Raw genomic sequence first — 55,696 nt, 5'->3', positions numbered from 1 at the left:
GAGGTGGTGGGGGCAGGGCAGGATATCCGCCTGGCCTATGACCGCAAGACCGGTGAGAGCGCCAGCGTAGAAGCTGCCCGCAACTTTGCCAACAAGATCTGGAACGCCTCCCGCTTTGTGCTGATGAACTTGCAGGGACAAACCCCTGCCCAACTGGGATCCCCTGTTCCTGAAGCGCTGGAGCTGGCCGATCGCTGGATCCTGTCGCGGCTGCACTCCACAGCCACCCAAGTCATCGCCGAGCTGGAAGCCTATGGCCTGGGCGAGGGGGCGCGCCTGCTCTACTCTCTCATTTGGGATGACTTTTGCGACTGGTACATCGAGCTGGTCAAGCCCCGGCTGCGGGGAGAAGACCTGGCTTCCAAACGCGCAGCGCAGCAGGTGCTGGCCACCGTTTTGGAAACCATTCTCAAACTGCTGCACCCCTGGATGCCCCACATCACCGAGGAGATCTGGCAGCTTCTCACCCAGGTCAATCAAACCACTTCCATCTCTGTGCAGCCCTATCCCACCCCGGATCCCAGTTGGATTGACCCTCAACTGGAGCGGGAGTTTGGCTTGGTGATCCAAACCATTACCAGCCTGCGCAACCTGCGGGCAGAAACCGGCCTCAAGCCCCATCAGACCATCAGGGCCCTTTTGCTCACTACCGATCCCGCCGAGCAGCGGATCCTGACGGCTGCCCAAGCTTATATCTGGGATCTGGTTAAGGCCGAGGCTTTGGAGATTACGGGATCCCTGGCCACGGAGCCCAAACAGGTGGCGGCTGCAGTGGTGGGCACGGTGCAGGTGCTGATGCCCTTGGCAGGACTGGTGGATGTGGAAGCGCTGCGGGCCAAGCTGCAAAAAGACCTGGCCAAGCTGGAAAAAGAGGCCCAAGGGATCCGCGCTCGCCTAGAGAACCCCAATTTTCTCAACCGGGCCAACCCTGAAGTGGTGCAAGCCAGTCAGGAGCAACTGGCGGAGCTGGAAGCCCAGATGAGGTTACTGGGATCCAGGCTGGAGAAGCTGGGCTGAGATGGCATCAGCGCAGGCAGAGCGGCGGGGTGATGAAGGCAATCTTCCCAGGATTTGGAAAAATCGGGGTGGCGAGCCCCTACTTCTGTGTTAGGATAGGGGACGAGATCGTTGTCGGTTGTAGTGCTCGTTTCTTCTAGTCTTGACGGATTTTCACGTTTTGTATTGGCAGACGGCTCTCCGAACATCTCACCCTTTGTTACTCTCTCTTTCGGAGATCGTCTATGTCGATTTATGTTGGCAACCTTTCCTTTAAGGTGACAGAAGCGGATTTGACCGCTGTTTTTGCTGAGTACGGTTCTGTGAAGCGGGTGCAGATCCCCACTGACCGTGAGACAGGCCGCATTCGGGGCTTCGGGTTTGTGGAAATGAGCTCTGAAGCAGAGGAGCAGGCTGCCATTGCTGCGCTGGATGGGGCGGAATGGATGGGGCGCGACCTCAAGGTGAACAAAGCTCGCCCGCGAGAAGAACGCCCCACCTCAGGTTTCCGCTCTGGTAACGCGAACAGTGGCGGCGAGCGGCGGCGGAGTTTTCAATCTCGCTATTGAAACGCCTGCTGAGGCTTCCCGGTGCTGGGCAAGGGATTCTCAGTTGAGCTTGTTTTGAAGCGCAGCACCAGGATCCAGCCGTCTCTCTAGGTTGCTTCAATTTTTGTTCAAGTGGTAGCTCAGGAGGAGTTGAGAGGGGATCCCAATCAACTCCTTTTGAATCTCTCACCGCCGACCTCTCTCTCAGAGGGAGAGGGGAGCTAGGGCAAACCGTATTTGAAACTGGAATAGCTACTGGGCTGGCGGTTTGTCTGGCCAGGGATCCGTTAGATCGGCGGTCAAGGGATCCCAGTCCCATCCCCAATCGCGGGCAATGGCCTGAGTAATCCCCAGTTGCCCGTGGCCAGGGTAGCGGGCCAGGGCTACCACCAGATCAACAAGCTGCTCACCGGCAGGGATTCGACCAAAGATGTGCAGCCCATCGCGAATCTGGGATTCTTTTAGCTCGCAAAGATAGCCATCCAGGCGATTCCAATCTTCTTCTTTTTCCAAGTTGAACTGCTGGTCTAGATGCTCGGCTCGAACCAGCTCCTGAATCTGGGCGCGAATCAGCGGGCAGCGGCCTGGATCCATCTGTTGGGCCTGCACGTACTCATCCATCAACCGTTCCAAGTCCGCCAGGGGGCCGTACAGCTCGGCGCGGGTAAGGGGCGGGGTGAGGTGGTCGATAATCACTGCCTGGGCTCGCCGCTTGGCCTGGGATCCCTCTCCTGGGTCGTTGACGATGAAGGGGTAGAAGTGGGGCATTGGCCCCAGAGCAACCTCCGGGTAGCAGGTGGCGGAAAGGGCGGATCCCTTGCCAGGCAGCCATTCCAAGTTGCCGTGCTTGCCCACATGCACCACCGCTTGAACGGCGAAGACCTGCCGCAGCCACAGGTAAAAAGCCAGGTACTCATGGGGGGGCACCAGATCCGGGGCATGGTAGTTCAAGGACGGATCCCGGTCATAGCCTCGCGGGGGCTGAATGCCTACAAACACCTGCCCTAACTGCAGTCCCACCACGGGAATATCTCGAGAGGGCGGATCCCCCCACTGCCGGACGAGGTCGGTCTGGATGGGCTCAGGCAAGCGGGCAAACCACTCTCGATAAAGGGCAGCAGAAAGGCATTGCCGAGCCGGGCGCAGGGATCCCAAGGGGTCGTAGGTCTGGCCTTCGGTTAGCCAATGGATGAGTTCATCTCCAGTCTGGGGCAGGGGATCTACTGAGTAGCCAGCTCCCGCCAAAGCTTTGAGAATTTCCACACAACTGGCAGGGGTATCCAGACCCACCCCATTGGCCAGTCGCCCGTCCCGACTGGGGTAGTTGGCCAGGATCAAAGCCAGTCGCCGCTGGGAAGGGGGGGTACGCCGCAATTTCACCCAGTTGGCCGCCAAATCGGCTACAAACTCCACCCGATCCGGCACAGCCACGTAGGCCACCACCTCCGTTTGCAAGTGGGGATCCCGCTGTTGAACCGCTTTGAAGGAAATGGCGCGGCTGATGATGCGCCCATCCACCTCCGGCAAAGCCACATTCATGGCCAGATCCCGCGCCCCCAATCCCCGCGTGGAGTTCTCCCAGCTCTGGCGGGATCCGCTGCTAAGGATTACCTGCAAAACGGGCACATCCAATTCCTGCCACAGGCTTACATCGGGCTGGTGGCTGTCCAACCGCGCCAGCGAAAAACTGGTGGTGTTGAGCAACAGGTCAATCTGGCCGCCAAAGTGATCCCGAATGGCCTGGGGCAAGTCGGGATCTTGAAGGCTGTAGGTGTAAAGGCACAGAGGCTGCAGCCCCCGCTCCACCAAGGCTTTTGCCAATTGATCCACCGGCTCTGTATTCCCCGCCAGAACATGGGCCCGGTAGAGTAAAATCCCCACCTTGGGAGCTTGGGGATCCGCCAGCGGAGCTATGGGGGGTTGATAGATCCCTAGACGAGGCAGCACTTGAGGATCCGGCGCCGAATATTGGCCCCCTAGGAACTCCCCAGCCAGCAACAGCAGACAGGCAGCCACATTCTCCGCTCCCCCCTCCAGCCAGTACCGCCACACCCGATCCGCCACCGCCAGGGGCACAGTGGAATGGCTCACCAAATCCCAGTCGGGGCGATCGTCCCCAGGAATGACGATCAGGGTGGATCCCTCCTCGGCGGCCACCTGCTTGGCTACCTCCAGGCCATAGCTCCAGTAGGCCCTTCCCCCCAACAGGCGAAGGAGCACCACCTGCGCCCGCCGCAGCACCCTCTCGGCATAGTCATCCAGGCTTAGGGGCTGTTGCAACTGCAACAAATTGGCCGCCCGCACCGCCGGAAAATCGCCGGGCAACAGGCGCAGGGCTGCGCTCAAGGCCGTGAGATCCGTATCGGCTGCCGAAAGGATAACGATGGGAGCGGGATCCTGCTCCAAGAAAATGACGCCGGATTGGGAAGGATCCCATCCCCCTGGCAAAGCAGCTATTCGGTGCATGGCCGCTCTCCCAAGGGAAGGAAGCTCAGGCTTAGCGACTGTACTTGAAGCACAGAAGCACCCCAGCTCCCAGCGCTCAACTGGTCAGGAAGGGCTCCCGTAGTGGTTCCCGCTACCCAAGCATTGCCCTGTCCAAAGTGCTCCGCACCGCTGGCGCGAAAGTGCTCCGCACCGCTGGCGCGAAAGTGCTCCGCACCGCTGGCGCGAAAGTGCTCCGCACCGCTGGCGCGATCGACAGCAATAGAGTCAGCCACCTCATTCGCAGGAGTTCCGAACTGGCGAGCCCACTCGATTGAATGCGAACCGTAGGCTCTCAGAAGAATTGAACTGGCAAAAAAAGTTAAAGCACTTGCGAAAACTACCCTGCCCACCCTTTTTTTCATATCCTTCAAGTCCCCCCTTGCCGACTAGGGCAGCACCGCCTAGAGCCTAGCATGGGGCAGCTTTCTGCTGGCTACTGGGGTGTTGAGCTGCCGCAGAGGGATCCCGCCCTGGCAAAGCCTCAGCCTAACGAGCGTATTTGAGTACAAAGACATCTTTCATGCCCGCAAGGACTCCGTCCCGCTGACGCGATCGGGGTTGGTCAGGAAAGGCTCCCCAAGTTACCCCCGCCACCCAAAGATTTCCCCTTCTATCCGAAGCAAGAGAACCGATCCATTGACATTCTCTCCCGCCTAAAGGCGAGGGATTCTTTCCCGGTTTGTGAAACGACTTTCACTTGCCGGGCTACATTGGGCGTGAGGCCAATACCTCAACCCAATGGGGGATGCCATCACCCCAACTACTGGGACATCGAACTGCCCCAGATACTTCCGTCTCAAATTCACTGCACCCACACCGTCGCGGTGAAACCTAAAGCCACAGGCTCGGCAATGATACTCCCTACCACTGGGCTTGTGGAGCATGTTGCAGCGCGGGCACTTCTGCGAGGTGTACCGCTCCTCTTGCAACACCACCCGCATCCCCAACTGCTCTGCCTTGTAGGTGAGCATCCGCCGCACCTGTCCCGACAGCATTTGGTGGATTTTCTGGTTGGCTACCTTGTTGTACTGGGCCGACCGCCGGATATCCCGGATGTCCCCAATCACAACCGTCTGCACGCCTCTTGCTTGGAGCGTGGAGACCAACCTGGTCGTCTGCTTGTGGAGAATGTCCGCCATCTGCTTTGCCAGCCTAGCTAACTGACGCTGCTTAGAACGAACTAACCGCTTCCACCGCCGTGAGTCTCTCTTCTTGCGAGCCATTAGCCTGGAGAGCTTGCCCTTCAGCTTGTTCTGGTAACGCCTTTGGGAACGCAGCAACCGCCCGTTGGCTATGAAAGTTTCCTTCCCATCGTGGGCAACGGCCAGATGCACTTCTCCCAAATCCACCCCTGCCACTTCCCCGGCCTTTGGTGTTTCCTCTTCTTTCCTCTCCGCCTGCCGTTTGCTGGGGTCGTAGCAGGCCCGCAGCTCGTACTGCTTGCCGTCCCAGCCGATTTCTACTTAGACTGGAGTCTCCCACGCCCAAGAAATGACCACAGGCGGGTTGGTCTTGCCGTTGGAAAGAACTAACTTCCCACCCCGAACCCTAATGGCAGAGGACTTCCAGATGACCTTGAAGTAGCGCCGCCGTCTTTTGGGGGGCTTGGCGGTGGGGTCGCTGTTGCGGCGGCTGCGCCAGGATTTCAGGGCAGCACAGAAGCTCTGCACTGCGGCGTCAGCACTGTGGGCATGGAGCTCATTTTCTGGGCTGTTGGGGAACCAGCGCATTAAGCTTGCGGGTTTCAACCACAAACCTTTTTTACGGACTACCCGCCAAAAGGAAACGAGGGTTTGGGAATACAGCTGGCCTGCTGCCAAAGCCAACTGGTGCAACTGTGGGGAAGTTCCTAACTTGAGCCTGCGGACGCGATACACTTACTTTCACCGGTGCCCCAACTAAGACAGACTATAGCGCTCTGCGCCGCCGCAGGCGTCCGCGAAAGCGTCACGTAGCGATGAAGTAAAAGCCGCCCTTAAGGGCAGGGCTTGCAACCCAGTTTTCTTGGTCAGGGGTTCTAAACTGGTGGCTCCAGAGTTCATTGCCGATGGCATCGTAAAGGCGCACAAAGGCATCGCTAGGCAACTGACCCGGTCTGCTCGGGAAGAGTTCCACTCGCCGCAGGCACCCAAAAGAGCTGAGCTGGCAAAAGCCAGCCCTAGAGAGACAACCCTCTCCAGCGGTCGCTCCCTGTTCATATGCCCACGGCATCCTGACGGGAAAGGACTCCGTCCCGCTACCGCGTTCGCGTTAGCGTCGCGTAGCGACAACGGCGCTTCTTGACAAGGGGGCACCGCCTAGAAGTTAGCACGGGATAACTGACGGGATAACTGTTGGATGATTCTCCAACGGCAGGACTGTCCTCTGGCCGGGAACCTTCCTCAGGCGACTTGGGGTACGGGCTCAGGGTTGGGCAGCAGGCCAGCTAGGCGCGGGGAAAAACGCAGTGCTGCCTGCACAAAGGCTTGAAACAGACGGAAGTGCTCGGCTTCTTCAAAGGTGAACTCGGGGTGCCACTGCACGGCAACAGCCCAGGGGTGGGTTTCGTGTTCAATGGCCTCGATCAGCTCATCTCGAGAACGGGCAGCCAAACGCCAACCTGAGGGCACATCGCGGATGGCCTGATGGTGCCAAGAGACCACAGAGATTTCTTCTGCGCCGACGATTTGGTGTAGCCGTGTGGAGCGGATCAGGCTGACATTGTGGCGAATGGGCTTGCGATCAGCGGGGTTGAAGTGATCCAGCTCGTCGTACACATCAGGCACATGGGGGATCAGCTTGCCGCCACTGACCACATTTAACAATTGCATCCCCCGGCAAATGCCTAAAACAGGGATCCCCTGGGCCAGCACGGCCTGAGCCAAGGCCACCTCAAATCGATCCCGCTCCGCGTTCACATAGCGCACCTGGGGATGTTGCGGATCCTCTCCATAGGTGCTGGGGCAGAGGTCGCCGCCACCGGTCAACACCAGGCCATCCACCCAAGACAGCAAAACCTGGGGTTCGCTTTCGCCTGGGGGAAAAAGAACAGGGATCCCTCCGGCAGCACGAATGGCATCCACATAACGGCCTGGCGCTACAAAGTCTCCCTCGTCATTGCGGTTGCGGGTGGTAACGCCGATGAGCGGTCGATTTGAAAAAGGGGATGTCCGATTCATCCTTCTACGATAACCTTATTTCCCGATGTTGATGGTGCTATGCCTACGGCAGAGGAACCGCACCACTGTCCTGAGCAGAAAAATCCAAAGTTTTCCCCCGCGATAGGAGTTAAATCTCGTTGTTGCGCAACGCTAACGCAAAGGGATCCCAGAAATCGCCGAAGCCATTAACCTTTCCCAAGGAAATAGCGGCGGCTGATCCCTTGGGCCAGCAAGACGAACAACACCAGGGATCCCTGAATCACACCGGCCAAAGAAGACTCCAATTGCAAAGAGAGAGGCAGTTGCAAGCTGCCGATGTTAAGACTGCTGAAGAAAAAGGCAATCGGCAAAATCAGCAGGGGGTTAAAGCCTGACAGCATCACCACCAACAAGGCCAGAAAGCCCAAATTGCTGGAGATATTGGGGATGAGGCGATGGAACAGAGCCAACACCTGCAAGGCGCCCGCCAGCCCTGCTAAGCCCCCACAGCAGGCAAATGCCATGAGCAACCTGCGGGTAGCCGGGATCCCCAACCGGAAAGCAGCTACAGGGTTTTTCCCCACCGCCCGCAACTGCAGGCCGAAGCGAGTGTTGCCCACCACCAGCACCGTCAGGGCCAAAGCCAACAGGGCCAGCAGCAACGCCACCGGACTGGCCTCTGACCGCCCCCAGGTGGGCAACCACAGACGGGGATCCAACACTTCCGTCCCGCTCATGGAAGCCACCCCCGGCCTTTTCCAAGGGCCGAAGATCAGGTAGAGCACCCAACCTTGGGCAACAAAATTCAGCCCCAGCCCAGCGAAGATCTCGTTGACCCGCCCCCACACATTCAGGATCCCAGCCAACAGGCCCCAGCCCGCCCCCCCCAGGATCCCGGCCAAAAGCGCCAAGGTAATGGCCAGTGGCGGCGGCAACCATCCCGCTTCCAGACGCACCAGAAACGTGGCCGCAATTGCCCCGACCACCATTTGCCCTTCGATGCCCAAGTTGTAGAGACCGGCAACAAACGTAAACACCAGCCCACAGCAGCAGAGGACAAGGGGAGCCAGCGTTGCCAAAACCCGGCCAAACTGAGCTTCAGTGCCGAAGGCCCCCTGCCACATGCTGGCCGCCACCTGGAGAGGTGAAGCCCCCGCCAGCAGGATCACCCCCGCCACAAATAGCAGCGCTGCCAGCCAAGCCAATCCCTGGATTACCCAGGTACGCTCTAGAGACACCCACGACCGGCCCGATTCCGCTATTCCCGCCATGCTTTAACACTTCCTAGGATTCTTAAACTTAAGATTTTTAAACTCAAAGAGGCTCCCCGCTGCCCTGCTCCAAGAGGGGATCCAAACGGCGCACCAGTTGCCAGCCCTCCACCTCCGCCAGAGGTTGTAACCCCAAATCCCGGATCTCCACCTGTTCTGCCTGCACCGGAGAAACCCAAAGGTAGTCTCCATATTCCCCTCGTTGCAGAGCCTGATCATCCACCCATCTCCCCGGATTAGGGGTATAAAAAGCGATGGCCTGGGCCTGACAGACATCCGGCAAGCCGCTGCGGCCAATATCCACCACCGTCTCCCCAGCCTCTGTCGAGGACTCCGTCCGAATAGCGCGAACGGACGGGGGCAGCATTTGGTTCCAATCCATTTGGGCAAAAGCAGGGCTGAAATTGCCAAAATCAGGCCGCAAGACGATGGTGATCATGGCGAGGATCCCGGCCAACAAGAGGGTTCCCACCCACAGACTGCCGGCACAGCGCAACACCCGCCGCCAACTCCAGATCCCTGGCAGCAAGAGGTACAAAACACCCATCACCACCAGCGGCCAAGCATGAGGCTGTAGGAGCTCCAGACCGTCTACGCCCAGCCGGACGGCCACCCCCAAACCCAACAGCAACAGCCCCACCGCTGCCAGTCCCCAAGAGAGCACCTGGGCCAGACGGGGCTTTAAGTGCAAGGACTCCGTCCCGCTAACGCGATCCGCACCGCTGACGCGACCCCGCATAGCCAACGCTTGATCCAAGGCTACCCCGGCCAAGAGAGCCAGCCAAGGGTAAAGCTGCACGGTGTAGTAGGGGGTTTTGGTGGGATAAAGCTGCAACAACAACAGCAGCAGCAGGGGGAAAGACCAGATCAGCAGCGTGGATCCCGGCTGCTGGCGCACCAGGAGAAAGCCACCCACCAAAGCCAAAACCGTCCACGGGAAGCCATGAACGGGAATGTGCCAAAGGTAGTACCAGCCGGTGGCATCCGCATGGAAGGGCTCTTGCCCCAGATCCCACACCTTCCCCACCAGGGTGGTCAGCACCTGTGGGCCATACACCTGCATGGCTGGACCTAGCCAGAGGCCAAAAATCCCCAAGCCCAGCCCAAGCGCCAGCCAAAATGGGGCGGATCCCATCCAGCGGCGCCGTTGCTGCACGAGATAGGGGATCAAAGCCGCCCCCGGCAGCAGGATCATGGCACTTTTCATCAGCAGGCCCAGCCCGAAGGCCACTCCGGTTAGCCAAAACCAAACCCTGTGGCCGCGGATACCGTTGACCAGCCCCAGGATCCCCAGCAGCTCCAGAAAGGTCAAGGGCACATCCTGCCCCACCAGCCGCCCCTGCTGCACCCAGAGGTAGCACAGGGGCAAAACCGCCATCCCCAAAAAGGCCGCCCGCATCGGCAAAAAAAACCACCCAATCCAACCCACCAGGGGAATGGAGAGCAAAGCAGCGAGGATCCCTGGCAGCCGCGCTGCCCACTCGTTTACCCCGTACAGGGCAAAACTGAGGGCCACGCTCCAGGTGAGCAGAGGGGGTTTCTCGAAAAAAGGCTCCCCCAAAAAAGTGGGCCCCAGCCAATGCCCTCCCCGCAGCAGCTCGCGGGCCATTTGGGCATAAAAGCTCTCGTCGCAGCCAGCCAAACTGGGATCCGCCCCCGAAAGCACAAACAGGGGCACCGCCAGGCCCATGACTAGTAGGCTTAGGCCCCAAAAGGGCACTAGGTGTGGGTCGCGGCGAAACTGAACGAAGGAGCTGGATCCCGGCAGGGATCTGCGGCTAGGAGAACTGCCCAGACGGTTGGGGTTGCCGAAAGGACGCATGGGACTCCGTCCCGCTAACGCGATGGGACAAGTCAGCAAGGGGCGGCTCTAACCAGACTAGACAAGGACTCCGTCCCGCTTACGCGATCGGCAGAATTTTTTAGGGAAGCTCCAGAGATCCAGAGGAGCTCTAAGGACTCCGTCCCGCTTACGCGAACAGCCTGGCCCAGTCCTCCCGGCCACGACTGAGGAAAAAGGACTCCGTCCCGCTGACGCGATAGGCTGCCAAGCGGACTTGGGTTTTGCGGATCCCACGCAGGGTGGTTTCCTGTTGCTCGCTTAAGGACTCCGTCCCGCTGACGCGAACGGGGTCTTGATCCAGGCGTAACAAGGCTTGCACAATGGCTTCCGTTGTTTCAGAGCCCAGAGCACAGCTCGACTGGGCCAACATTCCCAGATCAAAGCCAAAGGTTTCAGAAAGGACTCCGTCCCGCTTACGCGATAGGAAAAAGAGGCCAGCTTTGTAGGCAATCAGGCTGTAATAGCGAAAGTAGCCAACAATCTGCAAGACCAGAGCCGACTGGCGGTGTTGTAGGGCTGCCTCGGCCAACAAGCGGTACTGCTTGAGCAGGTTGTAGCCGCTGCGGATGTCTCGCGCGTTGATGACGGCCCGCAGATAGGTATTGAAAAACTTGATCACCCACCCCGCTACCGTGAGTTGTTGGGCTTCCAGGGCGCGGATCCCCAGCTCCCGGCTGTGAATGGCCACCAGGGTGCTCGCCTGGCGCATGCCGTTTAGCCCTAAGGACTCCGTCCCGCTTACGCGATCGGCAAATAAGGCTTGATACTGCCGCAGGATCTAAGGACTCCGTCCCGCTTACGCGATCAGCTCCAGCCAGGATCCTTCTGCCTCGATCCGGCCCAGCAGGCCCCTATCCACCGAAGCAAAGTCCGGATCCCGCCGCAGAGCCGGGGTAAAGAGAAACCAGGCAGGGGGCAGTTGTGCTTTGTGAGCGGCATAGAAGACCCATAGAGACTTCAGGCTATCCAAGGCTTCCAAGAGAATGCTTCCCTCCTGTTGGCGGAGAGCGCTGGTGGCGATGCTTTTGATTTCATCCAGAGCCGAGAGGCAGCGCTGATGAGCTGGCGAGCATTCGCCCATTGGAGAGTGCTGCTCTGTTGCTATGCCTACGGCACCCTGTATTCCTGCGCATCGCTGTTGCTGCACAACGTTGTCGTGACGAGGCCGCAGTTGCAGTGAACAACGGGAGAAATAGCCCCTCTTGGATCCGGAGTCCGATCCTGATCTCCTGGAAGCAAGGGATCCCAGGATGGCCTGCCGCACTTGCTGCTCAATGCGATGGATAATCGAAGCCGGCTGCAAAAAGTGAGACACGAAGCGAAAGTAGGGGATCAGCATCAAAAACGAAGCTGTGCCCAGCAGCAGATTCAGCCCGACGAGCAACCCTGGAGGGTGTTGCTCCGCAACGCCAACACGAACGTAAAGGCTCAGGGCTGCCGAACTCCACAAACTGACCACATTGGCCAGAATCAGGAAAAAGAAGAGGTAGAAATTGACTTTCTCGCGCAAAAACAGCTCCGTGACCTTTGGCGTGAAGCGATCCGCGCTCAACTGCACCACAATGGCCACCACCGAGAGGGTAAAGCCCAGCACCCCCGACAACACCTGAGCCAAGGTGGTTACAAATTCCTGCAAAGCTTCTGTATCCTGCGCGGATCCCGCCCGAACCAGGTTCAACCCGCTCTGGATCCAGCGATGCCCGCTCCAGGCCCAAAGCAAACCTGCCCCCACCACTGCAGCACTCCAGGGCAGAAAGCGGGGGCGACGCCCAACAAAGCCTGGATCTGTGTGTCTGATACATTTACGCTGAACACTGCTGAACATCACTGTTCAACTATGCAGCGATAGCATTCTGTTTGTTTCCAACCAGAATGGCGGTATCCCGCAAAGCTTTGAGTAGAATACCCAAAGCGCAGTTTCCGTGTCGTCTTACTACCAATTTTCTGCTTTGCTTTGGCTACCATGTTGGCAGACTCGAAAGTAAACAGAAAGATCAACTGGTAGTAATCCGTACTGAACATATTATACATTATTTTCAGTATAGTTGAGCTTATTATTGACTAGAGTCATGCTCCTTCACAATGGCCCTTCTCAGAGAGGGGGTGCCTCAATACTCGCTTAGAAGAGCTTCCACAAACTCGTAGCTGGAAAAAGGCCGCAGATCTTCTAGCCCCTCTCCGGCGCCGATAAAGCGGATGGGCAGGTTCATCTGCTGCGTAATGGCCAGGGCAATCCCCCCCTTGGCGGTGCTATCCAGCTTAGTCAGGATCACACCGCTCAACTTGGCAGCCTCGGCAAACACCTCGGCTTGGCGCAACCCGTTTTGCCCTTGGGTGGCATCCAGCACCAGAAGGCTTTCTACTTTGGCTTCGGGAGCTTTTTTGTCAACGATGCGGCGGATCTTGGCTAGCTCGTCCATCAGGTTTTTCTTGTTTTGCAGACGGCCTGCCGTGTCCACCAACAGCAGCTCTGTGCCCCTGGCCTTGGCGGCTGTGATGGCGTCAAAAACCACCGCTGCCGGATCGGCATTGGGAGAGGGATTGGCGATTACCTCTACCCCTGCTCGCTCTGCCCAAACCTTGAGCTGCTCCACAGCAGCAGCCCGGAAAGTATCAGCAGCAGCAATCAGACAGCGGTATCCAGACTCGCGGGCAACATGGGCAATTTTGCCAATGGTGGTGGTCTTGCCCGCCCCATTCACCCCGACAATCAACCAAATGTTGAGCGTGTCCCGTTGCGGCGCAAAGGTGGGATCCCCCACCGTCAACATCTGCCGCATCTGCTGCTTGAGGTATTTGACGGCCTCCTCTGGGGGCACCACCTCCTCTCGCATGCGCTTTTGTAGGGCTTGGATGATCCGCTCGGTGGCGTCGATCCCCACATCGGCCTGCAGCAACAGGGCCTCAATTTCTTCCACAGCCTTCTGATCCAGAGGGCCGCGGCCTACCAGGGCTTTCAACTGGTTGATCAGGTTAAGGCGGGTTTTGCCCAAGCCTCGCCGCAGCTTTTGCAGCCAGGAGATTTCCTCAACGGAAATCTCTTCCGGTTTGCGCCCTTGAGCCGCCAAGATCTCGGCTGACCAGCGGAAGCCCTCATCGAAGACCAGCTCTTCCGGCCCCGTCTCTGGAGAAGGAGCAACTGCTGCAGTCGCCGCCTGGGGTTTGGGCTCGTCCACAGCGCTGGCTTGCAGGGCTTGGAGACGCTCAGCAGCACGGGGAGCCAGATCGAAAAATGAGGGAGCTGCCGCCGGCTGCACAGGGGGCGATTCTGGAGATGCTGGTTCTTGTGTTGGAGTGGAGGACTGAACGGGTTCACGGGGTTCTGCTTGGGCAAGTGGGCCGGAGTCCTCAGTCGAGGCCGGTGGCTGTGGCTGGACGGATTCTGCAGGGATCCCTTCCGCTGGCGCAGGTGGGACAGAGTCCTGGGTTGCCGGTGGGGCTTGGGCAGCAGCACGGGCCTTCAGGTTGGCATAGGCGGCTTTGGCAAAAGCCAAATAGTCTTCCGGGGAGATCTCCGCCGGTTCCGGGGCCGGTGGCGAAGGCTCTGCTTCACCAGAAGAGTCGGTAGAGTCGGTATAGCGGCGGCGAAACCAATCGAAGGCCATAATCCCATCTCCAGCCTGGCTGATCTTTATCCAGTTTGACAGAGCAGCTCTCCTGCTAGAGCGCAGCCCTGGGGAGCTCATCCCTGCTCAATGGGGATCCCCGTTAGCGGGACGAGGTCCTTTCCAACCCTTCCACCCGCACAAACCCAATCACCTGCAACTGGTCAGGCTCTATCTCTAGGCTGAGCACCCGCATCAGGATCCCAATCTCTTCCAGCTCTTGCAGGTCAAGCACCTCATTGAGCCCGCCCAAAAACGCTGCTGAGATCTCATCGGGAACCCGCACAGAACCGATCACAAACTCCGGATTCTCCAGCTTTAGGCTGCGCCCTTCTTCCACGCGGATCCCGGTGTTAAACACCACCTCCACCGCTCGCGTTAGCGGGACGGAGTCCTTTTGCTCAGTACCGCCGTCTTTCTCCACCAAGAGGGCAGAGAGCTGAATGCGGCTGGGATCCGAAAACTCGACTCGAGGCTGACGCAGATCAAAACGGCGAGCTTCCCTTCCAGCTCCCCCAAAGGGCAGATCGGCCCGGATATCCTGAAACTGGCGGAGCACCTCTGGCTTGTTGAGGGCGGCATTCAAGTCCTCTTCCCGCACCAACACCCGTACCGCCGCTTGCAGAGGTCGCGTCAGGCGCAAGGGAGCCCCCTGGAAAAAAGAGGGGTCAATTGCCACCGGATCGGTTTCCAGCTCCAGAAGCTCGATGCGGGGAAAGGGCGCTCGATAGAGCCCGCGACCGGCGATCAGCAGGCGATCCGCTTGGCCATTCAGCAGTCGGTAATTGGGCTGGCTTTGAATACGCACCTCCAAAACCTCTGCCCGATCCAACTGATCCAGCAAAAGCTGCCGCGCCGTCTGATCCGCCAGATAGCCCGCTCCTCCTCCCAAGCTCGCCAACAGCCCCAAGAGAACCGCCAGGATCTCCATGCTCACTGCCCTGCTGTGCCCTAACCTAGGTTAGCAAGGGGATCCCTGGCCCCCCTTGGGGATCTGGGCTAGCGCAGCACCTTGAGAGGGCTGGCCTCAATGGGTCGGTTGCCCATAAAGGTTTTGGCAATTTTCAGGCCATCGGCCATTATCGGCCGATTGAGCGCGGGGTCATGGATGAATTTGGCGCCAGAGGCAACCGTTGGGCGTCCCTCCCCCCAAGTGTCCACGACTTTGAGAGTTGCAGCAGCAACTGGACGTCCGTCGGCATAGTAATCCACCACTTTCAGGGTTGAAGCCCCAACCGGACGGTGGTCAATCTCAATTTCGCTGAACTTGACAGGGCTGGGAAACACGGGCGGGCCGGATTTCTCCCCCAGCAGTACCGGCATCTGAGCAGCCGCAGAGGCCCCATCAGCAGGCAGGGGAGCCAGGTTTAGAGCGTTACCCGTTTGCGTTAGCGGGAGGGCGTCCTTTCCCATAGAAGAAGCCTCTTGCTCTGGAAGCGTGCCGGAATGACCATTTGGAACGGCCATAAGAAACTCCTGAGTTGGTAGAGATAATGAACAAAACAGGACGGGAAAGGGCAGGAAGCTAGATCCCAGTGGAGCGCTGCAGAAGAGGGATATCCTTGGCAAGGCTAAAGGTTGGCCTCCCCAAGTTCAAATGAGTGAGACTGAATCTCGAATCTAAAAATATTCTAAACCAAAGTTTGGCATGGGATCCGCCGGCTGTGACCCAACGGTTCCTGAGACGATGCCGGCCAGTCGCGTTAGCGTTGCGCAGCTATGACGTCCTCTTCGCTTCAGCCACTCCCTGGCAAAATCCAAAGCGGACGGTACACTAGTGAGTTAGCAAAGTCTATGGCAGGGATCCCCTATTCCTATTGGCGCTGGGCAAGGTGGCCGGCACCGGCTCTGTGGGCGTTGCTGCTTTTGTCTGCTCCTGCGGCTTGGGCTTCTGCCCTGGACGCGCCCCCATTTGACCTGAATGTTGTCCGCTCCCGTTCTCTGCTGTGGAGACATCCTCTCCTTGTTCCCGAGCAGAAGGATCCCATCCCATCCGCTCGCGTTAGCGGGACGGAGTCCTGGGTTGAGGTCGAGGTGACAGAGCATCCCTTTCTGGAGTTCACCCTTGAAGAAAGCAACGCAGCTGTTGCCCTATTTGGATGCGATTGCCCGGCCCACCTCAACCAGTTGCGGAGACTACGCGGTCTGCCTTTGCTGTGAAGCACAGCTCCACCAGTAGCCATCCCCGACCAAGAAACACAGGAAGTCATCAAGGCCAAAGATTGGGAGCGAGAGCCATTTCAGCCGGCCTTGGGCAGAAGGGATCCCTCTGTGCCGAGTTAGGGCAGGACAGGGAGTAGCGGCAGGATCTCAATCTCGGTGCGTTGGGTTTGTTCGGGGGATCCGGAGGGCCAAATGGAGCCGCCGGAGCCGTGGAGTGGAACGGTCTGACCGGCTGGGCTGACCATGCCGTGCTGAGTGATGAGCTGGTTGAGGCGGGCAATGCGCTCCGAGACGGGGGGATGGGTGCGCAGGAACTCTGGCACAGATCCGCGGGATTGCAACTTGGCCAAAAATTGCGGCATGCCCTGCGGGTCAAACCCGGCGCGATAGGCTGCCCCCAGACCTTTTTCATCGGCGATAAACTCGTTTTCACGGCTCTGCGGGCGCCGTACTCCCAATTCCAGGGCCAGAGCGGCCAGGGTACTATCGTTGAGCCCCAACAATTGAGCCCCAAACTGGGCAGTGGCAGCCTGCTGCAGTTGTTGCAGGCCGTGGCGTTCGCCGATGTGGGCCACCTCGTGGGCCAGCACGGCGGCAATCTGGTCGTCGTTGTCGGCGGCTGCGAGGGCACCAGTGGTGATGTAGACAAAGCCTCCCAGTGTGGCAAAGGCGTTGATGTCGGGATCTTCCACCACTTGAAAGGTGTAGGGCAGATGGGGCCGTTCGCTGTGGGCGGCCACCCGTTGGCCAATGCGGTTCACCCGCTCGACCCAGTAGGGATCCGAACTGAGGCGAAGTTGTCCCCGCGCTTTCAGTTGTCGATCGATCTGGCGGCCTAAGCTCACCTCTTGGGCATCGTTCAACTGGCTCACCTGCAGCCACTGAAGGCCATGAATCAGCAAACGGCCCAGATCTTGGGCATGGGCAGGGGATCCCATCCCAGATGCCGCAAGAATGCTGAGTAGGGCAATGGCGACCGGTCTCACCGCGCGAGAACTCCACCCCTTGGAGAGGAGAGGATCCTGTCCTGCTGGCGCGAGCAGCCTGAGGGTGTGGCGAGGTTTCAACATCAGGAATTGGCTCCATCAAGTACCCTCAAGTTAGCGATCCCGAAGCAAGATTGTCCTGCCACCCAAGCGAAACCGCTTTGCTATCAAGGGCAACCGCCGAGAGAGTTTCCCCTGGCTTGGGGGAATGGAATAGGATAGGGCTCTATATTCAGGCAGACGTTTAAGGGCGGTCATGACGGGATCCCCTACATGGAACCCTGAAATCTCCCCATCTCCAGACTCCTGGGCCACGGGCAGCGTTTACTTTCGGTCGGATGCACAAGGGATCCATCTGCACTTGCCCAGCACCTTGCCTTGGGAGGAGCTTTGGGAAAACCTGGTTTGGCAGTTGCGCAGCCGCAAACCCTACTGGGCCGGGGTCGCTCCCCTCACCCTCTGGAGCCAGCAGCGAGAGCTGGACATGCCCACCCTACAACTTCTTGCTGCCCTATTGTCTCAGCATGGACTGCAACTGTGGCGCGTTCAAACTCGATCCCGCTCGACAGCCATCGCAGCAGCAACGTTGGGCTATTCTGTGGAGCAATCTTCCCTTTTGGAGGCAGTTCCCCCTGCTCCCCCAGACACCACACCTCTGTACCTACGTTCGACGGTGCGCTCTGGCATGTCCGTGCGTCACAGGGGCTCGGTATTCCTGTTAGGGGATCTCAACCCCGGCGGCGAGATCATTTCTGGAGGAGATATTTGGGTTTGGGGACGCTTGCGCGGCTTGGTTCACGCGGGGGCCGACGGCGACAAGGGAGCTGTAATTTTGGCTTTGCAGTTGGAGCCCACTCAGTTGCGCATTGCCGATCAAGTGGCCCGTCCGCCAGAAGGTGGATCCCTGCCCAACACCCCTGAAGTGGTTTACCTGCAGGAGGATGTCATCTGCGTCGCCAGCCTTCAGGATTTTCTGCGGAGAGGAGTATGAGCCGAGTCATTGTCATAACCTCTGGTAAAGGTGGAGTCGGCAAAACCACCGTGACGGCCAACCTGGGCACTGCCTTGGCGCGCTTGGGTCGCTCGGTGGTGGTGGTGGATGCAGACTTTGGCCTGCGCAACCTGGATTTGCTGCTGGGGCTGGAGAATCGGGTGGTGTACACAGCCCTAGAGGTGATCGCCGGGGAATGTCGCCTCGAGCAAGCTTTGGTGAAAGACAAGCGCACCCCCAATCTCTCGCTGTTGCCGGCAGCCCAAACCCGCAACAAAACGTCGGTGCATCCGGATCAGATGCGCCAGTTAATCGAGAAGCTGGCCAGCAGCCATGACTACGTGCTGATCGATTGTCCTGCTGGGATCGAGCAGGGGTTTCGCAATGCCATCGCCGGAGCCAACGAGGCCATCATCATCACCACCCCAGAAGTGGCAGCGGTGCGGGATGCAGATCGCGTGGTGGGCTTGTTGGAAGCCGCCCAGATTTCATCGACTCAGCTCATTGTCAACCGCCTGCGCCCGGACATGGTGGCAGCCGGCCAGATGATGTTGGTGGAAGATGTGGTGGAGGTGCTGGCCATCCCCTTGGTGGGTATTATTCCAGAAGACCGCGAGGTGATCGTCTCCACCAACAAAGGGGAGCCCCTGGTTCTCTCCGCCAATCCAACTCTGGCTGCTCAGGCCATCCAGCGCATTGCCCGACGGCTAGAAGGGGAAGCGGTGGAGTTTCCCAAGCTGGCCAGCTTGAGCGAGTCCTTTTGGGAGCGGGCCAAACGGTTTTTAAACCAAAAGGTGCTCTGACAACTGTTTTGTCGTTTTTCCCCACTTTATCCAGATTGGAATGGCAATTTTGACCTGTTTACAACTGAGTAACAAGGCCGGCAAAACCTATGCTCCTCGATTTTTTGGATCAGCTTTTTTCTCGGCACTCCGGCAACAGCCGCCAGCAAGCCAAGCAACGGTTAAAGCTGATCTTGGCCCATGACCGGGCTGACCTCACCCCGGCGGCACTGGAATCGATGCGCCTGGAGATTTTGGGGGTGGTGTCGCGCTATGTGGAGCTAGATTCAGAGGGAATGCAGTTTCATTTGGCTACGGAAGGGGGAACGACTGCTCTCATTGCCAATCTGCCCATCCGTCGCGCTAAGCCCTTAGAGACGGGTCTCAGCCACCCGGAAGGCGAGAAAGCCTAGAAGGGGAGATTTCTGGCAGCATGTTAATTGGCCTTCATTCCAACAGGGCTCCCAATGCCAGAGTGGTCGTCAAGCTCGCTCTGTGATAGGTTGAGGTAAGTCGTGTGTACTGTAGAAAGAGTGGAGCTGGGTGTAGCTTTTGCAACTTTATGGAGCCAGCACACAGAGGTTAACTAAATGTTAACTCTGCATGTTCGAGCTCATGAACTGCTGACGTGATGGGCAAAGCCACCTTGACGATTGGAGACTTTCCAGCAGTCTGTATTGGCGTTAGCGTTGCGGAGTAATAACGACGTTAACGATGGAAACAAAACGATGGAAACAATGAGAGGGTTGGCGTTTAGTAGCTGGAAAGGTAAGGGCTCCGTCCCGCTATTGCGTTCGGTTAAGCCTTAATATGCAAGATTCATTTGAGCTGACGATCCTGTTTACGCTAGCCCTGGTGGCTGGGATCGCTGCTCAGGTGCTGGCCAATTTTGTCAAAGTGCCCAGCATTGTATTCCTGCTGCTGTTTGGCCTGTTGCTGGGGCCAGATGGTTTGGGCTGGGTTCATCCCCAAGTCATGGGATCCGGGCTGGAAGCGCTGGTGTCGTTGGCGGTGGCCCTGATCTTGTTTGAGGGGGGACTGAACCTGCGGCTGCAACGTCTCAATCAGGTATCCGATAGCCTGCGCAACTTGGTTTTGTTGGGATCCCTGCTGACCCTGGTGGGGGGAGCGGCAGCAGCTCACTATCTGGGAGAGTTTCCCTGGCGGCTGGCTTTTTTGTTTGGATCCCTGGTGGTGGTAACAGGGCCGACGGTGATCAACCCCATCTTGAAGCGGGTACGGGTCGATCCGGCAGTCAGCACGCTCCTGGAGGGAGAAGGGGTGCTCATCGATCCCATCGGGGCCATTCTGGCAGTGGTGGTGCTGCAGGTGGTGCTCTCTGGCCATCCCAGTTTTCTCATGGCCCTGGAACAGTTGTCCAGCCGTCTGGCCATCGGGTCGGCGGTGGGAGCGCTGGGGGGCTGGCTGATGGGATCCTTCCTGCTTTGGTCGCGGCAGTTTTTAACCGAGGAGCTGCGCAACTCGGTGGTGCTGGCAGGGGCGCTGGGGGTGTTTGCCTTGGCCCAGTCGCTGCGATCGGAGGCGGGGCTGATGGCAGTGGTGATGGCGGGCCTGGTGGTGCGGCAGAAGGCGGCCATTGCCGAGCGGGGTGTGCGGCAGTTTCACGGCCAGTTGGTGGTGTTGGCCATCTCGGTGATCTTTATTTTGCTTACCGCCACGCTCTCCCTCAAGGCGGTGTTTGCCCTGGGCTGGGGATCCCTGGCCACAGTGCTGTGTTTGATGCTGGTCATCCGCCCCTTGAGCGTGTGGCTGTGTACCTGGCGCAGCGACCTGAATTGGCGGCAGAAGCTGTTTGTGGCTTGGCTGGCTCCTCGGGGCATTGTGGCGGCTTCGGTGGCCTCCTTGTTTGCCATTCTGCTGACAGAACGCGGCATTACCGGGGGAGATGCCCTCAAGGCGCTGGTGTTTTTGACCATCTCGGTGACGGTGACGGTACAGGGGTTGACGGCAGCCTGGGTGGCCCGTTGGCTGGGTCTGGATCAGGGCAGTTCCACCATAATCATCGGCGATCATCCCCTCACCAACCAATTGGCCCAGTTGATGCGCTCGCTCAACCAGACGGTCGAGGTGATCCCGTTGGTTTCTGGGTCTTCCAAAAATGGGCACGGCAGCTACAAAGCTCCCCACCCAACAGACGGTAAGGACTCCATCCCGCCATCCCGTAAGTCCTCCACATCCCTGTCAGGAACGCCGAAGCGTCGTCCAGCAGATGGCTTGCCCCCACAACTTCATTCCTCTGACGGCAACGGCACCCACAAGTCTGCCCCAAGCCAGGAAGTCGGCAAGCCAGAAGCCATCCCCGGATCCCTGCAGGAAGCTGTACTGAACGAGTCTGCTTTGTTGAAGGCCGATATCGACCATGCGGAAACTCTGTTGATCCTGACTCTGGATCCGCAGGTGAACTGGGCCATTGCCGAGTTGATGGTGAAACTCTCGGTTTCGGCCACCATCTGGACGGTGTTGCTGCCGGATATGCCCATCTCAGAAGGGATCCGCACCTTGCAGCCTTCCTTCCCCCAACTGCAGCGCTGGGCCGGCTATCTGGAGGCCAACCGGGCTGAGCTGCGCTCGATCACCCTACCCACGTTGGCAGACCTGGGCCTGCCTCTCCCTTTATCGCTACGTGACACTTCTGCGAATGCGGCCTCAACCCTGCCGGAGGCAGTGCGGAGCAATAAAGCTGATGTCTTGACGGCTCAAGAGTCGTTCCCGACAGCGGTGCGGAGCGCTTTTTCAGCACCAGCGCTGCCCAATCCCTTCCTGGCCCAGATGGGACTGGAGGATCCCACCCTTGAACGGCTGCGGGATCAGTTTGCCTATCGAATCAAAGCCGATCTATGCCTGCCCTTGTTGTTGGTGCGCCCGCAGCGGCTGAGGAGCGGCTCATCTCGACCGGGTCGGCTTTTCTACCTACCTGAGCCGGACATTTGGCGACGCGGGGATCGCATCTACTACCTGGAGCGCGTTTCCAGCCCTGTGGATGCCGGTGCTCTCTCCGCCAAAGAGTCTGATTCCCAAGAATGGGATCCGTCGGCAGCCGTTCGCGTTCGCGACAGCGGTGCGGAGCACAACAGTGGGATAGAGTCTTTGGTGCTGCCCCAGTATGTTGAGGGCGTCAAGCTCCACTTTGATCTCTAGCCAGCCAGCGGCCACTGGGGATGAGGGAACACCCCTGCACCTGCTCAGGCCGACCCAGATAAACCCAAGCAAAGGTGCCGCTATCCAGTTGCACCCACTGCCGTTCGTACACCCGCGGGTGGTCTTCCAGCTCGTCCAATCGGGGCAATAGACTCAAGGGGATGCGGTAGCACTCGCCGTAGAGCCGGTTTCGGCCACGAACTGCCATCGGGTAGGGGCCGAGACTGTAAAGATCAATGTGGTTGAGGCTGTCTGTCCCCAAAAATTCTGCCCCCTGCAGCAAGCTGTGGTATTGGCCGCCCCGCAGCAGGGATCCGTAGACAAAAACCACTGTGGTCGGTTGCATAGCGTTGCGGAGTAATACAGCTGCTTCACAGTGCCTTGAAAATTAGGGAGATTGCGTCCATTTTTGGCCAATGCGCGGCTCCGACCCGGCCAGTAGGCGCTCGATGTTGCGCCGATGAGCACCGATCACATACACCCCGCCCGCCAACGCAAACAACAAATAGGGCAAAGGTTGAGCTGTTGCCCACATCACCACCGGAGCCGCCACTGCCGCCAGCAGGGAGCTGAAGGAAACGATGCGGGTGAGGGCGAGCCCCAGCAGCCAGACGCCGAAAGTTGTCAGGGCTACCGGCCAAGCCATAGCCAACAAGATCCCCAGGCTGGTGGCCACCGATTTGCCCCCCCTGAAGCCCAGCCAGCAGGAACGGCTATGGCCGATCACTGCGAACAATGCCGCCAAAACCACCCACCACGCGGATCCCAAGGCCGATCCCAGAGCCACTGCTGCTGCCCCCTTGGCAGCATCCACCAGCAACACCAGCAGGGCGGGCCCCTTGCCCAACGTCCGCAACACATTGGTCGCTCCGGTAGAGCCGGATCCCTGTTGGCGAATATCGATGCCTCCCCACCAACGGCCTACCCAGTAGCCGGTCGGGATGGATCCCAGGAGATAGCCCCCCAGCACCGCAAGAAGAGCCGTAAGCAATGCAGGCATAGCAGGATCTGGAACGCTCTTCCCTCACTTTGCCACAGGGTCTGGGCTGCAACTGGGATCTTGCCCCGTCCAGGAGCTTTTGGCTGTTTGCGGCCTCGTCTGCAACACCGTTACGTTCGCGCCAGCGGTGCGGAGCACTTTCCCCCTGCCGTGGGCCCCGAAGAGGCGGGACAGAGTTCTCTCCACCCAATATCGAGAGTTGCTAAATATCGAGAGTCGCTAAATATCGAGAGCCGCCAGATCCAAATGGGCACTGTGGGCCTCAATAAACTCCCGTCGGGGGCCAACGGCATCTCCCATCAAGATGGTGAAAATGCGATCCGCCTCCACCGCATCTTCGATGGTGATTTGTTTGAGGGTGCGCGTTGCCGGGTTCATGGTGGTCTCCCAGAGTTGTTCGGGCATCATTTCCCCCAGACCCTTGAACCGTTGGATGGTGTACTTGGTGTTGGCAGGCAGCCCCCGCAGGATTTGGTCTTTCTCGGCGTCGCTGTAGCAGTAGCGAACATTGTTGCGACCCCACTCGATTTTGTAGAGCGGCGGACAGGCGATATAGACATAGCCCTGTTCCAGAAGCGCCTTTTGATAGCGGTAGAAAAAGGTCAGCAACAGGGTGCGAATGTGGCTGCCGTCCACGTCAGCATCGGTCATGAGGATGATGCGGTGGTAGCGCAGTTGGCTGGGATCAAATTCATCCCCTTTCACCCCCAAACCCAGCGCTGTGATCATGGCCTGAATTTCGGCGTTTTTGTAGATCTTGGCGGGATCTGCCTTTTCAATGTTGAGAATCTTGCCGCGCAGGGGCAACACCGCCTGAAACTGCCGATCCCGACCTTGTTTGGCGCTGCCGCCTGCAGAGTCGCCTTCCACCAAATACACCTCAGACTCCGCCGGGTCGCGGCAACTGCAATCGGCCAACTTCCCCGGCAGCGTGGAAGATTCCAGGGCAGATTTGCGCCGCACCAATTCTCTGGCCCGCCGGGCTGCCTCGGCAGCATTGAAGGACTGGATGGCCTTATCGACGATCCCCCTGGCCACGTTGGGGTTGAATTCCAAGTACTCCGTGAGCACCTCGGAGACGAGGGTTTGCACAATGCCCCGCACCTCGGTGTTGCCCAACTTGGTTTTGGTTTGCCCCTCAAACTCGGGGTTGGGTACCTTGACCGAGACGATGGCCGTCAACCCCTCGCGCACATTTTCTCCGGCCAGGTTGCTGTCGGAATCTTTCAGCTTGTTGAGTTTGCGGGCTTGGCTGTTGATGGTGAGGGTGAGAGAGGTTTTCAGGCCCTCTAGGTGGGTGCCTCCTTCGTTGGTGCGGATGTTGTTGGCAAAGCCAATCAAAGTGTCGGTGTACACATCCGAGCACCACTGCAGGGCCACTTCCACCTCCACACCATCCCGCTCCCCTCGGATGTAGATGATGTCGGAGTGGATGGGCGTTTTTTCGTGGTTGATGAAGGCCACATATTCCTTGATGCCGCCTGCATATTGATAGGTTTCGCAGTGAGGCGGATCCCGCCGCAGATCGCTGAAGGTGATTTTCAAGCCGGCATTGAGGTAGGCCAACTCGCGAAAGCGGGCCGCCAATACGGCATAGTCAAACTCTCGCTCGGGAAAGATCAGCCCATCCGGCTTGAAGCGCACCTCTGTACCCCGCCGGTTGGATCCCTTGGGTTGGGGTTCAGATTTCAGGGATCCCACCACCGCCCCGCGCTCGAAACGTTGAAAGTAAACCTTGCCCTCTCGCCAAACCGTCACCTCCACCCATTCGGAGAGGGCATTCACCACCGACACGCCCACCCCGTGCAGCCCACCGGAGACTTTGTAGCCGCCACCGCCAAACTTGCCCCCCGCGTGCAGCACCGTCAGCACCGTAACCAGAGCCGACTGCCCGGTTTTGGGGTGGATGTCCACCGGAATGCCGCGGCCATTGTCCAAAACGGATACCGAGCCGTCGGGATGCAGGCTGATCTGAATATCATTGCAATAGCCGGCCAGGGCCTCATCCACAGAGTTGTCCACCACCTCGTACACCAAATGGTGCAACCCCTTCGGCCCGGTGGAGCCAATATACATGCCAGGCCGCTTGCGCACAGCCTCCAAGCCTTCCAAAACTTGGATCTGCTCTGCACCGTAGTTTTCCGTCATTCCCAACTCCAATCCCGAGGAAGGCTCCCGGCCAAGATCAACAGAAACCCAGAAAAATTGACCTTAAAGGCCAGGAATCAGCTTATCATCAAAAAACTGTCCCCATGATAGCACAAAAGGCTAGAACGGCCACACAGACGCTTCTGAGGGCCAAGTTCAGGATGGGATGCAGGTACGGAAGTCAGGCCGTCTTGCCGAACTCTAACCCAGAAAGCTCTCCACCAGCCCCGGCGGCGGCTGCACGTGCAGTGCGCCTTTTTCCAAGTCCACGACAGGCACCAGGGCTTTCACAAAGGGGATCAACACCTGCCGGTGATCAGGGGTTGTTATCTCCAGCACATCCTGGCCGGCTGCCAAAATCCCCGAAACCTGTCCCAGCAGCTCCCCCTGGCGATAGACGGTCAAGCCGATGAGATCGCGGTAGTGGTACTCTTCCGGCTGCAAGGGCAAGCGGTGGGAAGCCGGTACCAGCAGCCTAGCCCCCACCCAGGTCTCAGCCACCGTTCGATTGGGGATCCCTTCCAGTCGCACCAAATAAAGACCCTTAGCCGGGAAAAACTGCCCCTCAATCAGGGAATGCAGCAGGGGCTCGGGATCCGTATCCCGCTGCAGCCAGCGCGGTCCGGGCTCTGTGAGGCGTTCTGGGAAATCCGACCAGCACCTAACCCGCAGCCAGCCCCGCAAGCCGTGGGCCGCCACCACCTGTCCCACCAGCAGCCAATCGGGATCCCGGGCCATCATGGTCGGTCAAACTCAGTCGAGCCGCGGAAAGTCCACTTCGGTTGGGAAAGAAGCCGGGGTACGCAGCTTCTGAGAGGCCGCCGCGCGAGATCCTTCCCCACCCTTGGCCACGTCCACCATGGAGAGCAGCCCTTGCAGGGTGCCAGGGATCGAATTGGGATCCATGAAGATCACCTTGGCGCTGGGACTGCTGCCCACCTTGAGGCCCATGTCGATATAGTTTTGCGCCATCAGGTATTGCAACGCATTGGCTGCCTCTGGATTCTCTTGCAAAGTGGCGGCTATGGTCTTGATGGCTTCAGCCGTGCCCTCAGCCAACAGCAGCCGCTCCCGTTTCTCCGCTTCTGCCCGCAATAGCTGCGCCTTGGCGGCCCCAGCCGCTTGGTTGATGCTGGCCTGCTGCTCCCCTTCTGATTTCAGAATGGCGGCCCGCTTCTCCCGCTCGGCAGCCATTTGTTTTTCCATCGAGTCTTGCACGGTTTTGGAGGGTTGAATGTCCCTGACTTCCACGCGGGTGATCTTGATCCCCCAGGGATCTGTGGCCTCGTCCAGCTCTGTCAAAAGGCGAGCGTTGATCTCGGCGCGGGAGGAAAAGGTTTGATCCAAATCCATACGGCCAATTTCGGCGCGCAAGGCCGTCAGCACCAGGTTAATCAAAGCCCGCTGCACATCCTCGACCGCATAGCGGGCCTTGATCATGTCGGTGATGCGCCAGTAGACCACCGCATCGGCCATCAAAGAGACGTTGTCGCTGGTGATGCACTGCTGAGGAGGCACATCCAACACCTTCTCGCGGATGGTTTCCTGGAACACAATCCTATCGATAGGGGGAAGAATAAAGTGCAATCCTGGGGTCAGCTTGCGATGAAACCTGCCCAAACGCTCCACCAATGCCTCATACCCCTGGCTGATGATTTTGACCGAGTTGAACAGGTAGCCGACAAAGATCAGGGCAATGGCCGCTAAGATACCTGGCATAGGGCTTTTCTCCTAAGGGGGAGTTCAGTCCCCATTCTAGACGGTTGCTAGACGGTTGTTGGGACTGCTCCCTTCACTTGGATCACGCCTCAACAGAAATGTGGTGGACTCAGCAGGATAAGCAGTCCTCGGAACATATAGAGTTTCTTAAGATTTTTCAGGCCGCAGCCAACGACCTGAGATCACCCGGCAAAAAGCTCGTGAGGGGATCCCGTCCATGAAACTGAGCAGCAGGAATCTAGAAGTTGCTTTGAACAAAATCTATGACGTGATCGTGGCCGGAGGGGGAGCAGGGGGGTTGTCGGCGGCAATCTATCTGGCTCGTTATGGATTGAGTTGCCTGGTGGTGGAGAAGGGCAGAGGCCGCTCTTTTTGGATGCAGGATTTGCGCAATTATCTGGGATTGCCTCCGACCACTCCCGGACGAGAGCTGTTGCGACAGGGAACAGAGCACGCCCTCAGTTTAGGGGTAGATTACCTGCGCGGCTTCGTGGAAGATGCCACCGATGAGGGAGACCTTTTTGCAGTCAAGGTCAAGGTGGGAAAAGTTAACAGCCTCTACCCCATTTTTCGGAGCAAATATCTGATTGCAGCAACCGGCATTATGGACGAGCTGCCTCAGTTGTCGGATATGCAGAATGTTTACGACTACGCCGGCTATTCACTGCATGTCTGTATGATCTGCGACGGCTATGAAATGCGGGATCAAAAGTCAGTGTTGATCGTCAATTCGGAAGATCGGATCAATACAGCTTTTGTCCTCAACTGGTTTACACCCTATATCTCGGTGTTGACCCACGGCCTCTGCTCGGTCGGCCCCGACATGCGCAAAAAACTGGCGGATCATGGCTACCCCCTCTACGAATCTCCTATTCGCCGCTTTCTTGGAGAAAACCATCAATTGCAGGGTGTGGAGTTGGAAGATGGCACTTACATCGAAGCAACTACCGGCTTGGTGGCGATGGGCGCCAGATACCACAATGCCTATTTGAAAGGGATCCCCGGCTTGAAATGGCAAGGGGAAAACCTGTTGACCGACGAGTGGTGTCGCACTGCCCATCCGCGGCTGTTTGCGCTGGGCGATTTGAAGCAGGGCCTGAACCAGGTGGCGATTGCGGTTGCCGATGGCACCCTAGCTGCCACAGCCATTTGGCGGGACATCCGACGGGCCTCACCTGCACGTAAATGGGAAGAGCGCCTGCTCTCGCCACCTGGGATCCCAGGGCCTTCCGGATCCTCACTAAATTGATGGGCTCTATCGAGCTTGGGTGGCTTCTGTCCTATGATTGGTTGCGAAGGATTAAGCCATTCCATGCACTCTCTGAAAGTGTTGAAAGCGTTGATATTTTGCCTAGCCTTCCTACTGGTTGGACTGATCTACTACTGCACGGTAGAGGCCCAGCCTCTTTTTGAGCTGAACCTGACGGCCACCTCGGAATACAACCTCATTCTCCCCATCGAAAGCATTCGGGTGGTGCGCGGTGCCAATCCCCAAGATTTGCTCATTTATCTATCAGCTCCTTCGGCAGCCTGGATCCATCAAGAAGAGGTGAACGGGCATTATGTGATCGACATCCCCTACGGAGTCATTACCCATACAACAACCGTCGAGGTCGCTTCGGATCTGCCCTATCGGCTGAGCTGGGGCAACCAAAATGAGCAGACGGGGCGACTGTTGATTACCCCTGCTCCCCCTCGTGTGGAGGTGTTTCTGCAGCATAGCTGGATCCCGGATCCCGACTTTCTCGATCCGGCGGAAAACAGCCAACCTTTGCAACTGCCCTTGGAAGAAATGCTGGGGCCTTTACTGGAAGTGCCGCCTCGTTCTGCCTTTCTGACCATTGATGATGGCCCCTGGCCCCAATCCACCCCCCGACTTTTACAGGTTTTGGATGATCTTCAAATCCCGGCCACTTTCTTTGTTATCGGCACCCACGTTTCCCGATTTCCTGAATTGGCTCAATTGATCCAGGCCCATCACCACACCCTAGCCAATCACACTTTTACCCACGATTATCAACGTCTCTACGGAAGCAACGAGCTGTTTTATGCTGAGGTGGATCAGACAACCCAACTGCTCAAAGCGTTGAACTTGGATCCCCAACTGGTTGTTCGCCCACCGGGAGGTTTTCGCCTAGATTCTGCTTTGCGTCGCTCTCTGGAGCAGGCAGGGTATCGCGTTCTTTACTGGAACATGAGCGCAGAAGATGCCTACGCCGGCCAAAGTGCAGCCCAACTTTTGGAGCGCATTCGAGCCCAGTTGCCGGCGATCCAAGCTTCCGAGCGGCCCCTGGTTTTGCTGCTGCACGATCGCTGGCCCCACACTGCAGAGGCCCTGCCGGATATCGTCGCTGCCATTCAAGAGGCGGGCTATCGCTTTTTGCCCTGGCCGGCCTTCAGGGATCCCGTTTGAAGGGCTGGCAACAGGTTTTCTGGCTTGAGGACTCCGACCCGCCTTTGCCGGCTGGGGATGTTCAAAGAAGGGCTGCATCTCGCTCAGCTCAGCAGCGTTGCCCAGAGATAACGGAGGCCTGTGCCTTGACAAGCTTTTCCCCAAGTAGCACATTGAAAGTTTACAGGACTTGGCTGCGGGCCGAGGAAGATGAGCGAGAGGACATTATTCGATAAGGTGTGGGATGCCCATACGGTGCGGATTTTGCCCTCTGGGCAGACGCAGTTGTTCATCGGCCTGCACTTAATTCACGAGGTGACCAGTCCGCAGGCTTTTGCCATGCTGCGGGAGCGTCATCTGCCGGTTCTGTTTCCCGAGCGGACGGTGGCCACCGTGGATCACATCATTCCCACCGACAACCGGGCACGGCCTTTTGCGGATCCCTTGGCAGAGGAGATGATCCAGGAATTGGAGCGCAATTGCCGGCAATACGGCATCCGCTTCTACAACAGCGGCTCCGGTCGGCAGGGGATCGTGCATGTGATTGCCCCGGAGCAGGGGTTAACTCTGCCGGGGATGACCATTGCCTGTGGGGACAGCCACACCTCTACCCACGGGGCCTTTGGGGCCATTGCTTTTGGGATCGGCACCAGCCAGGTGCGAGACGTATTGGCCACCCAAACTTTGGCTTTGTCCAAGCTCAAGGTGCGCCGCATTGAGATCCACGGCAAGTTGGGGCCGGGAGTTTACGCTAAGGATGTAATTCTGCATATCATCCGCAAGCTGGGGGTCAAAGGCGGGGTGGGCTACGCCTACGAGTATGGGGGCAGCGCCATTGAAGCCATGAGCATGGAAGAGCGCATGACCCTCTGCAACATGTCCATCGAGGGAGGGGCCCGCTGCGGCTACGTCAACCCCGATGGGGTGACCTTTGAGTATTTGCGGGGGCGAGAGTTTGCCCCACAGGGATCGGATTGGGAAGAGGCGGTAGCCTGGTGGAGAAGCCTGGCCAGCGACGGCGATGCCCGCTACGACGATGTGGTGGTCTTCCAGGCCGCAGATATTGCGCCGACGGTTACTTGGGGGATCACCCCCGGCCAAGGTATTGGGGTGGATGAGCGGATCCCTGCCCCCGAGGATCTGCCGGAAAGCGAGCGGGAACTGGCCAAAGAGGCCTATGCCTACATGGACTTGCAGCCAGGGGATCCCATTGTAGGGACACCGGTGGATGTCTGCTTCATCGGCAGTTGCACCAATGGCCGCTTGAGCGACCTGCGGGAGGCAGCCAAGATTGCCAAGGGGCGGCGGGTGGCCCCAGGGGTGAAGGCGTTTGTGGTGCCCGGCTCAGAACGGGTAAAGCAGGAAGCAGAACAGGAGGGCTTGCGGGAGATCTTCGAGGCGGCAGGGTTTGAGTGGCGGGATCCCGGTTGCTCCATGTGTTTGGCGATGAACCCGGATCGGTTGGTGGGGCGCCAGATCAGCGCCTCTTCTTCCAACCGCAACTTCAAGGGCCGCCAGGGATCCCCCAGCGGGCGCACCCTGCTCATGAGCCCGGCCATGGTGGCAGCGGCGGCAGTCAGTGGCAAGGTGGTGGATGTGCGGACACTGCTTTAACCAACCGTCTCTCAGGCATAGCGGGGACTGGATTTGAACCAGTGACCTTCGGGTTATGAGCCCGACGAGCTACCAGGCTGCTCTACCCCGCGGCGCTTTTCTAGCCTAGCTTGTTCTCGGGCCAACCGGCAAGCCTACGCCTAAGTTTCGCCCTTTTGTGTGGGTATTGTCTTCGGGGATCCCCGTCGCACCTGGATGAGCTGGGCGGTGATGCTGATGGCAATCTCGGCGGGGGTTTCGGCGTGGATCTCCAGACCGATGGGGGCAAAGAGCCGAGTAAACTACCCGGCCCTGACTGCTTCGCAGTACAGGGCGGGCTTTCGGTAGCCCTGCAGTTGGCAAGCCAACCACGGGCCTCTAGGCTGGTTTACGACAGCCCCAAGCTTGGCAATCATGTTGGCCCCATTCCAGTCCGCATCCCCTTCCCATCCACAGTGCCCACACTTGAACTGCTTCCCACTGCGATAGGATTGCGCAGGGTCGGGATGGATGTGCAAACACTTGTGACAGGTCTGCGACGTGTAGGCAGGCGGAACAAGAATCAGAGCAACCCCCGCACGCAGAGCCTTGTACTCCAAAAATTGACGGAGTTGATAAAACGCCCAACTGTTGGCCTTGCGCCGTTCGGCTTTGCTGCGTGGCTGTTGATTGACCCTTTCCCGAATCCCTGTCAAGTCTTCCAGAGCAAGAGCGCTGTTTGTGGCTTTTGCCCTAGAGACAATAGCTTTGGAGATGCGATGATTGACCCACGTTTTTGCTACGCAACGCTGACGCGACTGAAAGCGTCTCTCCTTGCCAGACAGCCGTTGCAACAGTTCTCTGCATCTGCGCCGCGAACTGCGTGTGCCCTTACTGGCTTTGCGTTGGAGTGCCGCCCTCAACCGGGAGTAGTGGTCTCGGACTCTGTTCAACTGCTGTCCATTCCAGTTCTTCCCCTCTGAGGTATGAGCGATATCTATCCTTCCCAAATCCACCCCGATCACCTTGTCGGTATCTTGTTGCTTGGGTGGTTTTTTCTCTACGCAAATCTGGATGTAGTAGGAGCCGTCTCTGCGCTTGACCAGAGTGGCTGATTTGGGATTGGAGCCCGCCAACTGTTCTCTCTGGTAACGGCCAATCGCCAGCTCAAAGCGCTCTCGACCCTCCACTGTGGTCAGCGACACCGTCCAGTCTTTCTCGCGGAACGAAAAGATACGAGCGTCATAGGTCGCGAAGCCCCCCTTGTTCGCGTTAGCGTCGCGTAGCGACAACGCTTTGACGGGGCGGTTTTTCTGTCGGGCAACCTTGCGGGCACCGGCCAGCCGTCTGCAGACCTGCTGGTCGCGTAAGCGGGACGTAGTCCTTGCCAAGTTACTGGACAAGCCGAACCGGGCACGGATTTCGCGGTAGCACAGAGATTGAAGTTTAACGGTGTTGGTGACTTTCTCGGGCGTGTTTTGGTTGACCCAGTTCAACGCCTGCACAAAGGCATCCAAGGTCGCGTCCAACTTTGCGGCCTGCGACTGGGACACCTTGAGCTTACAGGAGACGGTCAGGACTTGGGTCATGGTTCTATCGTAACTTCCGCATTCCTCCCGACACTGACCCTACGGGTACAGTGCGGGGCTCCTGCGATTTCTAGCTGAGGTAGGGGAACCCCTGGGGATCGAGGGGGGTGATCAGCCAAGCCCTTGGCCCTTGGGTCAGAGCCTGGAGGATCTGGGCCGCCAATGTTTGGGCAAGGGATCCCTGCCATCGCTGTAGCCAAATGTGCATCCGTCCCCCGCAAACGCCCAGGGGAGGGCTGTTGAGGTCAAGGGAAACTTGCATCCCAGCCGGCGAGGACTCCCCATCGCCAACGGGAACAGCGGTCTGCAAAAGGGTTTGCGCTCGGGCAATGACTTCCGCTTCGGCAGCTCCACCGCCAATGGTGCCCAACAGGGTGCCATCAGATCCCACGGCCAGTTTTGCCCCCGCCTGGCGAGGCACAGATCCCTGGGTGCGGACCACCGTGGCCACCACCAGCGGCCCGCGGGAGAGCATGTCTGCCAACTGTCGGTAAAAGGTCTCGTCCACCTCAGCCTCGGTTATGCCTACGGCACCCTAGCGGGAACGGTCAGGGACTCAATGATCAAGAAAGCCCCTCTAGGATGGCCTGATGGAAGGCAACCCGGAAAGCCTGGAACCCGTTCTCCCGCCGACCGTGGTAGACGGCGTTGGTGAGCAGCGCCACCACCAGCTCCCGCTCTGGATCGATCCACAGAGAGGTTCCGGTGAAGCCGGTGTGGCCGAAGGCGCTGGGGCTGAACGGGTAGCTGCTGGCCAAGGGATCCGGGGAGCGCAAGGCAAACCCCAAACCCCGGCGCTCGTGACAGCGGTGGGCATCCCCTTGCCGAGGCAACTGCTCGCGGGTCATTTCCCTCACCGTCTGCGGCTGCAACAGGGATCCCGTCAAAAAACTCTCCCCGAAAGCAGCTACTTCCTCTGCCGTGGCAAACAGTCCGGCATGGCCGGCGATCCCGCCCAGGCGGGCGGCATTTTCGTCGTGAACCTGCCCCTGCAGGCGGCGCTTTCGCCAAGGACACAGCTCGGTGGGGGCACAAGAGACAGAGACAGGGGGTGGGTCGAAAGGATCCCCCGGATAAAACTGAGTTTGGCTCAGGCCCAGAGGCCGCAAGATCCGGGCGTACAAGATCTGATCCAGAGGGGTTCCGCTCAGACGTTCCAAAGCCAGCCCCAGCAGGATCAATCCAAGATCGCTGTAGACTCTGCGGGATCCTGGTCTGTAGGCCAAAAAGGTGTGCAAAGCCATGTGCCGGGCAGATTCGGCATCGGGCTGTCGAAAAAGGGGTCGCCAGGCGGGCAAACCGGCGGTGTGGGCCAGCAACTGTCGCACCGTCACCTGTTCTGTTGCAACAAGCTGGCCTAAGGATTCCGGTTCCACAGCAATCCATTTCCCCGGCTGCAGAGGATCTTCATAGGGGGCAATGGGGCGGGATCCCTGAAACTCCGGCAACAGGAGACTCACCGGTTGATCCAACAGCAACGCTCCGGCTTCCACCAGGGCCATGCAGGCGGTGGCGGTGTACAGCTTGGTCAGCGAGGCCAGGTCAAAACGGGTGGCCGAGGTTGTTGGTTGGCGCCGGGTCTCAGGGTCGAGATAACCTGCCGCCCTTGAGTAAATACACCTTCCCTTGTGGCGGATGGCCACTTGGGCAGCGGGGAAAAGGTGGGGAATGGCGGAGTTGAGCAGCCCCTCCAGCAAGGTCGGATCCCAGCCCATCTGCCTCCTCTCCTCCCGGCTTGAGGATCCCCAGTCCAACAAACAACTTGTAACGGTGTTTACAAAAGCCTACCGCTTCCCCAGCTAGGATGCCACCACGGCAGGCTACATCATCAAGGGATCCCAGGTGCGGCTGGAGTTGTTGCAAGCTTTTTTGAACGTGGTGGAAACGGGCAGCTTTTTGGCCGCTGCTCGCCTCAGCGGTCTGACCCAATCGGCCATTAGCCGCCAGATCCAGGCCCTGGAGGAAGCGGTGGGGGCTCCGCTGTTGCATCGCAAAAGCCCGGTGGCTCTAACCGTAGCTGGGGAACGGCTTTTGCCCCATGCCCGTCGCATCTGTCAAGAATGGCAGCGGGCTCAGGAAAGCATTCGAGAATGGTTGCAGGGCCAGCAAACCGAGCTCTGCATTGCTGGGATCCATTCGCTGATCGCCCATCAACTGCCGCCGGTGCTGCAACAGTTTTGCCGGGAGTACCCAGAGGTGCAGTTGCGGGTTACCGCTCTGGGCAGCGACCGCGCCTTGAAGGTGCTCAGGGATGGGCTGGTGGACGTGGCCCTGGTAATGGAGAATCCCCTGATGACGCGGGGGGCAGAGCTGGTGGTGGAGCCACTGTACTCGGAGCCAATTCAAGTATTGATGCCCGCCACCCATCCCCTCAGCCGCTACGAGCGGATCCCCTGGAAGGTGCTGGCGGAGTATCCCCAGGCTGTGTTCAAAGATGGCTATGCCATGCGCTCCTTGGTGGGATCCCATCTGGCCCGACAGGGGCTTCCCCTGAGAGCAGCCCTGGAACTGAACACCTTGGATGCCTTTCGGGGGGTGGTGCGACAGGGGCAGTTGATTGCCCTCCTGCCGGAGTCGGCCCTGGTGGACTGCTGCGCCGATCCGGATTTGCAGGTGCGACCCACCGAGCCCCCCCTATTGAGGCGACAGGTGGTTATGGTCACCACCAGCGATCGCTATCGGATCCCTCCCATTCGCCGGTTTTTGCAGTTGGCCGCCCAGCTTATCAGGCAGTCTGAGGTTGAGCCTGCTTCCGGCGCAGATCCCCATTGGCCCTCTGCTGGGCTGTTGTCGGTTTTGTAGAGACCTTTTGTAGAAATTTCTGGTCAAATACCCATATCGGTAGTTTCAAGTGTTCCGCCCTTATCTCCCCCTATCCTGAGTAGCCCAGCGCTCCCGACCGCCGATGCTATGAGCCAAGAGTTTCGCGAGCTGTTGAAAAAAATCGGCAGCGGCACCCACACCCACCAGGATCTCAGCCGGGCAGAGGCCGCCAGCGCTGCTCGAATGCTCCTGCGGGGGGAGGCCACTCCCGCCCAGATCGGGGCTTTTTTAATTGCCCACCGCATCAAGCGCCCCACTGCCGAGGAGCTGGCCGGTATGTTGGATGCCTATGCAGAGTACGGCCCTCTTCTGCCCCGGCAGGATCTGCCTCATCCCTTGATCATCTTTGGCCATCCCTACGATGGCCGCTCGCGGACGGCACCGCTGGGGGTGCTGGTGGCTTTGCTGCTGGCAGCGGCAGGGTCAGCCGTTTTGCTGCATGGCTCTGGCTTCTGTCCCACCAAGTATGGGCTGCCCTTGGAAGCGGTGTGGCGGAGCTTGGGGGTGGATTGGCGAGGGCTATCCCTGGAGCGGGTGGGGCAACTGCTGGAACAAACCGGGCTGGGATTTTTGTATTTGCCCACCTGTTTTCCCCAGGCTCAGGCTCTGATGGACTACCGGGATCAAATCGGCAAGCGCCCCCCCTTGGCCACCTTGGAACTGGTCTGGACGCCCTACCAAGGCCCCTTTCACCTGGTGGCCGGCTATGTGCATCCTCCCACCGAGGCCACGATGCTGGAGCTGTTTGCCCTGCGGGAGATTCGACAATTCACCACCGTCAAAGGTCTGGAAGGCAGTTGCGACCTGCCACGGGAGCGAGCGGCCATTCTCAACCAGGGCGGCAAACGGCTGCTCTTGAAGGCCAGAGATTGCCACTTGGCAGGCCCGGAGATCCCCTTCTCCGGAGAGAAAGAGCTGCTCCGGCAGATGCAGCAGGTGCTCAGCGGGGATTCCTGTGAACTCACCCCAGCCGTTCTCTGGAATGGGGGCAGCTATCTGTGGCTCCTCGGGCTTGCTCCATCCTTGCCAGAAGGGATCCAACAGGCGGAAGACCTACTTCGCTCCGGACGGGTGATGGAGAAGCTGAAACAACTGATCCAGGTGATCGACCTCTCCTAGGGCTGGGATCCCCTGTTTCGATGACTAGAGTCAAGCTCTCCAGCCCAGGGAAAAAAGCCCCCCGGCCAGCTCCAGGGGGCGAGAAGCCGAAGGTTGGATCCTTTAGGGCAACAGCTCCTCGATGGCCTCCTCCTTGGTGTTGGTGCGGCGGGAGAGGGTGCGGCGGTCGAAGGTCATGTGGATCTCCCGGTTTTGCTCGCCATCGGCAGCCACCGCAAAGATGGGGAAGTCGATGTTGCCGTCTGGGAAAGCCATGTGGAAGCGGAAGGTGCCATCGGGCTTGAGCTGGATCTTGCGCCCGCCAATGGTAACGGTGGCATCCGGCTCTGTGGCCCCATAGACAATCAGCTCGGCATCGGCCACCAGCCAGAACTTGCGAGAGCGCTGCGGCAGCACTTCGGAAGCCCCCGAGAACAGGCCCAAGCCGGATCCCGAAGCCATCCAAGGAGCAGCAGGCACTTCGGCCATGGCCATCCCCATCATGCCCACACCCGAGGGGATGATAAACGAGCTGATGGCCTGCTCGGGCACCAATTGGCGGCTGCCCATCTGGTGGCTGCCAAACAGGGATCCCGCCACCCGCATCGCCTCAAAGCCGCCCACCATTTCTAGGAAGGGATCGACCATGGCCCCTTGCTGCGGCTCATCGCCCTTGTAGGCCACCACACCCATGCCGGTGGCGCTGCGCTTGTAAGGCTCGCTGAGCTGGTAAAGGGTGCGGCCCTGCAGAGCCATGTCGAAGGGCACTGTCAGGAAGTGCTCTTCAAACCAGTCGGAGGGAAAGACCGGCGGCACCATCACCGCCGCCGAGCGGGCCAACATCAGCCAGCGGCCATCTGCCGTCCGGTAGCCAATTTCCACAATGTAGGAACGATCGCTCACCGGGATCGGCAAATACCACTCCCGCGCCAACTCATCACAGGGGTACTCCTGCATGCTGTGGGCCGGCTGGTAGCTGAAATCGATATCCGTCACATCGTAGAGGCGCAGCGCCAACTGTTGGCCGCCCTCGCGGCGCTTGCTCTCCTTGGCCTCGTTGGGCACATCCCAATAGGCGTAGGCCCACTGGGGATCCCGCGGCAGCAAAACGATGCGGCTTTCCCCATAGCCCTCCGGCAGATCCCCCAGCCCTTTGTCCACATCGGCCAGATCCGTCTTGCCGGCAACCTCTTGACCCCTAAACTTCGTTTGGGTGACCGATTCTTGCCCCTTGGGCTCCGGCATGGCATCGACAGGGCGGCCAGCTTTGACTTGGGCCTCTCGAATGGCCTCAATCAGCTGGTCTTTGGTCATGCGGCTGTACTTGGGGATCTGATAGCGGGCAGCTTCTTCCCGCAACTGCCGGATGGTCATTTCTTCCAACGGGATCCGCTCTTGTGGCATGGTCGGGGTCTCCTGTCTTCGACAAATCGGGCTTCGTGCAATGCTCCAGCTTTTGTCCTATGGGCCGATCCCAGCTTGTGGTTCTGAGGACAACCTTGAACCTGCTGATGTATCGGCTTGCCTCGGGCTCTCCAGCCGCTGATGACCACAGGTGGGGATCAACGGGGATCATCAAGAATGATGAACCCATGTTTGCGTATTTTTGCCTGTCGGTCAAGACCCTGGGGATCGCTGGGGATCAATCTCTTGTTCTCCGACCCACCTTTAGGGAGAGGCCAGGAGCCCCAGCTGCTCTCAAGCCAAGGGGAAGACTGCGCGGGATCCCCTGCCGAACCGGCCCTGCCTGGGTAGCATGGGGGAGGATGAGCGGTTGCCGAGCGGGCCGCAGGTTTTGAGGCCAAGAGGTGTGGGCATGAGGTGGTGGAAGTATAGGATTCAAGGCATACGGATCCAAGGGAGCTGGGCAGCACTGGGGATCCTGCTGGCGGGGCCGGTCTTGCCGGTGGAAGCTGTGGATGCCCAAACGCTGTTTCCTCCCCTTTACCGCTTGCAAGGGGGATCCCCTACCCTGCCCGCTTCTGAAGCAACGCCCTGGCGTCCAGTAACCCAGGATTCTGTTCCGCTCCCACAAACAGATCAAGCCGATCCAAAAGTCCAGCCGGCCCAACCCGGCCATGGAGAAGTGGCAGAAGGCCCGGTTTTCGATCTGGATCTGTTGCGGCAGTTCGGCACCAGCCCTGGCGGCAGTGGCTCTGGATCCCGGCAGGGGGAAGTGATCGGGCCGGGCAGCGGCCAGAGTGGGGTGCGCGGAGCCAGCCCTGGCTCAGGGGTGGGCACAGGCCAAGGGCCAGGGGGCGGAACGGGTCTGGAGGCGGGATCCCAGCGGCGGGAACCGCAAGTGACAGGGTTGATTGTGGATGCACGAGGCTTGGATTTCTTGCCTAGCCAGTCAATGCGCTTGTTTGATCCCGATGGCAATCAAGTCTATACCCCCGTTACTCTTGGCCAAGACCTCAACGCGGCCTTTGTGGGCAGCGAGGGCACAGCTGCCTATGCCACCTCGGAAGAGCAGGCCCGCTCACTGGTGAACCGCATCGGGGAACGGCCTCACCGCATTCGTGCCATCCGCACCCTGGGCTACGACCTGGTGATTTCCGCCGAAGATGCTTTTAGTCTGCGCCAGATGAATGCGACAGATGGCTTTCTGGATCGCTTTGCTGTGGTGGTCATCTGGGATGGCAGCCAAGCCAGTCTCCCCTGAGGCCCAGGAATCCCAGCATGGCCATCAAAGCACAGGACGGAGGAATGCTAGCCTAGCAAAAGTGCTCTGTCTGCACCACCCGCACCACCTCCAGCGGGGTTGATATCTTCCTGGGGATCCCAGCCTTATGCAACGGTTTGCCAACCAACCTCTGCGGGAACATCCCCACCTGGCGGTGTTTTCCTCCAGCAAGGTGGGCAATTTTGTGGTTACCATCCCGCTGTTGCGGGGCCTCAAGGAAAAATACCCCGGCTGTGTGCTGGATTTTTTTGGCAGCGAGATTACCCGCGACTTTGAACTTCACTGTCCCTACATTGACTTTAGCTTTCCTCTTTACAGCCGTCGCCCCGATTACCTCGAGGCCCTAACCGCTGCTGTGCGAGAACGGGTGACCCAGGCCGGCCCCTACGACTTGGCCATCAATTGCGACGAGTTTAGCGAGCTCAACTTGGTGGCGGTGACGGCGCTGCGTCCTCAATACATTGCCGGAGCCGGTTTGACCTTGGATTTTCGCCGCAAGTTGGATCCCGGCTCCGACCCGGTGCAGCGCATGCTCCAAGACGACGACTGGAACAGCCTGGAGTTTTTGCAGCGCTACAAAGATATCCTCACCAGCAACTACATTGCCGAGATCTTCTGCCGCCTGGCCTATGTGGAGACGGATTTTTTTCGTCTGGAGCTACCCAGCCGGGATCCCGATTTTCCGGTGCCAGAGGTTTTGGTGCACATCACCACTACCCGCCGCGCCAAGATGTGGCCTCTGGAGTACTGGCGGCAGGTGATCCAGTGGTGCCAAGGCCAGGGCCTGCAGGTGGGGCTAATCGGCAGCGCGCCGGAGCTGCAGCGATCCCTCTACCACGGCGGCAGCAGCGAAGACGAACTGCTGGCGCAAACGGGAATGGTTGACCTGCGGGGCAAAACCAGCCTCATGGAGCTGGCGGGGGCCCTGAAGCGGGCGCGGGTGTGTATCTCCGTGGATGCGGGGCCGATGCACATCGCGGCGGCAGTGGGCTGTCCCACCATTGCCCTGTTTGGCAACGATGCCGATGGGGATGGGGCCAGCCCGGTGCGACTGTGGGCTCCTCGTCTGCCCCACGTTTACCTCACCCAAACCGCCTACAAGTGCCGGGTCTGCGCAGAGAACAAGTTCAAAAACGAAACCTGCCTGGTGGAGGGTCATCCCTGTATGGCCCATCTCAAGCCGGAAACGGTCATCGGCTACTTGAAAGAGATTCTCAAGCAAACCTAGAGGTTCCACGCCCTCACCCCCAGCCCCTCTCCCAAAGAGAGAGGGGAGCTATGGAGCGACGGGGTGAGTTGTTTCATGGCTACTTGAAATGGCCATGTCTTGGGATCCCCATCTTTTTCCCCCTGGGAATCAGGGGGGCCGGTGGGCAGCAAGGAGTGCCCAGGGGCGCAGTTCGAATCCCTGGAAGTCCGTTTAAGCTGAGAGTTCAAGGCTGAAAACTTAGTGCCTAAACCATTTGGGTGTGAGCTGTGACTTTGGAGATGTGGTATCGCCACCAGCTGAGCCGCTTTGCAGAGTGGGGAAAAATAAGGCTCTGGCAAGGAGTTGCCCTGAAGCTGCTGGCCACTGCTTGCTTTGCCTGTTTAGGCGCGATCATCCGGCTCAACACTCCCGCCCTTCACCCCTTTCAGATTGTGTTTTTGCGCAACCTATTCGGGTTTCTCGCCCTGTCGCCGCTGGTGTTGCGGGCTGGGATCCAGTCTCTGCACACCGCCAAGATGGAGTTTTACCTCCTGCGCTCGGCGATCAGCACGGTGGGGATGTTGCTCTCCTTTTGGGCAGCCAGCCTGTTGCCTCTGGCAGAAGCTACGGCGCTGAGCTTTGTTCAACTTTTGTTTGCCGGCACGATGGCGGTATGGGTGTTGGGCGAGCAGATGCGCTCGTCCCGCTGGCTGGGATTGGGCCTGGGGTTTGCCGGGGCTTTGGTGATGTTGAGGCCAGGCTTCCGAGAGTTTTCTCTGGGAACAGGGCTGGCCTTGGGGGCGGCAGCACTCTTTGCCTGGGTGACCATCGTGCTCAAGATCCTCTCCCGCACCGAGTCCAGCCTCACGATTACGGCCTACATGGGCCTGCTGCAGACCCCCCTTTCCTTTCTGGCTGCCGTCTGGGTTTGGACCTGGCCTTCTCCTGAGCAGTGGCTGTGGATGGTGGCCATGGGGCTGCTGGGCAGCATTGGCCAGGTGGCCCTCGCCCAGGCCTACAAGCTGGCTGAGGTGACGATGCTGCTGCCTCTGGATTTCTCCCGTCTGCTCTGGGCCAGCCTAATCGGGTTTTGGGTGTTTGCCGAGATCCCGGATGGGTGGACTTGGATGGGCGGAGCCTTGATCTTGGTGGGCGCCACCTCTGGAGCCTACGGCGAAGCCCGCCTGCCCACAATGCCGACCCAGGCCCGTACCGGCGGAGTTGGATAGCAGACAGATATCCTCTGCCAGGACTTACAGCCGAGGGAGAACAGGGCTGGAGCTGGTCAGGTCTGTGGTGGTAAGGGCCACCAACAGGGCTTCTGGACTGACGGGGAAGGGCAGGTGGTGGATGTCGGATCCTGGCTGGCAGGCCACTTGGGCAGCATGCAGCAGGTCGGCGGATCCCAAGTGACCTAGCTTGAGATCCCGCAAGTTGAGGGGCAGCCCCACCTGGCGGTAGAACTCCAGCAACTGGGTACGTGCTGCCAGCGCCAACTGGCTTCCCTGCAAGATCTCCTCCAGGCGCAATTGCACCAGGATACCGAAGGCTACTTTTTCTCCGTGCAGAGTGGCCCGATGCCCCAGCAAATGGGTTAGCCCGTTGTGGACAGCGTGGGCAGCCACCGTCCGACATTTGGCCCCACCCATGCCGCCGACGATCCCCGCCAGGCAGATGCAGGCATCCACCACCTGCTTCCAAGCGGTTCCGCCCGGCTCCCTCAAGGCCGCCGCCGATTGCTGGAGGAGCAAATCCCGCAGGACGCGGGCCTGCTGCACAGCGCCAATCACCAGGGCATCTTCTGAACTGCCGCTGCTGACGGAAGACTCGTACCACTTAGCCAAGGCATCTCCGATCCCAGCCACTAGGGTGCGCGCTGGAGCTTGCAGAATCAGCTCATAGTCCAGGATCAGGGCAGCAGGGGCGCGATCCAGGCTCACATCCTGCTGAAAAGCGCCGCTGTCGGAGTAGATATTGGATAGGGCGCTCCAGGCGGCACAGGTGGCAGCAGAGGTGGGCACGGTAACCACGGGGATCCGCAGCCGGTGGGCCACCAGCTTGGCCGTATCCAGAGCCTTGCCCCCGCCTACCCCCAAGATGCCGGTTACCGATTCCGCCGTGGCCAGCGCCTGCAAACGCGCCAGCTCGGACTCGCTGCAGTCTACCCCGTAGGTAGTCCAGTGAACTTGGAGGGCGGGATCCCGCGCGAAATTGCGCTGCAGAGGGGACTCAGCCACAGCCAAGGAGCGTTCCCCCCCGATCACCAGCACGCGGGATCCCAGTACCGCAAGGGGCACAGCTTCCAGAATGCCGCTGCCGCGGTACAGCCGACCTGGGGCCGGAATGGCAAGATCCAATTGGCAAGGAGAGGCGCTTAGCATTGCAAGAATGGGCGAGAAAAAGGACTCCGTCCCGCTATCGCGGTAGCTCAGTGTCCGTGAATACAGATAACGATCCTAGCCGAAAAAAGGGCTGCGCACCGCTGGCGCGAACGCAGATGGCTCACCCAAGGTCTGGCTATAGTTAAGCTGTTCATCCCCTCAACTCTGCAGCCTCTAAGGTCTCTGGCCCCCTGACACGTTCGCAGAAGTGTCGCGTAGCGACAACAGTTCTCAGCAAGGGATCCCACCATGAACCCCACAACTCAACATCAGCTCATGCTTAAAATTGTGGCCGGCTCTGCTTGGGCCGATGGGCATTTGGAACCCCAGGAATTGGCCTACTTGGGATCCCTGCTGCGCCGCTATGGTTTGGAGCACGATGCCGAGCTGCGAGAGCTGATCCAAGAGCCCATTCCGATGGCGCAAACGGAGCGCTGGATGGCCGATTATCTCGCCCAGGCCACCGAAACCGAGCGCCTACAACTTCTGGGGGCAATCGGCAACCTGATGATGGCCGACAACGCCGTTTCTCCGGAAGAGCACGACCTTTTGGATGACTACTACACCCTAATGGCAGGGATCCCGCCTCGCCCAGAATCGGCACCCCATCTGGTGAAGGGCGTGGGGCAGTTTTTCCGGCGCCTGGTCAAGGCTGTAAGGGGGGACATTGCTTAATCAATTCTTAGCTGAAAAATAGGGTTCTCATAACCTGTACGAGGTGCAATCTACTTCTGGAATAGACATAAGTTTGGAAAAGTTAAAAACTTGCTCTGAATTCTATAATTCTATAAAACGGCTAGATTTCATGGATAAATAGAAGGGGCTGTGCTAGACTGAAGTCATCGCTGGGGACAGGGCTATGGCTGAGCGTTATAGACAGGTAGAGCGGGTTGGGTTTGGCTCGCGGCTGGCCAGTTCTTTTGTATCAGTGTTTGTTGGATTGATTTTATTTTTGGGATCGTTCTGGCTTTTGTTTTGGAATGAGGGGCGGGTCAACCTTGCCCAAGTGGCAACTGGGGCCATTGAAATCAGTCCATTGGGCTCGCCCTCTGCGCCTCTTGGAAGCTTAGTATCGCTCACAGGCCCAATTACCAGCAATGAGCTTTTGGGCGATAATCTCTTCCTGCGGCCAGGGCCGTATATTGCCGTCAGGCGCAAGGCGGAAATGTATGCTTGGGAAGAGGAAAAAGAAACTCGCACTCAAGAGGAGTTTGGCGGATCGGAAGTCAGAGAGACAATCTATACTTACACCAAAGTCTGGACGGAAAACCCCGAAGATTCAAGCCGGTTTTATCGCAGCAGTGAGCACGTCAACCCACCGATGGCTTTTTCCAGCCAACTCTTTCGAGTCAGCCAGGCTCAAATTGGGAATTACCGAATTGGAATGCAAGATTTGCAGATCGAAACTCCCTACGCTGTTCCTCTGGAGCCCCAAACGTTGATCCCGGGGATCCCAGCTAGGGTGGAAGGCTCTTATGTTTTCAAGGGGCGGGGAACCCTGGCCAATCCACAAATTGGCGATATGCGAACTTCGTACACTGCCTTGTACAGCGGAACTCAAGTAACTGTCTTTGGTCGTTTGGCCACCCCTAACAGCCTAGAGAGCTACCTGGGGCCGCGCAGCATTCGATTTTATCGGCTATTTGCCAGCGATCGATTTGCAGCCATTGAGCGTCTTGCTGCCGAACACAATGCCCTGACTTGGATCCTGCGCTTTGTGGGATTCTTGATGATGTGGATCGGGGCCGACTCTTTCTTCGTCCCCCTTCATACGATGCTCAGCATCTTTCCTTTTCTAAGCGGCCTGGGGCGATCTATGACGAGAGTGGTCACCTTTTTCATAGCCTTGGTTTTAACAGGGACGACTATTTTAGTCTCATCGATAGTGCATAATCCGGTGGCGCTGCTCCTCTGTTTGGGTGTGGCGGGAGTTTTCATCCTCAACGTGCTGGGGCGACGTCCCAGACGGCAAGTGGCAGGTTTTTAAGAGTTCCTCTGCCGGCACAGCAAAGAGCTTGCAGCGCTGCTGCATCCATTCAAATATGGCTGCTCCGAAGAGCAGCGAAATAGCTTGTCTCGATTCCTCTTACTTTCCCCTCACCCCCAACTTCTCTCCCGAAGGACAAAAGGAGCTGGGGATCAAGGCAAACGGTTTCAACGCAATTTGGAGCGACCAACCTACTAATCCCCGAAGGTTAAGAGCCGCTTTGTGGCTGCCCTAGCAGATTCTTTTTCCTATATTGATCGTTGGCCCATGAGTTTGTACAGTTGCTCTCCGAGGATCTGGATGCCGCTGAGGATGCGCTCTTCCGGTTGGTAGCTGAAGGCGAGGCGCAGGGCGTGATCCCCTTGGCCATCGGCAAAGCAGTGGGTGCCCGGTAGGAAGGTGACCCCCAGGGCACGGGTAGCCTGCAACAAGGTGCTGGCGCTTAGGAAAGGGGGCAGCTCACACCAGACGAAAAATCCACCCCCAGGGGCCTCCACCTTGACTTCGGGCGGAAAATATTGAGCGATGGCCTCCAGCATCACCTGGCACTTTTCTCGGTAGCGACGGGTGAGGAGTTGAATGTGGCTTTGCAGACGGCCCTCCCCGCAATAGCGAGCCACCACCCGGCCCAAAAAGGGCCCCAGGGATCCCTCGCTGCGAAACATCTCCAAGCGGCGGATGATCTCAGGGTGACCACAGGCCCAACCCACCCGAACCCCCGGCACCACAATCTTGGAGAAGGTGCCCACATGAAGAACCCAGCCTTCCCGATCCAGCGCAGCCAAACTGGGCAAGGGATCCCCGGCAAAGCGCAGGTCGTAGTAGGCCTCGTCCTCCACCACCACCACACCGTACTCAGCTGCCAACTGCACCAATTTCTGCCGCCGTGGCCCAGAGAGGGTGCAGCCTTTGGGGTTTTGGAAGGTGGGAATGGTATAGACAAATCGGGGGCGGATCCCTTGGCGAGCCAGATCGCGCAGCACCTCTTCCAAGCGATCCACCACCATGCCTTCCCCATCCACCGGGATCGAGATCAGACGCGCTCCTGCCGCCGCAAAACGGCTGACAGCCCCCATGAAGGTGGGCCCTTCCACAATGACCACATCCCCCGGCTCCACAAAGACCTGAGGCAGTAGGCCGAGGATCTGCCCAGAGCCATAGCCGATCAGTAGGTTTTCCGGCTGGGCCTCTACCCCTCTATCCCGCATCAACTGCAGCACCACGTCGATCAGCCCGGCAAACGTGCCGCCGTAATTGAGGGCATTGTCCCCATCTTCCGCCAACACCTCCGCCGTGGCCCGCGCCAAGTCGGCCTTGGGAAACAGGCGCGGATCCGCCAGCCCAAAGGTAAAACTGGTAACCACCGGCGCTGCACCTGGGATCTCCGCCCCGAAAGGAGAAGGGATCACAGCCTGAGCCCGTTGGGCAAAAAGGGTTTGCAACAAGGGCCGCGAAGTGCTACGCGGTGCCGATGCGGACGAGGTCTGGGTCATGGCAAGCAAGAGAAAGAATACCTTAGGCCAATGCCTGCCACGATAACAAGAAAGAACTGCCCAGGAGTAGGGATCCCAAAACCCGCCGCCAGCTCCGGTAGGGGATCTCAGCCAAGACGCCGCCGGCGCTCAGGCATAGGAAGGGGAGCACCACCAAACCCCAGCGAGCACTTTGCTGCAGGGTGTTCACTTGGGGATCCCAAAACCATGTCGCCAGCGCCCCCATCCAGAGGACATGGCCCAAACCGGCCAAGCTGAGCAGGGCTTGCTGCCGTTCTGCCCAGGGCCAGCCCAACCGCACCAAGCTCAACCCCAAGGGCAGCATCAAAGTAGCCAAAACGGCCAAGCCACCTTGGGAACTGAGAGGATGGGGAATCACCTCAGCAGAGGTAGCTGGCCAATCAATCCGTCCCAACCAGGAAAAACCCATCACCAGCAGCAGCAAAAGCAGTCCTGATGCCCCGCACTGCTGACGCGAACGCAACGGTTGCCGTGGCCACTGCTGGCTCGTCCACAGCCCCGCCCAGAGCAGAGCCAAGGGCCAAACCTTATAAGACAGGGCACAAGCTAAGGCCAGACCCCACCAGCGCAAGGTGGATCCCGGCCCAACACCACAACTGCAAAGCAAAACCAGGCTGCCCAAAATCTCGCTGCCCGGCTCCAACCCTTGGGTCAACACCCAGGGGCTGAGTCCCCATAGACCGGCACTCCAGAAGTTGCCCCAGCTCCAGCACAACAGCAGAATGGCCAAGCAGGCCATAGCTGAGAAGATGTGCAGGATCCCTTCAGCCGAGATCCCGGTTCCCTGAGCCAGCCAGGGCAGTAGCCTGTCGGCAAAAGCGCTCCGCACCACTGACGCGAACGAGTGGTAGAGAGGCAGTTCCGGTTGGACAAAAGTCAGGGATCCCTCAGAACTGCTCACCGGCAAAACGCGCCACCACTGCAGAGGAGCCGGTTGCCCCCAAGAGCGGAGTCGCTGCCCCAAAAGAAGGCCCATCCCTCCCCATAGCAGCCAGTGGCCCATGAAACCAAAACCAACCAAACGCCGACGGCGATGGTTGTCCCTGTTGGAGGAGCTCAGGCGGGGAAATGAGCCGCGGGGCAGCCGCTTGCCCGGGCGGGGTGTGGCGGGGGGAAACTTCATGGGTAAACCCTAGCCTGTTCGCATGAGCAGTGCAGAACACTATCCCTACACGGGGTGGGCCCTCGACCGGCAGCAGAACATCCAACGCCCTCTACTCTTGGCCGGTTGGGGAGAAAAAGTGCCCCTTCGTTACTTCCAAAAGAGAATCTCCCCGCGTGACATACTCCCGCACTCATGCTGACGCAAAGCGCTCCGCGCCGCTAGAGAGAAGGTCTAGTCAACTCTAGATCGCCCGTCAAGGGGCAACCCGACTGTTGCCAGCGGCGGATGGCCTGGGCAGTGAGTCCATTCGTTACATCGCGAATGGGGATCCCCGATCCGGTTACCTGCAGACGCACCAACCGCCAGGGATCCCCAGGAGCAGCCCGCAGAACATAAGCCTCGTAGGCCAGTTGCAGGGTTTCGCTGCGCCGACCGGCCAAGGAGTTGCCCTCCTTTTGGGGGTGTTGGGGCAAGACCAAGCGGCGCTCCAGCGTGGTGAAATACAGCCGAAAAGCTTCTGGCGAAGCAGTTGCGGTGTCCGGCAAAACCGGAGCCAGCTCCTGTTGGCGTAAGCGGGCCGGAGACCCTGGAGAGAGCATTTCAACCTCCGGCTTCCCCACCAGCACAACCTGAAACTCAGAGCGGGAGCGGCTCAAGGCCAGATTGAGAAACAAAGGCAACTGCTCCGTTAGAGCCTCAGCCCAAACCTGAGGAGCAGCCAGACAAGCTTCCCCTCTTGGCGGAACGAAATGCTCTGCACCCCTAACGCGACCGGGAGTGCTGACCAGGCCCAAAACCACCGACAAACCGGCTCCCAGCCAACGCCTCCTGCCGGATCCAGTCGGCCTTTTTTCAGGGATCCACTGCACAAGCCTACGGCGTCGTTGCATTACAGAACTACCCCAATAACATCGGGCATCTCCCCACACCCTCACCCGGCAGCATCCCATGAGGCTTGGAAGCGCCGCAAGGCGGCCACGGGATCGGGAGAAGCGGTGATGGGGCGGCCCACCACCAGATAATCGGCTCCTGCCCGCAGAGCTTCGTCGGGCGTGCAGATGCGCTGTTGATCCTCCTCTCCATCCCCCGCCTTGGCTTGGCCCAGACGGATCCCAGGAGTAACCAGCAAAACCTCCGGCCCCAAAGCTTGGCGCAACCGCGAGACCTCCTGAGGAGAGCAAACCAGTCCGGTAAAGCCTTGAGCTTGAGCCAGCCGGGCCAAATGCAACACATAGTCGGCGGGATCCATCTCGATGCCCAGTTCCTGTCGCACCTGCGGGGGGCTGAGGCTGGTTAAGAGGGTAACCGCCAATAGCCGACAAGAACTGCCCTGGGCAGCTGCCACGGCTGCCCGCAACATGGCACTGCCGCCGGCAGCATGGACGGTGAGCAGATCCACTCCATAGCTGACGGCCACCTCCGTAGCCCTCCCCACCGTGTGGGGAATGTCGTGCAGCTTCAAATCCAGAAAAATGCGCTTGCCCCTTTCCTTGAGAGCCTGCAGAACGGAAAAACCCGCAGCAGTGAACAACTCCAGACCCACCTTCCACCACAGCACCTGCGGCAAAGAGTCCACCCACTTCAAAGCCTGCTCTTGAGAAGAAGTATCCAGCGCAACAATCAGGCGGTCACCCTTCATCGGGGCTCATTCCGGGGCTCATAGTGGGGACAGCCCTCACAGGGGCCGCAGGGGTTGACGGCACAGCGCAACTCTGGAGAATGGGCATTGTAGCGGCAGGTGGGATCCCCGATGTATTCTGGCGGCGAAGCCACGTAAGTGTAAACAACCACACCCCCAAATCCTATCGGGCTGACGAAGAAACGACTGGTGGTGAAAGATTCGCCAGAAGGGTTGGGGGTTTCCTCAAAGGGTTCTGGCTCAGGCTCCAGCTCCACTTCCTCCTCCAGATTCCAGAGGGCTTCCCACTGCCTAAGGGTTTCCTGTAAAGGCACAGCCAAGTGCTCTGCCAGCTCCATCAGGGCAGTCTCCAAAGAGGCCAAACTTTCTTCGGCCACTTGAGTGAAAGCTGCAGCCCATTCCTCCAAAAGTTTCTCAAAATCCATGCAGCAGCGACCTAGAGGCTCCTTCTTCACCTTACCGCCAGCCTGGGCAACCTTTAACTTCCTCCCCGGCAAACGGCATCCACTAGAGCTTGATTCACCAATGGAAACAGCTCCGCCAGTTCTTCTGTGGATAGGTTTCCAGTACAGACATTGGCGCGAATATGCCACTCTGCCCACATTTGCGCCGAAGGAGCAGCAGGATCCCGGCCCTCCTCAGAACCTGAACCGCCCACAGGTACCCGAGGGAGGCTACGTCCCGACCCAAGGTTCAGTTGCAGTACGCTGTCACGGTTGATGCCGGTTAGAGAGGTTTGAGCATTAACCCCTTCAGGCAAAGCAAGCGCCAGGGACAAAGCCATCCAAGACAATCCACAAAAGGTAACGCTGCGAAACATGGGATCCTCGCCAGCTAGGATTAGTTTATTTTAAGAGCCCTATCTTGAGCGCAATTATAGCCACTACTTCCGGTTCCTCTGGGCAGAGCCGGGCTAAGTCTTCCTACGACCGCAGTCCAATTCCCGACCACTGCACGCAATGACGGCCCTGCTCATCCTTCAGGGATCCATCGCGGCGATAGGAAAAGAAATCTTGGGGCTGGCTGAGGGTGCAATGGGGGCTGACGGCAATGTGTTCAGGGGGGATCCCTTGGGCTTGGGCTTGGGCACCGTTGACCCAGCGCAGATCCAGGCGAACCTTGCCAGGCAGAGGATCGGGCAAGAGAGCGGCGCGGGCATCCAGCCCTGGGGGTAGGCTTTGCAGCACCTGCTCCGCCACCTCCTCTGACACCTGATAGACTGACCCCGAAATGGAAGGCCCGATGGCCACGCGGATCCCAGCAGCAGGGATCCCCGCCTGTAAAAACTCCTGCAGCACCTTGGACAAGATCCCCGCAGCAGTGCCTCTCCACCCGGCGTGAATGGCCGCCACCCATTCTCGACTGGCCACCAAAATCGGCACACAGTCAGCGGTGCAGACCCAGGCAGAATCTCCTTGGCGGCGGGCAATGACCGCATCTGCCTGAGAGCGGGTAGGGATCCCTTGACCAACAGAGCAGTCCTGCTCTCCCTTCTGTCCAAGGGTTTCCGTGATCCCATCTGCCCAAACCCAGTTGCAGCCATGCACCTGATGGCCCCACGCGGCCTGTTCAGGGGGCAGTTGCAGCCGAGCGGCCAACTGAGATGGGGGATGGGGATGACCTTGGCGAGAGCCAAAAGCATGAGGCCACTCCGCCAAAAGCTGACACTCCAGCCAGCGCCATCTCCCTGCCTGCTGCCAAACCCACAAGGCGGAGCCACTCATTGGCGAGAGCTACCCAGGCCAGCAGTGGGCGGGGATCCTTGAGACCGATGTTGGGCGCGGAGATGGCCCACCCGCTCTTCCAAACACATCTTTAGCTCGGCAGGGTTAAACAGCATCGGCAAAAAATGAATGCTCCGGGTTTCTCGAAAAAAGAACAACACCGGCAGCGGCGGCCAGAAAATTTGCCAATCCTGCCACTCGCTGTAGGGGAACTCGCGGATGCGCCTGGAGCCGCTGTAGACCTGCAGCGCCGTTCTGGTAAAGGCCAGCCCGATCAGAGAGGTCTGCACCACCAAAAACAGGCCAAACAGGCCCACCCCTAGCCCCGCCCAAAACGAAAGCCAGAACAGCGGCACCGCCAAAGCCAACACCGACAGGCTGAGGCGAAAATCCGGGGTCAATAGATGGGCAGAATTGGGTCTAATCATGCCCCATTTCTCCTCTCAGGGATCCCAGACCCATTCTAGGCCGCCTCGGCAACTCTTCAGAAGTCAGAGGATCTGTAGGACATAGAGGAGAGAGCCTCTTCTCGAAATCAGGGAACGAGGGGCAAACCGAACCCGTTTTTTGAGTTATCCCGAAAAATACTTGGGATCCTGGGGAAATTGGGGTTTGCCATTGAGCTTCTTCCCACAGCTGGCCGATACAACCGCGCAGGCGGGATGGAATCCTCGCGTAGCTCTCAACTGAGGGCCTCACCGCGTGCGATGGTATACGATAAACTCCAGAGTTCCGCAAGTTTACAGATCAGAACCGGCGAGACATCCCTCGCTCACCCAAACACGGCCTGGGGAAAACCGACATAATACGGATATAACGAGTGCTTACTGCTAACCCGCACAATTCGTTGGGCCTCTCCATGCCTATCGATCCTCTCTCTCTGATGCCAGAGGAGCCAACCACTCAGATTCCCTCAGAAGTCTACGAGCGCGGATCCCAGGCCGGGCCGGTTGGGGCCTTTCTGACGGTGCTCAGCGGCGCCAATGTGGGCATGACGTTTCCCTTGGCGAGGGGTGGAGTTTTGGGGCGCAGCCACCGCGCGGACATTCAGCTCTTGGATCACGCCGTCTCCCGGCAGCACTGTCGGCTGGAGAGAGAAGATGAAGGTTATGTCCTCACCGACCTGGAGAGCCTCAACGGCACTTATGTCAACGGCGAGCGCGTCAGCCGCGTTCTCCTGAAGGATGGAGATTACATTCAAGTGGGGGCCAGCACCCTCAAGTTTGCCTACTACAACGCGGCAGAAGAAGCCTTCTTTTTGCAAATGGCCACTGCCGCCCTCCACGACCCGCTGACCGGCTTGCATAACCGACGTTTTTTCCTGGAGCAACTGGAGCTGGAGATCCCCTTTGCCCTTCGCCATCGCATTCCCCTCCACGTGCTCTATCTGGATTTGGATGGGTTTAAGCAAATCAACGACCGCTGGGGGCACTGGGCTGGGGATCAAACCTTAATCCAGGTGGCGCGGCGATTGCAAGCTCACGTTCGCCAAGACGATCTGGTGGCCCGCTTGGGGGGCGATGAGTTTGCCCTGCTGGTGCGCGGGATCCCGAACTCGCAGATCCTAGGGCTGGCAGAACGCTTGCGGCAGGCCGTCCAGTCCCTGTCGGTGCAGGTGGAAGCGGAGACCATCTCCCTAAGCTGCAGTGTGGGCATCGCCTCTCTGCTGGAGCTGGGAGAGGGAACTGACCCACAAAGTCTGCTGGCTGCTGCCGACAAGGCCCTCTACCAAGCCAAAGCTGAGGGGGGTAACCGAGAGACTTTGCTGTAGTTCAGGGCCAACTGCTGGAGTTTAGGATCCCTCCACCAAACTGGCGTAGGCTTCGGCGCTCATGGTGTCCTCGAGATCTTCGGGGTTGGCAATGCGCACCTTGATCAGCCAGCCATCGCCATAGGGATCGTCGGCAAGGCTTTCGGGGCTCTCCACCACCGCTGTATTCACGGCCACCACCTCTCCAGAAAGAGGGGCATAGAGATCTTCGACGGCTTTGACCGATTCCACCGAGCCAAAGCTTTCCCCTTTTTCAATCTCTGTCCCTTCTTCGGGCAAGCCCACGAAAACGATATCCCCCAGTTGATCGACGGCATAAGCTGTGATCCCAATCACCGCAATATCATCCTCGACATGGATGTACTCGTGGGTGTCCACGTAGCGCAGATGGGATGGATACTCCAGGGCCATGCCGGTTCTCCCGTAGAATTCAGTGGATTATTCTAGGGTCAACCCTTGAAGATGGTAAAGAGCGGATCCCAAGCCCGGCCCACTAGAGAAACTCCATCAGCAGCCGATTGACCGTTTGCGGCGCTTCCTGCTGCGCCCAATGGCCGCATTCGGGGATGTACTCCTTGCGCAGGCCGTTGGGGAAAAAGGGATCCATCCCCTCAGTTAGCTCGCGGCTGAGGGCAAAGTCTTCTTCTCCCCAAATCAGCAGGGTGGGGGCGAGGATCTGCCGCATGGGCTGCAAAAACAGGTTCTGCAAGGTGGGCAGGTTAAACAGCTGGCGGTAGTAGTTGAGGGCAGAGGTGAGAACCTTGGGTTTGGAGAGGGCCTCTTGGTAGAGCTTGAGGTCGTGGCGGGTGAAGGCGCTTTTGCGCACCGAGGTTTCCTGGAAAATGCGGCGCACCCAATCTCCCAAATCCCACTGCAGCACCCACTCTGGCAGCCAAGGCAACTGAAAAAAGAACAGGTACCAACTGCGGCGCAGTTGATCCAAGTTGCTCAAGAATTCCCGGCGAAAGCAGGCCGGATGGGGAGAATTGAGGACGGCCAGCTTGCGAATCTCCTCAGGAAAAAATTGCGCCCAGTGCCAGGCAATGGCTCCCCCCCAATCGTGGGCTACGACCACCGCCCTCTGAGCCCCAAAGTGGCTCAGCAAGCCGCGAATATCCTCGGTAAGGGTATCCAGGTCATAGCCGTGATCCGGTTTGTCGGAATCGTTGTAGCCGCGCATGTCGGGTGCCACCACGCGAAACCGCTGCGCCAACACCGGAATCTGATGCCGCCAGGAGTACCAAAACTCCGGGAAACCGTGCAACAAGATCGCCAGCTCCCCTTCCCCTTGGGTGACGTAGTGCAGTTGAATGCCATTGGTAAGGGCATACCCGTGCTGCCAGGTTCCCATTTTGGCAGCTACCTCAGGAGGAAGGCGGGGGATCCCTGCTTCTGCCATGTCGTCTGCTCTCGAGCTAACCCATGATTTGGTATCCACCCATACTAACCTTTGTCGCCGGTCTTCCCTTTGCCGGCGCAGGCTTTTTGAGAGGCATCCTACGAAGAAAGCTTAAGAGAAAGTCTGCGGGTGAACAGATTAGATGAACACTAGCGCAGAAGGCCAAAGCCCAACATCCCCGCAAAGCGTTGCCATTTTGGGAGCCGGGGCTTGGGGAAGTACCCTGGCGATGCTGGCTCAGGGGCAAGGGCACCGGGTGCGGGTTTGGGATCGCCGCAAGGGCCTGGATTTGGCAGAAGTGCTCCAGGGATCCCAAATCCTCATCTCAGCCGTCTCTATGGCGGGGGTACGCCCTGTGGTGGAAGCAGTGCGCCAGGTGGGGATCCCACCGCAGGCAATTTTGGTCTCGGCCACCAAAGGGTTGGATCCACTGCAGCTTCTGACCCCTACCCAAATTTGGGGGGCCACCTTCCCGGAGCAGCCCCTGGTGGTGCTTTCGGGGCCTAATCTTTCGGCGGAGATCCGCCAAGGCTTGCCGGCAGCGGCAGTGGTGGCCAGCCGGGATCCCTGGGCCGCTGTGCAGGTGCAGTATGCCCTTTCCTCGGAGCGGTTCCGCCTCTATACCAGCAGCGATCCGCTGGGAGTGGAGCTAGGCGGCACCCTGAAAAATGTTATCGCCATCGCTGTTGGCGTGTGTGATGGCTTGCAACTGGGGGCCAATGCTCGTGCGGCTCTGGTTACCCGCGGCCTGGCAGAGATGATCCGGGTGGGATCTAAGCTGGGGGCACGGGCAGAAACCTTCAATGGCCTGTCGGGGTTGGGGGATCTGCTGGCCACCTGCCACAGCCGCTTGAGCCGCAACTACCGAGTGGGCTACGGGCTAGGCCAGGGCCAACCCTTGTCGCAGATTTTGGCGGAGATCGAGGGCACCGCCGAAGGGGTTTACACCGCTCCCGTCGTGGTCGAGATCGCTGCCCAGCACGGCATTCAGGTGCCCATCACCCAGGAAGTGCATCTGTTGTTGCAAGGGCAGACCACCCCCACCGCCGCCCTCACCCGCCTGATGGAACGTCAACTGACTTCGGAATAGGCTGCCTTCACTTCTCCCAAAGGAGGAGGGGGGTTTCTGGCATAACCGCAAATCTGCGGATGAGGAAAGTTGTTCCGCACTCTATCAGGATTTTTGCAGAGCAGGGAGATCCCAGAATGAGCGATTTGGCGGAGTTTTTTTTTCCAGAGTTTCCCTATGCTGCAGCTGTAGTTCTTCGACTTGTTCTTGCATCAACTCGGATCTCTCTGGCTCCGGGAAGGCGGACAGTAGGCCCGACAGGTTGGGCCAGGTCTTTGTTTAATTTTTTACAAAGTTATGTCCAAACGCATCCTGGTGATTGAAGACGAACCCTCTATTCGCACCTATCTGCAGAAGGTGTTGCAACGAGCGGGGTACGACACGGTGGCGGCCACCGATGGAGAAGAGGGCTTGCAGATGGTGCGCACCCTGATGCCCGACTTGGTGTTGTGCGATGTGGTGATGCCCAAGCTGAACGGCTATGGGGTGCTGGATGCCCTGAGATGGGATCAGTCTACAGCTCACATCCCCTTCCTCTTTCTCTCCTCGAAAATCTCTCCCGAAGAGATTGAACAGGGGCTATGTTTTGGCTCCGATGCCTATCTGACGAAGCCCGTTGACCAGAAACGCCTGCTGAAAGCCGTTGCTGCCCAATTGTCTTGAGTTGACCAAAAGGCGCGGCAAGCCCCGTCCTTCAGGGCGGGGAAGGATAGCGCCGACCGTAGCCGACGCCCTTTAAAAACGCAGTGTCGGCCATGTGAATATCGTTGTCATCACGCATAGGCCAAGAATACGATTGAGCGGTGCAACGACTTCAAGCCTTCAAGTACGAATTGCTGCCCAACAGCCAGCAGGAACGGCAGATGCGCCGCTTTGCTGGCTCCTGCCGGTTCGTCTACAACAAGGCACTGGCGTTGCAGAAGGAGCGTCACGAGCAAGGC

General features: G+C 58.9%; 54 protein-coding genes, 1 tRNA gene and 2 pseudogenes (1 of these 57 cut by a window edge). 21 read left to right on the top strand and 36 right to left on the bottom strand.

The window, feature by feature from the left end:
* Positions 1–1,017, top strand: partial view of a valine--tRNA ligase gene (locus ACVWYY_RS07500; RefSeq protein ID WP_457440076.1) — the end only. It extends 1,722 nt beyond the left edge of the window; 1,017 of the gene's 2,739 nt are visible here — the last part of the coding sequence; the start codon falls outside the window, past its left edge; the stop codon is at positions 1,015–1,017.
* Positions 1,018–1,241: 224 nt separating this feature from the next.
* Complete coding sequence (locus tag ACVWYY_RS07495; RefSeq protein ID WP_011431969.1) at positions 1,242–1,565, top strand: RNA recognition motif domain-containing protein; 324 nt, start codon at positions 1,242–1,244, stop codon at positions 1,563–1,565.
* A 231-nt stretch (positions 1,566–1,796) separates the two neighbouring features.
* On the opposite strand, the gene cobN is transcribed toward ACVWYY_RS07495, so the two are convergent.
* The 13 genes and pseudogenes from cobN to ACVWYY_RS07430 all read right to left on the bottom strand — a co-directional run bounded on the left by cobN (position 1,797) and on the right by ACVWYY_RS07430 (position 15,282).
* Positions 1,797–4,010 (bottom strand): cobaltochelatase subunit CobN, encoded by a 2,214-nt coding sequence (cobN, locus tag ACVWYY_RS07490; protein ID WP_457403227.1) that lies wholly within the window; start codon positions 4,008–4,010, stop codon positions 1,797–1,799.
* On the bottom strand, positions 3,998–4,264 hold the full coding sequence (locus ACVWYY_RS07485; protein ID WP_414374432.1) for a hypothetical protein: 267 nt from the start codon (positions 4,262–4,264) through the stop codon (positions 3,998–4,000). Before ACVWYY_RS07485 ends, cobN begins: the two co-directional genes overlap by 13 nt.
* 420 nt (positions 4,265–4,684) lie before the next feature.
* Positions 4,685–5,461 carry an RNA-guided endonuclease InsQ/TnpB family protein gene (locus ACVWYY_RS07480; RefSeq protein WP_457388284.1) on the bottom strand — a complete coding sequence of 259 codons (777 nt, stop codon included), beginning with the start codon at positions 5,459–5,461 and terminating at the stop codon, positions 4,685–4,687.
* A 33-nt stretch (positions 5,462–5,494) separates the two neighbouring features.
* Positions 5,495–5,779 (bottom strand): hypothetical protein, encoded by a 285-nt coding sequence (locus tag ACVWYY_RS07475; RefSeq protein WP_457440074.1) that lies wholly within the window; start codon positions 5,777–5,779, stop codon positions 5,495–5,497.
* Positions 5,780–6,412: 633 nt separating this feature from the next.
* On the bottom strand, positions 6,413–7,189 hold the full coding sequence (locus tag ACVWYY_RS07470) for a gamma-glutamyl-gamma-aminobutyrate hydrolase family protein (protein WP_414389413.1): 777 nt from the start codon (positions 7,187–7,189) through the stop codon (positions 6,413–6,415).
* 167 nt (positions 7,190–7,356) lie between these two features.
* Complete coding sequence (locus tag ACVWYY_RS07465) at positions 7,357–8,421, bottom strand: ABC transporter permease (protein ID WP_414375051.1); 1,065 nt, start codon at positions 8,419–8,421, stop codon at positions 7,357–7,359.
* Positions 8,422–8,464: 43 nt separating this feature from the next.
* Positions 8,465–10,243 carry an ArnT family glycosyltransferase gene (locus ACVWYY_RS07460; RefSeq protein WP_457440072.1) on the bottom strand — a complete coding sequence of 593 codons (1,779 nt, stop codon included), beginning with the start codon at positions 10,241–10,243 and terminating at the stop codon, positions 8,465–8,467.
* 148 nt (positions 10,244–10,391) lie between these two features.
* Complete coding sequence (locus tag ACVWYY_RS07455) at positions 10,392–10,973, bottom strand: hypothetical protein (protein ID WP_457403223.1); 582 nt, start codon at positions 10,971–10,973, stop codon at positions 10,392–10,394.
* Between the two features lie 87 nt (positions 10,974–11,060).
* Positions 11,061–12,089, bottom strand: a complete 1,029-nt coding sequence (locus ACVWYY_RS07450; protein ID WP_457440070.1) for a DUF2254 family protein — start codon at positions 12,087–12,089, stop codon at positions 11,061–11,063.
* Positions 12,090–12,099: 10 nt separating this feature from the next.
* Positions 12,100–12,283, bottom strand: a pseudogene (locus tag ACVWYY_RS07445) (hypothetical protein); the annotation flags it as partial.
* An 89-nt stretch (positions 12,284–12,372) separates the two neighbouring features.
* Complete coding sequence (ftsY, locus tag ACVWYY_RS07440; protein ID WP_457403221.1) at positions 12,373–13,869, bottom strand: signal recognition particle-docking protein FtsY; 1,497 nt, start codon at positions 13,867–13,869, stop codon at positions 12,373–12,375.
* A 103-nt stretch (positions 13,870–13,972) separates the two neighbouring features.
* Positions 13,973–14,800 carry an LmeA family phospholipid-binding protein gene (locus tag ACVWYY_RS07435; RefSeq protein ID WP_457403219.1) on the bottom strand — a complete coding sequence of 276 codons (828 nt, stop codon included), beginning with the start codon at positions 14,798–14,800 and terminating at the stop codon, positions 13,973–13,975.
* A 68-nt stretch (positions 14,801–14,868) separates the two neighbouring features.
* Complete coding sequence (locus tag ACVWYY_RS07430; RefSeq protein WP_457388252.1) at positions 14,869–15,282, bottom strand: hypothetical protein; 414 nt, start codon at positions 15,280–15,282, stop codon at positions 14,869–14,871.
* A 381-nt stretch (positions 15,283–15,663) separates the two neighbouring features.
* On the opposite strand from ACVWYY_RS07430, the gene ACVWYY_RS07425 reads away from it, so the two are divergent.
* On the top strand, positions 15,664–16,029 hold the full coding sequence (locus tag ACVWYY_RS07425) for a hypothetical protein (protein ID WP_457403217.1): 366 nt from the start codon (positions 15,664–15,666) through the stop codon (positions 16,027–16,029).
* 119 nt (positions 16,030–16,148) lie between these two features.
* On the opposite strand, the gene ACVWYY_RS07420 is transcribed toward ACVWYY_RS07425, so the two are convergent.
* Positions 16,149–17,102 carry a M48 family metallopeptidase gene (locus ACVWYY_RS07420; RefSeq protein WP_457403215.1) on the bottom strand — a complete coding sequence of 318 codons (954 nt, stop codon included), beginning with the start codon at positions 17,100–17,102 and terminating at the stop codon, positions 16,149–16,151.
* Between the two features lie 172 nt (positions 17,103–17,274).
* On the opposite strand from ACVWYY_RS07420, the gene minC reads away from it, so the two are divergent.
* From minC to ACVWYY_RS07400, 4 genes are all read left to right on the top strand, one after another.
* On the top strand, positions 17,275–18,009 hold the full coding sequence (gene minC / locus ACVWYY_RS07415) for a septum site-determining protein MinC (protein ID WP_457440068.1): 735 nt from the start codon (positions 17,275–17,277) through the stop codon (positions 18,007–18,009).
* Positions 18,006–18,812, top strand: a complete 807-nt coding sequence (gene minD / locus ACVWYY_RS07410) for a septum site-determining protein MinD (RefSeq protein ID WP_414349640.1) — start codon at positions 18,006–18,008, stop codon at positions 18,810–18,812. The genes minC and minD overlap by 4 nt, the downstream gene beginning before the upstream one ends.
* 89 nt (positions 18,813–18,901) lie before the next feature.
* Entirely contained in the window at positions 18,902–19,204 is a 303-nt protein-coding gene (gene minE / locus ACVWYY_RS07405; RefSeq protein WP_457440066.1) for a cell division topological specificity factor MinE, read from the top strand.
* A gap of 397 nt (positions 19,205–19,601) precedes the next feature.
* Positions 19,602–21,950 carry a cation:proton antiporter domain-containing protein gene (locus ACVWYY_RS07400; protein ID WP_457440064.1) on the top strand — a complete coding sequence of 783 codons (2,349 nt, stop codon included), beginning with the start codon at positions 19,602–19,604 and terminating at the stop codon, positions 21,948–21,950.
* Here ACVWYY_RS07400 and ACVWYY_RS07395 read toward each other — a convergent pair.
* From ACVWYY_RS07395 to ACVWYY_RS07375, 5 genes are all read right to left on the bottom strand, one after another.
* On the bottom strand, positions 21,928–22,296 hold the full coding sequence (locus ACVWYY_RS07395; protein WP_414329655.1) for a gamma-glutamylcyclotransferase family protein: 369 nt from the start codon (positions 22,294–22,296) through the stop codon (positions 21,928–21,930). The two genes, ACVWYY_RS07400 and ACVWYY_RS07395, sit on opposite strands and share 23 nt — an antisense overlap.
* 42 nt (positions 22,297–22,338) lie before the next feature.
* Positions 22,339–22,950: a glycerol-3-phosphate 1-O-acyltransferase PlsY gene (gene plsY, locus ACVWYY_RS07390; RefSeq protein WP_041436109.1), complete on the bottom strand. Its 612-nt coding sequence runs from the start codon at positions 22,948–22,950 to the stop codon at positions 22,339–22,341.
* 219 nt (positions 22,951–23,169) lie between these two features.
* Positions 23,170–25,098 carry a DNA topoisomerase (ATP-hydrolyzing) subunit B gene (gyrB, locus tag ACVWYY_RS07385; RefSeq protein ID WP_457403213.1) on the bottom strand — a complete coding sequence of 643 codons (1,929 nt, stop codon included), beginning with the start codon at positions 25,096–25,098 and terminating at the stop codon, positions 23,170–23,172.
* A gap of 201 nt (positions 25,099–25,299) precedes the next feature.
* Positions 25,300–25,839, bottom strand: a complete 540-nt coding sequence (rimM, locus tag ACVWYY_RS07380; protein WP_457398395.1) for a ribosome maturation factor RimM — start codon at positions 25,837–25,839, stop codon at positions 25,300–25,302.
* Between the two features lie 12 nt (positions 25,840–25,851).
* Complete coding sequence (locus ACVWYY_RS07375; RefSeq protein ID WP_414409308.1) at positions 25,852–26,817, bottom strand: SPFH domain-containing protein; 966 nt, start codon at positions 26,815–26,817, stop codon at positions 25,852–25,854.
* A 217-nt stretch (positions 26,818–27,034) separates the two neighbouring features.
* On the opposite strand from ACVWYY_RS07375, the gene ACVWYY_RS07370 reads away from it, so the two are divergent.
* The 3 genes from ACVWYY_RS07370 to leuC all read left to right on the top strand — a co-directional run bounded on the left by ACVWYY_RS07370 (position 27,035) and on the right by leuC (position 30,823).
* Positions 27,035–28,066, top strand: a complete 1,032-nt coding sequence (locus tag ACVWYY_RS07370) for an NAD(P)/FAD-dependent oxidoreductase (RefSeq protein ID WP_457403212.1) — start codon at positions 27,035–27,037, stop codon at positions 28,064–28,066.
* Between the two features lie 63 nt (positions 28,067–28,129).
* Entirely contained in the window at positions 28,130–29,230 is a 1,101-nt protein-coding gene (locus tag ACVWYY_RS07365) for a polysaccharide deacetylase family protein (protein ID WP_457403211.1), read from the top strand.
* A gap of 189 nt (positions 29,231–29,419) precedes the next feature.
* Positions 29,420–30,823 (top strand): 3-isopropylmalate dehydratase large subunit, encoded by a 1,404-nt coding sequence (leuC, locus tag ACVWYY_RS07360; protein ID WP_414343883.1) that lies wholly within the window; start codon positions 29,420–29,422, stop codon positions 30,821–30,823.
* Positions 30,824–30,841: 18 nt separating this feature from the next.
* Here leuC and ACVWYY_RS07355 read toward each other — a convergent pair.
* The 5 genes and pseudogenes from ACVWYY_RS07355 to ACVWYY_RS07335 all read right to left on the bottom strand — a co-directional run bounded on the left by ACVWYY_RS07355 (position 30,842) and on the right by ACVWYY_RS07335 (position 34,085).
* Positions 30,842–30,915: transfer RNA gene (locus ACVWYY_RS07355), tRNA-Met, on the bottom strand.
* 48 nt (positions 30,916–30,963) lie between these two features.
* Positions 30,964–31,098 (bottom strand): annotated as a pseudogene (locus tag ACVWYY_RS07350) (XdhC family protein); the annotation flags it as partial.
* Positions 31,099–31,104: 6 nt separating this feature from the next.
* A complete protein-coding gene (locus ACVWYY_RS07345) occupies positions 31,105–32,370 on the bottom strand; it encodes an RNA-guided endonuclease InsQ/TnpB family protein (protein ID WP_457403209.1) in 1,266 nt (421 codons plus the stop codon).
* A 70-nt stretch (positions 32,371–32,440) separates the two neighbouring features.
* Positions 32,441–32,878: an XdhC family protein gene (locus tag ACVWYY_RS07340; protein ID WP_457403208.1), complete on the bottom strand. Its 438-nt coding sequence runs from the start codon at positions 32,876–32,878 to the stop codon at positions 32,441–32,443.
* Between the two features lie 55 nt (positions 32,879–32,933).
* Positions 32,934–34,085, bottom strand: coding sequence for a serine hydrolase domain-containing protein (locus ACVWYY_RS07335; protein ID WP_457403207.1), 1,152 nt, complete (start codon positions 34,083–34,085; stop codon positions 32,934–32,936).
* Between the two features lie 127 nt (positions 34,086–34,212).
* Here ACVWYY_RS07335 and ACVWYY_RS07330 point away from each other — a divergent pair, with 127 nt between their 5' ends.
* Positions 34,213–35,172 (top strand): LysR family transcriptional regulator, encoded by a 960-nt coding sequence (locus ACVWYY_RS07330; RefSeq protein ID WP_457403205.1) that lies wholly within the window; start codon positions 34,213–34,215, stop codon positions 35,170–35,172.
* Between the two features lie 108 nt (positions 35,173–35,280).
* Positions 35,281–36,312: an anthranilate phosphoribosyltransferase family protein gene (locus ACVWYY_RS07325; RefSeq protein WP_457403203.1), complete on the top strand. Its 1,032-nt coding sequence runs from the start codon at positions 35,281–35,283 to the stop codon at positions 36,310–36,312.
* Positions 36,313–36,414: 102 nt separating this feature from the next.
* Here the strand turns inward: ACVWYY_RS07325 and ACVWYY_RS07320 are convergent, their stop codons facing one another.
* Positions 36,415–37,695, bottom strand: coding sequence for a DUF4912 domain-containing protein (locus ACVWYY_RS07320; protein ID WP_457403202.1), 1,281 nt, complete (start codon positions 37,693–37,695; stop codon positions 36,415–36,417).
* A 412-nt stretch (positions 37,696–38,107) separates the two neighbouring features.
* On the opposite strand from ACVWYY_RS07320, the gene ACVWYY_RS07315 reads away from it, so the two are divergent.
* The 3 genes from ACVWYY_RS07315 to ACVWYY_RS07305 all read left to right on the top strand — a co-directional run bounded on the left by ACVWYY_RS07315 (position 38,108) and on the right by ACVWYY_RS07305 (position 41,395).
* The gene (locus ACVWYY_RS07315; protein ID WP_414351624.1) at positions 38,108–38,956 is read left to right on the top strand and encodes a hypothetical protein; all 849 of its coding nucleotides are present in this window, start codon (positions 38,108–38,110) and stop codon (positions 38,954–38,956) included.
* Between the two features lie 127 nt (positions 38,957–39,083).
* Entirely contained in the window at positions 39,084–40,205 is a 1,122-nt protein-coding gene (locus ACVWYY_RS07310; protein ID WP_414424656.1) for a glycosyltransferase family 9 protein, read from the top strand.
* A gap of 248 nt (positions 40,206–40,453) precedes the next feature.
* On the top strand, positions 40,454–41,395 hold the full coding sequence (locus ACVWYY_RS07305) for a DMT family transporter (RefSeq protein WP_238376852.1): 942 nt from the start codon (positions 40,454–40,456) through the stop codon (positions 41,393–41,395).
* Positions 41,396–41,419: 24 nt separating this feature from the next.
* On the opposite strand, the gene ACVWYY_RS07300 is transcribed toward ACVWYY_RS07305, so the two are convergent.
* Complete coding sequence (locus ACVWYY_RS07300) at positions 41,420–42,547, bottom strand: iron-containing alcohol dehydrogenase family protein (RefSeq protein ID WP_457403200.1); 1,128 nt, start codon at positions 42,545–42,547, stop codon at positions 41,420–41,422.
* Between the two features lie 249 nt (positions 42,548–42,796).
* Between ACVWYY_RS07300 and ACVWYY_RS07295 the strand changes: the two genes are divergently transcribed.
* Both ACVWYY_RS07295 and ACVWYY_RS07290 read left to right on the top strand, forming a co-directional pair.
* Positions 42,797–43,222 carry a tellurite resistance TerB family protein gene (locus ACVWYY_RS07295; RefSeq protein ID WP_457403199.1) on the top strand — a complete coding sequence of 142 codons (426 nt, stop codon included), beginning with the start codon at positions 42,797–42,799 and terminating at the stop codon, positions 43,220–43,222.
* Positions 43,223–43,475: 253 nt separating this feature from the next.
* Positions 43,476–44,534, top strand: coding sequence for a TMEM43 family protein (locus ACVWYY_RS07290; protein WP_457440062.1), 1,059 nt, complete (start codon positions 43,476–43,478; stop codon positions 44,532–44,534).
* Positions 44,535–44,782: 248 nt separating this feature from the next.
* Here the strand turns inward: ACVWYY_RS07290 and ACVWYY_RS07285 are convergent, their stop codons facing one another.
* The 8 genes from ACVWYY_RS07285 to ACVWYY_RS07250 all read right to left on the bottom strand — a co-directional run bounded on the left by ACVWYY_RS07285 (position 44,783) and on the right by ACVWYY_RS07250 (position 50,944).
* Positions 44,783–46,027 carry an aminotransferase-like domain-containing protein gene (locus ACVWYY_RS07285; protein WP_457440060.1) on the bottom strand — a complete coding sequence of 415 codons (1,245 nt, stop codon included), beginning with the start codon at positions 46,025–46,027 and terminating at the stop codon, positions 44,783–44,785.
* 22 nt (positions 46,028–46,049) lie between these two features.
* Positions 46,050–47,171 carry a hypothetical protein gene (locus ACVWYY_RS07280; RefSeq protein ID WP_457388910.1) on the bottom strand — a complete coding sequence of 374 codons (1,122 nt, stop codon included), beginning with the start codon at positions 47,169–47,171 and terminating at the stop codon, positions 46,050–46,052.
* Between the two features lie 200 nt (positions 47,172–47,371).
* Positions 47,372–48,043 carry a hypothetical protein gene (locus tag ACVWYY_RS07275; protein ID WP_457440058.1) on the bottom strand — a complete coding sequence of 224 codons (672 nt, stop codon included), beginning with the start codon at positions 48,041–48,043 and terminating at the stop codon, positions 47,372–47,374.
* Between the two features lie 41 nt (positions 48,044–48,084).
* Positions 48,085–48,792, bottom strand: coding sequence for an orotidine-5'-phosphate decarboxylase (gene pyrF, locus ACVWYY_RS07270; RefSeq protein WP_457440056.1), 708 nt, complete (start codon positions 48,790–48,792; stop codon positions 48,085–48,087).
* Positions 48,789–49,130, bottom strand: coding sequence for a DUF6464 family protein (locus ACVWYY_RS07265; protein ID WP_457440084.1), 342 nt, complete (start codon positions 49,128–49,130; stop codon positions 48,789–48,791). The genes pyrF and ACVWYY_RS07265 overlap by 4 nt, the downstream gene beginning before the upstream one ends.
* A 140-nt stretch (positions 49,131–49,270) precedes the next feature.
* A complete protein-coding gene (locus ACVWYY_RS07260) occupies positions 49,271–49,612 on the bottom strand; it encodes a hypothetical protein (RefSeq protein ID WP_414374986.1) in 342 nt (113 codons plus the stop codon).
* Positions 49,613–49,715: 103 nt separating this feature from the next.
* Positions 49,716–50,516 carry a peptidoglycan editing factor PgeF gene (pgeF, locus tag ACVWYY_RS07255; RefSeq protein ID WP_457440054.1) on the bottom strand — a complete coding sequence of 267 codons (801 nt, stop codon included), beginning with the start codon at positions 50,514–50,516 and terminating at the stop codon, positions 49,716–49,718.
* Positions 50,513–50,944, bottom strand: coding sequence for a DUF3119 family protein (locus ACVWYY_RS07250; RefSeq protein ID WP_457440052.1), 432 nt, complete (start codon positions 50,942–50,944; stop codon positions 50,513–50,515). Before ACVWYY_RS07250 ends, pgeF begins: the two co-directional genes overlap by 4 nt.
* 431 nt (positions 50,945–51,375) lie before the next feature.
* Between ACVWYY_RS07250 and ACVWYY_RS07245 the strand changes: the two genes are divergently transcribed.
* Positions 51,376–52,287, top strand: coding sequence for a diguanylate cyclase (locus ACVWYY_RS07245; protein WP_457440050.1), 912 nt, complete (start codon positions 51,376–51,378; stop codon positions 52,285–52,287).
* A 21-nt stretch (positions 52,288–52,308) separates the two neighbouring features.
* Here ACVWYY_RS07245 and gcvH read toward each other — a convergent pair whose 3' ends face one another.
* Both gcvH and ACVWYY_RS07235 read right to left on the bottom strand, forming a co-directional pair.
* A complete protein-coding gene (gcvH, locus tag ACVWYY_RS07240; protein ID WP_011432013.1) occupies positions 52,309–52,698 on the bottom strand; it encodes a glycine cleavage system protein GcvH in 390 nt (129 codons plus the stop codon).
* A gap of 82 nt (positions 52,699–52,780) precedes the next feature.
* On the bottom strand, positions 52,781–53,686 hold the full coding sequence (locus ACVWYY_RS07235) for an alpha/beta fold hydrolase (RefSeq protein WP_414331097.1): 906 nt from the start codon (positions 53,684–53,686) through the stop codon (positions 52,781–52,783).
* A 142-nt stretch (positions 53,687–53,828) separates the two neighbouring features.
* On the opposite strand from ACVWYY_RS07235, the gene ACVWYY_RS07230 reads away from it, so the two are divergent.
* From ACVWYY_RS07230 to ACVWYY_RS07220, 3 genes are all read left to right on the top strand, one after another.
* Positions 53,829–54,776 (top strand): NAD(P)H-dependent glycerol-3-phosphate dehydrogenase, encoded by a 948-nt coding sequence (locus ACVWYY_RS07230; protein WP_457403193.1) that lies wholly within the window; start codon positions 53,829–53,831, stop codon positions 54,774–54,776.
* A 276-nt stretch (positions 54,777–55,052) separates the two neighbouring features.
* Entirely contained in the window at positions 55,053–55,418 is a 366-nt protein-coding gene (locus ACVWYY_RS07225; RefSeq protein WP_457403192.1) for a response regulator, read from the top strand.
* Between the two features lie 140 nt (positions 55,419–55,558).
* Positions 55,559–55,696 (top strand): helix-turn-helix domain-containing protein (locus tag ACVWYY_RS07220; RefSeq protein ID WP_457440082.1); only part of this gene is annotated, 138 nt, incomplete at its 3' end.

The organism is Thermostichus sp. MS-CIW-34, assembly GCF_054060435.1.
This window is presented reverse-complemented; position numbering and strand designations above follow the sequence as displayed.

Excerpts from the sequence above, each read along its gene's own strand:
- ACVWYY_RS07495 (WP_011431969.1), top strand. The coding sequence starts at position 1,242 with ATGTCGATTTATGTTGGCAACCTTTCCTTTAAGGTGACAGAAGCGGAT.
- cobN (WP_457403227.1), bottom strand. The coding sequence starts at position 4,010 with ATGCACCGAATAGCTGCTTTGCCAGGGGGATGGGATCCTTCCCAATCC.
- ACVWYY_RS07470 (WP_414389413.1), bottom strand. The coding sequence starts at position 7,189 with ATGAATCGGACATCCCCTTTTTCAAATCGACCGCTCATCGGCGTTACC.
- ACVWYY_RS07465 (WP_414375051.1), bottom strand. The coding sequence starts at position 8,421 with ATGGCGGGAATAGCGGAATCGGGCCGGTCGTGGGTGTCTCTAGAGCGT.
- ACVWYY_RS07460 (WP_457440072.1), bottom strand. The coding sequence starts at position 10,243 with ATGCGTCCTTTCGGCAACCCCAACCGTCTGGGCAGTTCTCCTAGCCGC.
- ACVWYY_RS07455 (WP_457403223.1), bottom strand. The coding sequence starts at position 10,973 with ATGCGCCAGGCGAGCACCCTGGTGGCCATTCACAGCCGGGAGCTGGGG.
- ACVWYY_RS07450 (WP_457440070.1), bottom strand. The coding sequence starts at position 12,089 with ATGTTCAGCAGTGTTCAGCGTAAATGTATCAGACACACAGATCCAGGC.
- ftsY (WP_457403221.1), bottom strand. The coding sequence starts at position 13,869 with ATGGCCTTCGATTGGTTTCGCCGCCGCTATACCGACTCTACCGACTCT.
- ACVWYY_RS07435 (WP_457403219.1), bottom strand. The coding sequence starts at position 14,800 with ATGGAGATCCTGGCGGTTCTCTTGGGGCTGTTGGCGAGCTTGGGAGGA.
- ACVWYY_RS07430 (WP_457388252.1), bottom strand. The coding sequence starts at position 15,282 with ATGGGAAAGGACGCCCTCCCGCTAACGCAAACGGGTAACGCTCTAAAC.
- ACVWYY_RS07425 (WP_457403217.1), top strand. The coding sequence starts at position 15,664 with ATGGCAGGGATCCCCTATTCCTATTGGCGCTGGGCAAGGTGGCCGGCA.
- ACVWYY_RS07420 (WP_457403215.1), bottom strand. The coding sequence starts at position 17,102 with ATGTTGAAACCTCGCCACACCCTCAGGCTGCTCGCGCCAGCAGGACAG.
- minC (WP_457440068.1), top strand. The coding sequence starts at position 17,275 with ATGACGGGATCCCCTACATGGAACCCTGAAATCTCCCCATCTCCAGAC.
- minD (WP_414349640.1), top strand. The coding sequence starts at position 18,006 with ATGAGCCGAGTCATTGTCATAACCTCTGGTAAAGGTGGAGTCGGCAAA.
- minE (WP_457440066.1), top strand. The coding sequence starts at position 18,902 with ATGCTCCTCGATTTTTTGGATCAGCTTTTTTCTCGGCACTCCGGCAAC.
- ACVWYY_RS07400 (WP_457440064.1), top strand. The coding sequence starts at position 19,602 with ATGCAAGATTCATTTGAGCTGACGATCCTGTTTACGCTAGCCCTGGTG.
- ACVWYY_RS07395 (WP_414329655.1), bottom strand. The coding sequence starts at position 22,296 with ATGCAACCGACCACAGTGGTTTTTGTCTACGGATCCCTGCTGCGGGGC.
- plsY (WP_041436109.1), bottom strand. The coding sequence starts at position 22,950 with ATGCCTGCATTGCTTACGGCTCTTCTTGCGGTGCTGGGGGGCTATCTC.
- gyrB (WP_457403213.1), bottom strand. The coding sequence starts at position 25,098 with ATGACGGAAAACTACGGTGCAGAGCAGATCCAAGTTTTGGAAGGCTTG.
- rimM (WP_457398395.1), bottom strand. The coding sequence starts at position 25,839 with ATGATGGCCCGGGATCCCGATTGGCTGCTGGTGGGACAGGTGGTGGCG.
- ACVWYY_RS07375 (WP_414409308.1), bottom strand. The coding sequence starts at position 26,817 with ATGCCAGGTATCTTAGCGGCCATTGCCCTGATCTTTGTCGGCTACCTG.
- ACVWYY_RS07370 (WP_457403212.1), top strand. The coding sequence starts at position 27,035 with ATGAAACTGAGCAGCAGGAATCTAGAAGTTGCTTTGAACAAAATCTAT.
- ACVWYY_RS07365 (WP_457403211.1), top strand. The coding sequence starts at position 28,130 with ATGCACTCTCTGAAAGTGTTGAAAGCGTTGATATTTTGCCTAGCCTTC.
- leuC (WP_414343883.1), top strand. The coding sequence starts at position 29,420 with ATGAGCGAGAGGACATTATTCGATAAGGTGTGGGATGCCCATACGGTG.
- ACVWYY_RS07345 (WP_457403209.1), bottom strand. The coding sequence starts at position 32,370 with ATGACCCAAGTCCTGACCGTCTCCTGTAAGCTCAAGGTGTCCCAGTCG.
- ACVWYY_RS07335 (WP_457403207.1), bottom strand. The coding sequence starts at position 34,085 with ATGGGCTGGGATCCGACCTTGCTGGAGGGGCTGCTCAACTCCGCCATT.
- ACVWYY_RS07325 (WP_457403203.1), top strand. The coding sequence starts at position 35,281 with ATGAGCCAAGAGTTTCGCGAGCTGTTGAAAAAAATCGGCAGCGGCACC.
- ACVWYY_RS07320 (WP_457403202.1), bottom strand. The coding sequence starts at position 37,695 with ATGCCACAAGAGCGGATCCCGTTGGAAGAAATGACCATCCGGCAGTTG.
- ACVWYY_RS07315 (WP_414351624.1), top strand. The coding sequence starts at position 38,108 with ATGAGGTGGTGGAAGTATAGGATTCAAGGCATACGGATCCAAGGGAGC.
- ACVWYY_RS07310 (WP_414424656.1), top strand. The coding sequence starts at position 39,084 with ATGCAACGGTTTGCCAACCAACCTCTGCGGGAACATCCCCACCTGGCG.
- ACVWYY_RS07300 (WP_457403200.1), bottom strand. The coding sequence starts at position 42,547 with ATGCTAAGCGCCTCTCCTTGCCAATTGGATCTTGCCATTCCGGCCCCA.
- ACVWYY_RS07295 (WP_457403199.1), top strand. The coding sequence starts at position 42,797 with ATGAACCCCACAACTCAACATCAGCTCATGCTTAAAATTGTGGCCGGC.
- ACVWYY_RS07285 (WP_457440060.1), bottom strand. The coding sequence starts at position 46,027 with ATGACCCAGACCTCGTCCGCATCGGCACCGCGTAGCACTTCGCGGCCC.
- ACVWYY_RS07280 (WP_457388910.1), bottom strand. The coding sequence starts at position 47,171 with ATGAAGTTTCCCCCCGCCACACCCCGCCCGGGCAAGCGGCTGCCCCGC.
- ACVWYY_RS07275 (WP_457440058.1), bottom strand. The coding sequence starts at position 48,043 with ATGCAACGACGCCGTAGGCTTGTGCAGTGGATCCCTGAAAAAAGGCCG.
- pyrF (WP_457440056.1), bottom strand. The coding sequence starts at position 48,792 with ATGAAGGGTGACCGCCTGATTGTTGCGCTGGATACTTCTTCTCAAGAG.
- ACVWYY_RS07265 (WP_457440084.1), bottom strand. The coding sequence starts at position 49,130 with ATGGAGCTGGCAGAGCACTTGGCTGTGCCTTTACAGGAAACCCTTAGG.
- ACVWYY_RS07260 (WP_414374986.1), bottom strand. The coding sequence starts at position 49,612 with ATGTTTCGCAGCGTTACCTTTTGTGGATTGTCTTGGATGGCTTTGTCC.
- pgeF (WP_457440054.1), bottom strand. The coding sequence starts at position 50,516 with ATGAGTGGCTCCGCCTTGTGGGTTTGGCAGCAGGCAGGGAGATGGCGC.
- ACVWYY_RS07250 (WP_457440052.1), bottom strand. The coding sequence starts at position 50,944 with ATGATTAGACCCAATTCTGCCCATCTATTGACCCCGGATTTTCGCCTC.
- ACVWYY_RS07245 (WP_457440050.1), top strand. The coding sequence starts at position 51,376 with ATGCCTATCGATCCTCTCTCTCTGATGCCAGAGGAGCCAACCACTCAG.
- gcvH (WP_011432013.1), bottom strand. The coding sequence starts at position 52,698 with ATGGCCCTGGAGTATCCATCCCATCTGCGCTACGTGGACACCCACGAG.
- ACVWYY_RS07235 (WP_414331097.1), bottom strand. The coding sequence starts at position 53,686 with ATGGCAGAAGCAGGGATCCCCCGCCTTCCTCCTGAGGTAGCTGCCAAA.
- ACVWYY_RS07230 (WP_457403193.1), top strand. The coding sequence starts at position 53,829 with ATGAACACTAGCGCAGAAGGCCAAAGCCCAACATCCCCGCAAAGCGTT.
- ACVWYY_RS07225 (WP_457403192.1), top strand. The coding sequence starts at position 55,053 with ATGTCCAAACGCATCCTGGTGATTGAAGACGAACCCTCTATTCGCACC.